Here is a 57,671-nt window from a genome sequence, read left to right on the forward strand (position 1 = left end):
TAGCTTAACCTACACTGGTGCAAACCTAAGTATCGGCAAGCAAACAATCGCTGTTGTTGCTGTCGCGAAGAACAAAACCTATGGTGATGTTGATCCTTCATTGACTTACACATTTACTCCTGTACTAGTTACTGGTGATTCATTTACTGGTGATATCAGCAGAGCTTTGGGTGAGAGCATTGGCAATTACCCGATTAGTCAGGGAAGTTTGGCCCTGAACAATAACTATGTATTGACCTACACAGGATCAAGTCTGAGTATCGATAAGAAAACAATTGCTGTAGGTGCTGTTGCAAAGAACAAAATTTATGGGGATGCTGATCCAGTATTTACGTATACATTTACTCCTGTACTGGCTACCGGTGATTCGTTTACTGGAGATATCAGTAGAGCTTTGGGTGAGAACATTGGTAATTATGCGATTGGGCAGGGTACATTGGCACTAAATTCGAATTATACCTTGAATTATACTGGTGCTGATTTGACTATCGGCAAGCAAACAATTGCTGTAGTTGCTGTTGCGAAGAACAAAACCTATGGCCAAGCAGATCCGGCATTGACCTATACATTTACTCCTGCATTGGTTACCGGTGATTCGTTTACTGGATATATTAATAGAGCTTTGGGTGAGAATATTGGTAATTATGCGATTGGACAGGGTACATTGGCATTAAATTCAAATTATACCTTGAATTACACTGGTGCTGATTTAACCATCGGCAAGCAAACAATTACTGTAGTTGCAGTTGCGAAGAATAGAGTCTATGGCGAAACAGATCCGGCATTGACCTATACTTTTAGCCCGGATTTAATTATTGGCGATTCCTTTAATGGAGCATTAAGTCGTGCCACAGGCGAAAACGTAGCCAGTTATGTCATCAATAAAAACACTTTAGCATTGAGTAATAATTATCTGTTAAACTTTGTTTCGGGCAATTTCGTGATCAACAAAAAACAGTTAACCATCACGGCGGACAATAAGAGCAAAATCTTTAGTGATGCTAATCCCATTTTAACAGCGAGTTATAGTGGGTTTGTTGGTTCAGAAACGGCCGCAGTAATGAGTAATTCGGTAGTGCTCAATACGACTGCAACCATTTCATCTTCACCAGGTATTTACACCATTGATGTCAGTGGAGCCACTGCCAGCAACTACAATATCAACTTTGTTCAAGGAACTTTAACAGTAGCACCAAATAGCCAAATCATTACATTTGGAACATTGGCCGATAAATTATCAACTGATGTTATATTCAGTTTAACGGCAAGCTCTAGTGCAGGACTAACGATTAGCTATTCGAGCCATGATCCAACAGTGGCCAGAATTATCAATGGTAATCAGGTAGAAATCTTGAAGCCAGGTACCGTAAACATTACGGCTAGCCAAGCAGGAAATACCAATTATGCAACTGCCTTGGCTGTAACGCAGACATTAAAGATCAATGATAACTCCGCCTTTGAAATTGCCATCAGCAGCAGTAAAGGTACAACGATCAGCCTGGGCGAAACTACGGTCTTAACTGCCAGGGGAGCATTAATCTATCAATGGGCTACGGCCAATGGGGTTATCTCAGATCAAAATGCAGCTTCACTTACGGTACGACCATCTGCAAATACAGTTTATACGGTGACAGGTACCAACCAGTATGGACGAAGTATTACCCAAACTATCGAAATCAAGGTTACAGCCGATTTACAACTAATAACAGCTACAAATATTTTAAGTCCAAATGGAGATGGAATGAACGATGTTTGGGTAGTTTATAATATCGATATGTACCCTAATAATGTGGTAACCATCGTGGATCGTGTAGGAAGACCAGTTTTTAAAATAAAAGGCTACAAAAACAATTGGGACGCTACATTAAATGGCGCACAATTGCAAGAAGGTACCTATTACTACGTAATCGATTTTGGGATTTTAGGAAAGACGTCTAAAAAAGGCTTTATTACCGTAATAAGGTAGGGAGCCAACATAGAATACCAAGTTTTGAAAGTAGCCTGAAAAGGCTGCTTTTTTTTATACATCGTTTTTTCTGCGATGAATCTCGCGTCATCCGCAAGTATATTCTTTTTTGCTATTTTATTTCTTAAATACAATTGAAATACTTACTTATTGGAATAATAATATCTATAATATGTAATTTAATATTGTTTTTATTGGCCTTATTATTTTATATAGTTCTTTTGTTAATTTATTGTATGTGTTTTTTTGTAAAAAGTCATGTGGAATTGGAAAATAAAAGGCCGAAAACATCATATTACATCGTAAAGCGCCATTTTGCGATAAGCTCATTCTTTTCCACGATTTATATATCATTGATTTGTTGTAAGTATTTTATTGTTAGGTATTTATATTTATTTTAGTCTGTAAGATTTAGCTTCTGTAAGGCTCCGGAAATGGTTCGGTCAGGGCCTATAGCAAACAAGTACATTACAGGTACCTTCTAGGTACATCATAGGTACCTGATAGGTGTCGACACCTTCCATGTAGGGCTGAGGTACCTATGATGTACCTTTGAGCTGGCTATTTGTCTTAGGTCAGGGCACTGGCATGGCTTTTAATTAATAGTTAATAGTGTTTGCTGAGTTTCTGATTAGCTATCTAAACACTGTAACTTAATGATAACTTGATTGTATGTTAATCTGAGCTGGGTTAAGTAATGGTATTTTTGTGCCTTTAAAGGCTAGTTAAAGTATTCTAAATCGGATGGCTTATACTGGATTCACAAACTGCGTTTATGCATTTGTATGAATAATAATGCCTTCTAAATGTGTTGATGACTGCTTTTGGTTAAATCATATAAAAAATATAGCTTTATTATAATTAATTAAGGATATATATAGATATTGTGTTGAATTAGGTATAATTGATTTTGAATGCCCTTATATAAGACTTGTAGCGATCAGGAACTTTCAAGCTTTTTAGCACAGGAGGACGGAGATGCTTTTGCCGAAATTTATAACCGGTATTGGGCATTACTTTTCCGACATGCCAGGCGAATGACTAAAGACGATGACCTTGCAAAAGATATCGTACAGGATGTCTTTGTTTCATTATGGGATAAAGCAACTGAAATACAGTTTAATTTCTCGCTGTCATCTTATTTGTATTCTACGGTAAGAAATAGAATATTGAATATGTATGATAAGGAGAAAGTACGATCGAACTATCTCTCATCTTTAACGGAATTTATAAGCCATGGTGAAAATGTGACCGATCATTTATTAAGAGAACGCCAGCTTTCAGCAAGAATTGAACATGAAATTTCCTTATTGCCTAGAAAGATGCGTAAGATTTTCGAAATGAGTCGCAAAGAAAATATGAGCTATAAAGTAATCGCAGCAGACTTAGAACTATCTGACAATACCGTTAAAAAACAAATAAGTAATGCCATTAAAATCCTGCGTCTCAAGCTAGGGACTTTAATTTCTTTATTATCAGCTATATTATATCTGATTAATTTCTAAATGCCATCACCACTTAGGGTGGTCGGCGGTGATTATATAAATCTTTTTAAAAATATTTTATTTTTTTCTGCTACATCTGCCGGAGCAAACTGTCTTAACCATAATAGCCCTTTAGTGGCAAAGCGATTATGGAAGATAACAATGCAAAAGAGCTTATAAAAAAATACAACCTAGGTACCTGTACACCTGAGGAAAAGATATTGGTTGAAAGCTGGTACTTAAATGAAAGTTTAATTAACGAGGATACGCTCGCTCAACCTAATTATCAAGCTGCGAAGGACGAAATATGGAAGGGAATAGCGCTAAAGCGTAATATTAAGGTTAAAAAAATATCCTTACTTCCACGAGTTGCTGCCGCTGCTGTCATTATTATTGCGGCAGGCATTGCCTTCTATTCATACAATGTACAGCACAAACAAATAACAAATCAGACTCAGGTTGCTGTCCATACGATTAAACCTGGCGGGAACAAAGCTACTTTAACATTGGCCGATGGTAGGAAAATTAATTTAGAAGATGCTGATAATGGTGAGCTGGCCGAGCAGGCCGGTATTAGAATTACTAAAGCAAGTAATGGCAGTGTGATTTACAATATCAGCAAAACAATCTCTGTCACGCAAGGTAAACTGGGAGCTTATAATACCATAGAAACACCGCTTGGTGGCCAATATCAGGTAAGTCTTCCTGATGGTACGAATGTATGGCTTAACGCTGCTTCGTCATTACGTTACCCTATAGAATTTAGTGGAAGAGAACGGAAGGTCGAGCTTAGGGGTGAAGGCTATTTCGAGGTCGCTCATAATAAAGAAAAACCATTTATAGTTGTTTCTGCTGGACAAACTGTCGAGGTATTAGGGACGCATTTCAACATGAATACCTATAATGATGAACCAGAGGCGAGGACTACTTTATTAGAAGGAAGTGTTAGCGTAAGTAACCGCAGTAATGTTAAAATGCTTAAACCCGGCCAACAGGCCTTGCTGACCCGCGATAACGATATTAAAGTATCAACCGCCGATATAGACCAAGCTATGGCATGGAAAAATGGGGATTTTACTTTCGAAGGAGTTCCTCTTAAAACTATAATGAGGCAGGTTTGCAGATGGTATAATGTAGAAGTCGTTTATCAGGGCTCAATTGCTGATGTTGAGTTTGGCGGATCCATCTCCAGAACAAAGAATATTAACGAGGTATTAAAGGTATTAGAAATGACACAAGGTGTTCACTTTGAGCTGACAGGAAGGAGGATTTTAGTGACAAAGTAAAATACCAGCTACAGATAAATGAAGAATCGGGAACATTGGCGTGTCCCCGATCTGATTTCCTAATTATTATAAAATTGCGTCGAACAATAGTACCAACTAACAAATCCAAGCAAATGTATACTGCACTGCGTATTAAACCAAATTTATTTGGTAGGAATGCGTCGCAGACTCGCTATAAATACATACAGCGAGTTATTAATTGTAATTGGAAACTTAATTGGAAAACAAATTATGCAAATTATTCAAAGACAAAAATATGTACAAACGTTTACAAAATCTGTTGCTTACTGTTACAAGCAACTTAACTGGACTCAGACGGAATAATACGAGCGTATTACCTTCGGTTGGTCTAGTACTGAAAATGCTAATAAATCCAAATTTCAAAAAGTGGCTTATGCGTATAAACCTTACTCTTATAGCTCTCATTGTTGTTTTTCTTCAAGTGTCCCAGGCATCAAAAGCCCAGAACATTACGATGTCAAAAAAGAACGTTTCATTGATTACTGTCTTTAAAGAAATCAAAAAGCAAAGCGGTTACGATTTTGTCTATAAATACCAGATGCTGAAAACAGGAAGCCCTGTAAGTATTGATGTCAGAAATCGGCCCTTGAATGAAGTACTGAAAAAATGCTTTGAAAACCAGCCTTTCGGATATTCCATCGAAAATAAAACGGTCATCATCGTACCCTTAAATAAAAGCGAGGAAACGGTACCCCAACAACCTGTTGTACAAGTTAGAGGTCAGGTAAAAGATCGTAATGGGCTTCCGATGCCGGGTGTTTCCGTGAAAATTAAAAATACCAACATTGCAGTGATCACCAATGTTAACGGAGAATACAATATTAAGAATGTTGACGCGAAAGCGGTGTTGGTTTTTAGTATGATCGGTTTTCAGACAAAAGAAGTCACAATTGGCCTGCAAACAACTATCAATGTCGTATTAATCGAAGATGTTAAAGCTTTAACTGAAGTTGTTGTAACTGCCTTGGGTATAAAAAGAACTGAAAAATCTTTAGGATATGCGGTTACACAGGTGAAAGGAGAGGAGTTAATGGATGCGGTTTCTAATAACTGGACAGACGCCCTAACCGGAAAGGTTGCTGGTTTAAATATGATTAAGTCTGGCGGTGGCCCTGCCGGATCTAATAAGATTATTTTAAGAGGAGAAAGTTCTTTGGGTGGTGATAATTCTGCCTTAATTGTTGTTGATGGGGTGGTAGTAAGTTCCAAAATAACGGAACCAAACGGGGCCTATCTTGGAGCGGAGAATCCAATAGATTATGGAAATGGCATAGGTGATTTGAATCCGGACGATATAGAAAGTGTTTCTGTTTTGAAAGGCCCTGGTGCTGCGGCACTTTATGGTTCCAGAGGTTCTAATGGTGCTATTATCATAACAACCAAAGCAGGAAAGCCAACGCAACAGGGATTAGGTATTTCTATTAATTCCAATACTACTTTTGGGACAATTAACAGATGGCCCGATTTTCAATATGAATATGGGCAGGGAGCCATCGGTGATGATGCTTATTATTCTTATGGAGCTACAGAAGACGGTGCGAATACCAAAAATACCGGAGCCGCTTGGGGACCCAAATTTGATGGTCAGGAATATTACCAGATAGATCCCACAAATTTTGCCAGAGGAGCCGAGAGAACTCCATGGGTTCCATATAAAGATAATAGAAAAGATTATTTCCAGGTAGCTAAAACCTATACCAATAGTATCTCGGTAAGTGGGGGGAATGCACGTACAACTGCCCGTTTAAGTTATACCAATCTGAAAAACGAGTGGATTGTTCCGAATACAGGTTATAACAGAAATACCTTGGGATTAAACGTATCACAAAAAGTGAGTGATAAGCTTAATATCTCAACAAAATTGAGTTACAACAACAAATCTAGTGATAATCTGCCCTCTACAGGTTATAATAACCAGACAGTTATGTACTCTATGATAGCGATGCTTCCTAATGCCGATGTCAACTGGTATAAGCAATATTGGATTCCCGGTAGCGAAGGCTTAAAGCAGATCAGGATGTTTAGCAATGGCTTAGATAATCCTTATCTGCAAGTTTACGAGATGCTGAATAAGTCTGACAGAAATCAAATGATCGGAACGATCAGTGCCAGTTATGATTTTACTAAAAACCTGAGTTTAATGGTGAGAAGCTCCATTGATTGGTCTGGAGAAGCTCGGGCTCAACAAAAACCAAAAGATAGTGCCAGGTTTCCAGAGGGGATGTTTAGAACGCAGGATATCGATTTTAGAGAGTTAAACAACGACTTCCTGTTAAAATATAATCATAAGGTTACTAAAGATTTTGAAGCGTCTTATTCCTTGGGCGGGTCGACAATGTTGAACAAATATAAACTGGTTTCTTTAAGCGCAGACAGGTTAAGATACCCGGGGATCTACACGTTTGCGAACAGGCTGGATAAAGTTGAGGCATCCTCTAGAACTCAGGAATATGCAGTAAACAGTTTGTATGGGCTGGCACAATTTAGTTACAAGGGTTTCTTTTTTATGGATATTACGGGGCGTAATGACTGGGCTTCTACACTAGCAACAGAAACATCAGTTGATAATGTAAGCTTTTTTTATCCTTCAGTAAATGCGAGTGGCATAATCTCAGAAATGTTCACCTTACCAAAAGCCTTTTCTTATTTGAAATTAAGAGCATCCTGGTCACAAGTTGGTGGCGGTGGTATCACACCATATCTTACAGGATATGATTACGTTTCAAAAGATGCCTATTCTGCAGGTATGGCAAATCCGGTCTTTATTGCTAACGATAATTTAAAGCCTGAGCTATCAACCACAATAGAGTTTGGTGCCGATATCCGCATGTTCAAGAGTAGGTTAAACTTAGATGCAACCTATTACAGCAGTAATATTAAAGATCAGATATTAAAAGTGCCTGTAGACAGGGCAACAGGCTATAATTATTCTATAATGAATTCTGGTTCAATTAAGAATAAAGGCGTAGAACTTCAGTTAAGCGGTGTTCCTTTGAAGTCCGTAAAAGGATTAAACTGGGATGTTACAGCTACTTTTGCTGCGAATAGAAACACCATTGTAGAATTAGCAGATGGTGTACCTACTTATTTGATGCAAAGCGGCCCACGCGGAACCATGGAAGCCAGAGTTGGGGGGAGTATGGGCGACTTATATGGCCTGGGATACTTACGTTCGCCAGACGGGCAGATTGTTTACAACTCACAAGGCTATCCAAAACTTACTGAAGAAATCATATATGTAGGTAGGGCAACTCCCGATTTTAACTGGGGCATTAGCAATAACTTTAGGTATAAGCAATGGAGATTTAAAGTCCTGGTTGACGGGCAATATGGCGCTGTAGCTTATTCTCATACGCACTCTGCTGCATCTGTAGCCGGTAAGCTTACCAATAGTTTGCCAGGAAGATACACTGGTATTATTGGTGATGGTGTACAGTTAAATCCTGATGGTACATACCGTCCAAACGATGTAATTGCGCAGCAAATAGGAACTTATTATACGGAACACTTTAAGGGCGACAACGTAGAGGCGAATACATTCAGTACGGATTTTATAAAACTTCGCGAAGCTCGGTTAGATTATACACTGCCTGCTAAATTGGTTAAGAAATTAAACCTACAGCGGGCCGTGGTAGGAATTTATGGGAGAGATTTATTTGTATGGAGCGATTGGCCAGCCTACGATCCGGAGTTTGGAACACTGGCTAACAGTGATATTCAAAGGGGCTTTGAGGTCGCACAATTCCCGTCAACAAGAAATTTTGGTGTAAACGTGACATTCAATTTTTAAGAAGAGATTACTCATGAGAAAAATTATAATAGCTTTATTAATTACAGGAAGTCTGGTATCCTGTACCAAAAACTTCAGCGAACTAAATACCAGTAAAGACGGGGCTAAGTTTACTGCTCCCGAGACTTTATTAGGGCCTGCAGTCCACACGGTTATCAAAAATAACTTGAACAGATGTCTGCGGTTGACACATGAACTAATGCAGGTACATGTAACCACATCAGATGGTGATGAAATTCACAGATATGTAATCAGGCCCTTAGAATCTGATTATATGTGGAATAACTGGTATTTGCAACTAACAAATATCAAGGATATGTATGAAGGTGGAAAGGCTGTAAATAGCAACGCTTTTATGGGAATATCTTTGATATTGGATAGTTGGGTAAGTTCTCTGATTACAGATGTTTATGGAGATGTGCCGTATTTCGATGCAAATAAAGGTCGTACAGACAAAATCCTTCAACCACGATTCGACAGACAAAAAGACATTTATGAAGACTTGTTCAGAAAACTGGAAGAAGCCAATGAGTTGTTAAAAACGGCAACAATTGGGACTTCTGAAGCGTCTTTAGATCCTATTTATAACGGAGATGTAGCTAAATGGAGAAAGTTTGGAAACAGTTTGTATTTGAGGCTGCTGTTGAGAGTTTCTGGAACAGGGGAGCTGGGGGCAGTGGATAAGATTAAAGAAATAGTAGAAAGTAATAAATCGAATTATCCAATATTTGCAAGTAATAACGACTCCGCAATTTTAAAATTTCAGGCTACAGCACCATATCTATCGGAATTTGCAGAATATCGTACGCTGGATTTTAGTGTCAACAATGGATTAGCCGAATTTTTTATCAATAATTTGAACAGCTGGAACGACCCGAGGCTCGCGAAATGGGCCACTAAGAAAGATAATGCCTACACGGGTATTAAAAGTGGATATGCGGTTGGTCAGGGTCAGGACCCTATATCACAATACCCTGCCGACTTACAAAAAGAACCGCTGTTGGGTAATATTATTAATTATGGGGAATTACAATTTATTTTGGCCGAGTGCGCCGCCAGAGGTTTTATATCTCTCAATACAGCACAATCTTATTACGAAGCCGGAGTAAATGCTGCAATTACGATGTGGGGATTTACTGTGCCAGATGATTATCTGACGGGATCAACTGCCAGATGGAGCACTTCATACAACATCATAGAACAAATACAGCTTATTTCAGTCCAAAAATATTACACCTTGTTTTTTACAGATTTTCAATCCTGGATAGAATATAGAAGAACAGGTTTCCCTATTCTTCCAAAAGGTAACGGATTGCAAAATGACGGTATGATGCCGACCCGTTTAAAATATCCGGTAAATGTTCAAACCCTGAATAGGACAAACTACCAACAGGCGGTTGCCAATATGGGTGGCGATGATTTAAAAACTAAAGTTTGGTGGAACAGATAATGATATTTAACATGAAAAAGATAAACAACGCTTTCCTAATCGGAATGATGGCCTTACTGGGGCTAGGTTCATGTAAGAAAAATGAAAATGAAGCAACAGGTACCATTAGCTCTATTATAGATGTAAACTATATCAAGAAGTTGCATAATGGTGACGATGTTTCTTTGGTAAAAGAGAAATTAATGGGAGCTACGCAGATCGCCGGCGTGGTTATTTCAGATGTGGACAATGGAAACTTTGCGAAAAACGAATTGGTTATACAAAACTTTTATAAAGGGCGTATAGCGGGAATTATTGTCCGTTTTGATAATAATAGTGACAGCTTTAAATTAGGAGATTCGGTTAAGGTAGAAATTAACAATACGGTTTTAACGCGAAAAAATGGTTCGCTTATTATTAAGGGACTGGATTTTTCTAAAGTGACAAAGATCTCCTCTGGTAATATGATAACAACAAGAGTAGTAACATTAAGTCAGCTCTATGGTGATTTCTTTAATTACGAAAGTACGCTGGTTAAAATTAACAACGTAGGTTTCGCAGAAGCGCATGTTAATGAAACATTTGAAGGGAGTAAAGATCTGAATGACAACACTGGCGGAAAGATCATATTATCTACTAGTGCAGAAGCTAGCTTTTCTGATCTCCTGCTGCCTTTAAATGCAAGCTTAACGGGGATCGCCACTTATTATCATCCAAGCAAGGACAATTATACTGTGGCTGATAATTTAGTGAAAATGAGGAATACAAATGACCTGTCAAATATAAGCGGTGTAGCGTATACCAATTTCCCCGAAAATTTTGAAAACGTACCGGCTGCTAATAAGGCGGTTTACGATATGCCTTTAATTAACAATACCGTAACTTTTAAAACCGGAAACTGGAAAATCTATCAAGGTGTTATTGGCAATGAAATAAATAAGGACAAATTTAATCCTTTAGGAAAACAGGCTATTAGATTGCAAGGGAACCTTAGTGAATCGGCGGTGTTGGAAATGGGCTTTGACTTAATGAGTGGAGCTTCAAAAGTTACTTTAGTGTATGGGACATATGAAAATGACCTTTCATCCACATGGAGCTTAGAGTATTCGCAAGATGGAGGCGCAACATGGCTACAGTCAGGCCAGGTTGTAAAAGATGCCAAAATAAGCCCTAAATCAGCAACATTCATACTAAACATCGTTGGAAAGGTAAGATTTAGGATTAATAAACATGGTTTAGGATTATCGGATTATCCTTTAATAGAAAACGGAAGACTTAATATCGACGATTTTACAGTTTATCAAAATATTTAATCATCAAAGATTATGAAAGCATTATTTAACCTATTTTTTGCAGCAATATTACTTCTGACTGCATGTAATAAGAAAGATGGGCCGTCTATACCATCAGAAGGCATTAATCCAGTGATCCAAAGTCTCATACCTACGTCTGCTGCTGCAAATGCAACCGTCACTATAAAAGGGAAACGTTTCTCTGCCATACCTATCGAAAACATTGTAAAGTTTTCTGGGGTAGCGGCAAAGGTTTTAAGCGCAACGGATACATTACTTACAGTACAGGTGCCGGAAGATGGGGGTACAGGTTTAATTACCATTACAGTGAAAGACAGAACCAGCAAAGGACCAATATTTTCTTATCTAATAGATGATGATACAAGTGATATTACAGACTATATAACCTCTGTTTATACTGGGAAAGGTGTTTCGGGGAACGTGTTGGGGCCAATAACAGACGCCTCTTTTAATAATCCTGAAGGAATTGCTTTTGATATAAATGGTGATTTGTTGGTAGCTGATAGGACAAACCAGAGAATCAAGAGGATCTCTAATGGAGTGGTTTCATTAATAGCTGGAAGTGGCACCGCAGGATATGTAAATGGAATAGGTGCAGTTGCAAGGTTTAATAATCCTTACAGATTAGCCGTTAACAAAACCGGAACTATCATATATATCGCAGATTTAACCGGAAATAGAATTAGAAAAATAGATGTAGCTACACAAAATGTGACACTTTTTTCGGGTCCTTCGACGCCGGTAGCCGGACCTATTGGGTTTTTAGATGGAGCCAGCGCAAATGCAAGGTTTAATAATCCGATAGATATGGTTGTTGATGATGAGGGAATATTATATGTAGTAGATAATAATAACCATGCGATTAGGAAAATAGATTTGGATGGATCGACAACAACCTTAGCCGGCGATGGTACGGCAGGTTTTTCGGATGGTTCCTGGCCTAATGTAAAGTTTAACAAGCCTTCTGGAATTTGTATAGACAACGAGGGATATCTCCTGGTGGCCGACAGGTTTAATCATCGGATTAGAAAAATTGACAGGCATACAGGTAAAACTACAACGATAGCTGGAACGGGGATCGTTGGCAGTGTAGATGGGGAAGCTTTAAAGGCAACATTTAATGGACCATTTGGTATCAATGTAGATAAGCAGAACAATATTTATGTTGCTGATCTCGGAAGTCACTCTATCAGACTTGTTAAGACTACCAATCAAGTAATCACTATTGGAGGTATAGGAAGTACCGGCAATACTTTGGGTGGGGTAGGTACCTCTAGCTTTAACAATCCTACAGACATTGATATAGACATTAACGGCAATATTTTTATTGCAGATATGTCCAACAATAGAATTATCAAGATGACACCCGTTTCTAAATAAATTCTTGTTATGATGAAAATCAACATCGCGATACTCCTTTTGTTCTGTCATTTTTTTATTGCCTGTAAAACTAAAGAAGGTGTCGAAAACCCTGAAAACAAAACGGATCAGGGACTAAAAAAAGAAATAGATGTTGCTAAAAGTTTAAAAGAAAAAACTGCCCTTATTAAAACGATAAATGCTTACACCGTGAATAGTCTGGCTGATGGTGTGAGAGAAATCAATTTAAAATATACAAATAATAAGAATCAGCAAATGGCTATTTTTTTGTTTGAAGTAAATCTGAAAAACAAAAATATAGCCATTAAGCCCCTAATGCCCAATGGTGGCAAAAGTTATGGAAGACAGAGCGTTCCGGTAATGATGGAAAAAAATGTCTTTGAAGGCTATCAAATATTAGGTGCAACAAATGGGGATTTCTTTGACAGTGTTACCGGGGAACCTAGAGGTTTGGTTTATATTAACGGAGAAGCTATACGGCCAGTTATTTTGACTGGCTGGGCTTTTTTTGCCATCGATAAAAATGGTTATCCATTGATTTCGGGATCGTCTTTATATGCTCAGTATTCTGCAAGCATATTACACGCGCTAGGCGGTAGACAAATACTGGTAACCGGGGGACAGGAAATTAAACAAACTGATGCAACCATTGAGCCTCGTACAGGCATCGGATATACCTCAGATAACATTGTTTATATGCTCGTTGCTGATGGAAGAGAAGAAAATTATTCAAATGGCCTAAGCTATGCAGAAATGGGATCCTTAATGAAAGCCTTGGATGTAAAAGAGGCGATTAATATAGATGGTGGAGGTTCCTCCACTTTTGTTGTCAATACAGATAAGATTATAGTAAAAAATAGACCATCTGATGGGACTCCAAGACAGGTTGCAAATGGATGGGCAATATGTGTTAAAAAATAATAAGATTGTAATTATGAAAATGAAAAAACATTGGCTTTGGGTGATATTAATCTGTTTTGTTGCCGGATGTTCGGGGAAGAAGCTTTTAACAAATAATAACCCTATTGATGAAATTCTATTAGATGAAACGGGTTGGACAATTGACACACTTAGAAATGATGTAATCTGGTATAAATTCTCTTCTGCAACAGATAAGCAGTTTGCAGATCAAAATGTTAATGTCATCTGTTTTAATCCAAAAGCAAAAGGTCAGCTGATTTTTGATTACAAAAAGGAAAAAGACTCTTTATCTGTTTTTGCAGGGAGAATTCCTGGGGCTATTGCCGGAATTAATGCAACGTATTTTTTAGAAAAGAAAGATTCCGCAGATTATATGCATCTAAGATTGAAAGGTAAGGATCTCCAACAGGTAAAAATTCCAAAAACCAGTATTTATTGGTGGAAACATCAAGGCATGTTTACTTTTAATGATGAAGGGAATGCTTTTGAGATCAGGTTTTCTCCAGAGAATTTTGGAACTGTAAAGTCTGCTAATATTATGACCGGCGCACCGATGCTGATAGACAATTTCAATCCGGTAGGTTTGAAGTTTGCCGATACGACAGGTATGGGGAGCAAGGTCAACAAACTGCACTATGAGCACTACCTGAGGCATCAGGGAGTGAGACATCCAAGGACTGCCATTGCTGTAACTAAAGAAGGTTATTTATTGTTAATCACCGTTGATGGTAGAAATAAAATAGCAAAAGGTATGTCTGCGAAAGAACTTACAGAATTTTTGCGACGCTATTTCAACCCTAAATCAGCAATGAACATAGATGGCGGAGGCTCTACTATGATGTGGGTAAAAGGGCAGCCATACAATGGTATTGTAAATTATCCTACAGACAATAAAAAGTTTGATCATTACGGGCAGCGCATGGTGGAAACCGTGATTATTATTAAATAAATCCTCACACATAAATTATTGTAATTAAAATGGAATTAAAAAAGAAGTTTCTATTATGGGTTTTGTCTTTGTGTTTTTTTGGCGCTGTGGCACAACAAAAAACTGCTTACAAACCATTAAAGCTGGGCTACTCAATCGGGCTCAATAAAATTAATAAAGAAGAACTGCAAAATGCAAAAAAAGCGGGAATAGATTATATCGAAATAGGCGGTTGGAATGCTTTGCTGGATAAGCAAACCAGAGCATTTATTCTGAGTGACGAGGATCTTAAAAAGAAAATAGACGAGGTAAAACTTATTGCAGATGAAGCAGGCATAAAAATATGGTCATTACATATGCCATATGGAAAAGATGAAGATATTTCTGTTGCTGACGACGTTGCAAGAAAGCGTACTTTAAGCACACATGAAAAAATTATTAAATATGCTGCTGTACTAAAACCGCAGATTATTTTGTTCCACCCCAGTTGGTATTTAGGATTAAATGAGCGTGAATTGCGAATAGCTCAACTTATAAAATCGGCACTTGAACTCAATAAGAAGGTAGAAAAAATCAATGCTAAAATGGTTGTAGAAAATATGCTTGGCCCGCAATTATTGAAAAGCCCTCAGCAGGAAAGACCACTATGCCGTTCTGTAGATGAAGTAACAGAAATTATGGGACGATTGCCAAAAAATATTTATGCTGCGGTAGATATGAACCATATTAAAAACCCGGAAAAATTGATTAACGCATTAGGAAATCGATTGAAGTCTGTCCATATAGCAGATGGCGACGGATTAGCAGAACGACATTACTTTCCGTGTTCAGGAAAGGGGAAGAATGATTGGAATGCTATTTTTTCGGCCTTGTATGGCGCAGGTTATGACGGAGCTTTTATTTATGAATCCGCATATCCTTCATTAGAGGCTATGAAGCCTTGTTACGAAACAATGTATACCAACTTCCTTTCTAATATTAAAGAGAAATAGAAAATTTGGCATTGATCCTTGTAAAGGAAATATCAATGCCAAATTTCTGAAACAATAGGTCTGGGAATCTTTATTTTTCTTGTACTATTTTTCTAAAGTTGATTACACTTGCTGTCACATCAGGAACATTGTTTTCCCAATTGTACTCGTACTCTGCAGAGATTACTCCTTTAAACTGCTGACGTTTTAATTCGGCAATTACTCCCTTAACATTACTTACGCCCGTGCCCCAGTGGACATCGTGAGCTTTAACATTCCCAAATTCATTAAGGTCCTTAAAATGTAATTGAATTACATGGCCTTCTAATTGTTTTAAGGCTGCAATAGGATCTAAGCCAGAACGAACCCAATGGCCGATGTCAGCACAGGCTCCTAAACGTTTACTTTGACCTTTAATGGTATTTAATACGACATCTGGCTTCCAATAAATAGATGGGTTTGGGTGATTATGGATCGCCGCATTAATCTGATATTTATCACATAGTTTTGAAACCAGGGGGATGTCTTTGTCCTGTGGTTCGCAGGTGATATTCTCGACACCCATAGACTTAGCAAATGCAAATATTTTTTCCCAATCATTGCTATCTTTTGTCGTGATTACACCGTAGGAAACCAAGCGGATACCCTTTGCTTTAAGCAGTTTTTGTAGATAGGTTTTACTTGTCTCGGACATACGGAAATCCATCTTTTCCTGTATTCCTCCACCGATAATTTGTGAAGGGTAGGCTTCTACAAAATGCAAACCACAACTGTCTATTTTAGACAAAGCCTGGGTAAAACTAAATCTGTTAAAAGTATAGGCTTGAGCGCCAAGCTTCCAACCTAGACTTACTTCTGGATCGTTTTGTGTAGTGTTTTTAGAGGAATTAAGTCTTGAGCTGCATGATATGTACGTAGTGATGATCATTACAGCAAAAAGCAGCAGTTTATTGGTGTTTGGATATGTATTTTTCATATTGTCTTCTATTAGAATTTTATCTAGTTGTTTAATATTTTATTTTTTTAGCTACATAGTTCGCTAAAGTCCAATATTTTTTTGACTTTTTATCATGTCTAATTTGAATTTTTTACTACTTCCCGGGAAATCATGATTCCATTAGTTTACGCCTTTTAACCATGATTTTTAAACGCTGTCTCTTGAGCGAGAGGTTAACACCTGCTTCCTGATTTTCTCTATGATATAATTTGTAGGCATGGAGCACATCTTTATAATTAAGTATCCCAATCACTTTATTTAAATCCCCGGATGAGACAACCGGTAAAAATTCTTCCCCTGTAGATGCCATCAATTCTACAGCTTTAGAAAGTCGGTCACTGTCTTTTAATATCGGGAGGTCCTTATGTGTGAGTTCATTAATAGTCTTCCTTTCAACTGCAATTTTTCCCCCTTCACCGAGTACCTGGGCAACCGTTATGCCCCTCAATACATCCGGTTCATAGGAGTCCGGAGTGTAAATTCCCCTTCGGGCAATTTTTTCGGTCATGATGGTGTTCTCCATAAAGAAGAAAGAGATCAGATAGGATGCGGTACATGCCCCTAATAGCGGTAGTAAGGCATGAGATTGCATGGTAGCCTCTAATGCAAAGGTGATGCTTGTTAAATAGGCTCTAGAGGCGCCAGCAAACATGGAAGACATGCCAATAAGAGCGGCCATGGGGATACTGATTTCTGAAGCTGGGAAGAATAAAAGGATAATACTGCCCAGAATGGCTCCTGCAGCGCCACCTATAGTTAACAATGGAGCCAGCGTTCCACCAGATGTTCCACTTCCAAGCGCAATCGCCCAGGAAAGGAACTTAAAAAAACATAAGCTCAGCATCAGTGCAAGGGAAACTTTCCCAGATAACATGTTGATGATGTTATCGTAGCCAACCCCTAATGTGTGTGGTGCAAAATAGCCGATTAGGCCTACTGCAAGTCCGCCAATTGCTGGCCACCACATCCAATGAATAGGTAGTTTCTCAAAGGTGTCTTCAATCCAGTAAACAATTTTCGTTAACCCTAAGGACATAAAACCAATGATGATGCCGAGGGCACTATAAATACCAAGCGCCATATTTGATGGGCTCTGTAACTCAGGCATTGGAAATACCGGTCCGGATTCAAAAAGCAGTTGATGTCCTGCAGCCCCTGTTATACAGGCAAGCGCTACAGGTAAAATTGCCTTCGGGGAAAATTCAAAAAGTAACAATTCAATGGCCAGGAAAATAGCTGCGATAGGGGTGCCGAATATGGCCGACATCCCAGCTGTTGCGCCCGCTGCAAGAATGATTTTACGTTCATTGGGGGTAATTTTAAACAACTGTCCAATAGTGGAACCTAAAGCACCACCTGTAGCAATGATTGGTCCTTCGGCACCAAAAGGTCCACCAGACCCAATTGCAATGGCAGATGAAATTGGTTTTAAAAAAGCAATGGATGGTTTGATTTTACTTTGATTAACGAGGACTTGTTCCATTGCCTCAGGTATTCCATGACCTCTGATCGCTTTGGAACCAAATAAAGCCATTAGGCCGACCAGAATTCCCCCCAATGCTGGAAGAATGATCACCCATAGCCCAAGATGGTTGTTGGCAGGACTGTTAAAACTGAAATCAAAGTTCCCGTAGAAGCAGATATTGGTAACCAGATTAATTAATAAAACCAGCCCTTTGGCGATGATGCTGATTAAAAGAGCCACCGAAATGGATAACAAAGATATTTGTAATAAACGCTTTTTCATTTTTTACTTAATTGTATTTATAGCTGTATCGGTTTCTTATTTCAAAACTGGTGCAAAGGTATGCTTTGTTATTCGTGTTTTTAAATATTTTATTGTTTATAATATATTTTAAATCTATATTTTGATTTATTATTGTTAGTAAGTATTGTTTTTACAATGTTTGTTGTGTTTGTTGTTTGTGTTGAGAATTGGGAGATTGTCTTAAAAGTTGCATATTTGAAGCATGAAAGAATGCAGTGATTTATGTGATCTTAAAAGTTGCTTCTTATGTAAACTTTGTTTACCGGAGTGGTTGCCTGCTCTTGCGGTTAAGAAACGGAATTTTGAAGTAAAGAAAGGGGAGTCGCTGTTTACTGAGGGAGATGCGGTGACCGGAATTTATTTCGTGTATACGGGAAACTTTAAAGTTCACAAAAGGTGGGATAAGGAAAAGGAACTGATCATTCGTTTTGCAACTTCCGGAGATATTGTGGGGCATATGGGATTAGGCGAAAAGCTTTTTTATCCTGTTTCAGCAACGGCATTGCAGCCTTCAGTAGTTTGTTTCCTGGAAATGGATTTTTTCGACACTACCCTTAAGGTAAATGCGAATCTCACATATGAACTGATGAAGTTCTTTGCAAATGAACTCCAAAATTCACATAGAAGTATGAGGAATTTAGCTCACATGTCAGTGAAGGCACGTATTGCGCAAGCTTTTGTTTCTCTTGGAGCCCAGTTTGGCCTGGATAAAAATGGTGTTATTGATGTCGAAATGAGCAGACAGGATATCTCTTCATTTGCTGGAACAACTTACGAAACCTTGTTTAAAGTGTTAAATGAGTTTGCAAAACTTAAAGTTTTAACTATAGCAGGCAGAAAAATCCAGGTTTTGGATGAATCTCAATTACTGGAAATTATCGCTAACGATAATGTTTAGAGCACTTAGGAATAGTTAAGGGGGATTTTCCGCTACTAACTTCTCATTTTATTTATTTTTTATTGGTTTTTAGGAAAAAAACTTAGCTTTGAGTTATGGTTAGCTGAATTGCTTGACTTTAAATTTTACCAAACCTTTAAACCATACTTCATGAATTATTCTGCTCTGAAAATGTCATACGTTTTCATGCTTTTTGTTTTTACCATGTTTTGCCAACAAAGCTTTGCACTTTCAACTGGTCATACGATTTTTTGTCCGATTACCGTTGTAAACCCGGTAATTACAACTGCAACTGCGAGTACGCCGTTTAGTCAAACCTTTACTTCAACGGGTGCAACAGGTACTTTAACTTATGCTACAACAAGCGATTTGCCTTTAGGTTTAACATTATCACCAACAGGTGTGCTGAGTGGTACACCCATGGTAGTGGGAACTTTTCCACTTATTGTTACCGCAACCGATGTGACCAACTGTATTGGGACGAGCGTTGTATATAATTTGGTTATTAATTTTCCTGTTTTGACAGGTAATACCGTTCCCAATCAGGTGATATGCAATACTGGATCAACAACACCTGTTGTTTTTTCAGGCTATCCGTTAGGAACTATAGTGAATTGGACAAACAACAGTCCTTCGATAGGATTGGCAGCAAGCGGAACGGGGAATATTTCTGCTTTTACGGCAACGAATGTTACCAGGACACCGGTAGTGGCAACTGTTACAGTTACACCTTCAATTACCTATGTCGGAAGTTCTTCTAGTCAAACATTTAGTTATACAGGTGCTGTACAAAGCTGGATTGTGCCTCCAGGTGTAACTTCTGTTATCGTTGAAACTTACGGTGCTCAGGGTGCGGCTGGAATAAATGGTGGCGGTAGTTCTACGGGCGGGACTGGAGGAAAAGGCGGTTATGTGAAAGGCACTTTAACCGTTACACCCGGACAAGTTTTAAATGTTTATGTTGGCGGTGCTGGGGCTACATCAACTGGGGGCTATAACGGCGGAGGTGGTTCCTTCAATGCAGGAGGCGGTGGTGGCGCTTCTGATGTAAGAGTAGGTGGTGTTAATTTAGCAAACCGCGTTATTGTTGCAGGTGGCGGTGGTGGTGGTGGAAACGGTGGAAATTATGCTAGCGTTGCACCTTTGATTATGCTTGGTGGCAATGGGGGGAGTGGTAATGGCGGAAATGGAACCAACGGCGCAAATTCTGGTGCTGGTGGCGGTGGACAAGGAGCTTCTGGTTCTGTTGGTGGTGCGACGGGTTATGGATGTGGTGGTCTTTTTGGAGCAGTTAGTGGTGTAGGTACTACAGGTGCGGGTGGTGTTGGTGGCAAAGGACCAACTTTTACTCAAGGTGCAATAGGATCTGGTGCCGGCGGCGGCGGTGGTGGCGGCTTTGTAGGTGGCGGCGGCGGCGGTGGCGCTGGCGTTGGTACAGTAACCTGTCAATATAATGATAATGGCGCTGGTGGCGGTGGTGCTGGTGGAACTTCGTATATCGGAGGGGTATCAGGAGCAACGGTAACAAATGATGTTCAATCGGGCAATGGTTTGGTTACCTTCACTTATCAGGCTAATGATACGAATTCAGGAACGCCAACAACATTTAACATTACGGTGAATCCGACTCCTGAGTTTACGACTACAACTTTAGCTCAGGCTACCCTGGGTGTAGCTTATAGCGAAACCCTTGTCGCAACAGGTGGTTCAGGTACATTTAATTATGCAGTAACAGGAGGTGCATTACCAACAGGGATTACCCTTAGTACCACAGGTGTTTTGAGTGGCACGACTTCTGATCCGGCCTTAGCCTATAGTTTTACTGTAACTGCTACAGAGAACGGATGTAATTTATCCGTTTCGAAGACATACACGCTTACTTTGAATAAAGGGAACCAAGTTATTACTTTTAACGCTTTACCCGCTAAAACCTATGGCGACGTAGATTTTGCAGCAGGTGCAACGATAGATATTCCAAATACAATTTCTTATACCAGTAGCAACACTGCTGTTGCAACTATTGTGTCTGGAAATATGATCCATATCGTAGGTGCTGGCGCAACAATCATTACAGCAAGTCAGGCTGGAAATGCCAGTTATAATGCTGCGGCTTCTAAAACAATAAATTTAAGTATTAATAAAAAGGCCTTAACAATTACCGGCGTTGATAAAAGCAGACCTCAGGGCGCAGCCAACCCAGCATTGACAGCTGGTTATGTAGGCTTCATTACAGGAGAGGACAATTCAAACCTGTTAACTCAAGCTGCTTTGTCTACTACAGCGACAACTGCATCTGTTCCGGGGCCTTATCCGATATTGGTGTCTGGTGCAACATCCAATAACTATGAGATCACTTTTAGGAATGGTACGCTAACGGTTACTCCGGCTACGCCAACCTCAGTCACGTTATTAGCAGCAAAATTATTTGAGAATAGACCCATAGGGACTATGGCTGGAACGTTGAGCAGTACTTCTGATGATCCTGCTGCAACCTTTACTTATACTTTGGTTTCGGGAACAGGCAGTACCGATAATGCAAGCTTCAGTATTTCAGGTAATCAGATTCTTAGCGCACAAAGCTTCGACTTTGAAACTAAAAAAATCTACAATGTAAGGTTAAGAACCACTACACAATATGGCTTGTTCTTAGAGCAAACTTTCACCATCAGCATAGACGATGTGAATGAAGCTCCAACTTTAGCAACTATTGCTGGTCAGGAGATCTGCACGACAACAATGACTCAGAACATTGCGCTCAGCGGTATTTCGGCTGGACCTGAAACTGGGCAGACGACTACGTTAACTGTAGTGAGTAACAATGCAGCTTTATTTGACGACTTGAGTGTAAGCGGAAGCGGAACTACAGGAAGCTTAGTTTATAAGTTGAAATCAGGTGCGAGTGGTGTAGCGACGATCACGGTAACGGTAAAAGATAATGGTGGAACAGGGAATAGTGGAACGGATAGCTTTAGCAGAACATTCAATGTAATGATCTATGCATTGCCAACTCCCTCAATCAGCAGTGATAAAGGTATAGAAGTGAGCAAAGGGGAAATTGTAAAGTTGACTGCAACTGGGGGTACTACTTACAGCTGGGCAAGTGCCAACGGAATTACTAGTGAGCGTAACGCTGCAACATTAACGATACGACCTTCGGTAACGACCACTTACACCGTGACAGCAACGAATGCGAATGGTTGTACTGAGAGCTTTAGTTTTACGATCAAGGTATTGTCTGATTTTGCGAAACTGAACGTCACGAATATACTTACACCTAATGGTGATGGATTTAATGATAAGTGGTTGATTTATAATATTGACCTGTACCCTGATAATGAAGTGAAAGTATATGATAGAGCAGGTAGACTCGTTTACAGTAAGAGAGGCTATGACAATAGTTGGGATGGAAGTTATAATGGCTCACAACTGGCAGAGAGCACCTATTATTATGTGATTGATTTTGGGTCCGGTTTTGGGAAACTGAAAGGGTTTATAACTTTAGTTAGAGACTAGTTGTTACATTATAATCAAATTTAGTTTTAGCACAGATCAATTAGAAACGTCATCGTTTTTAATTGATCTTGTGCTTTTTTTTACTGCGTCTTTTAGCTTTCCAAAGCTGTAATTCAGGCTTACCTTGTAAGAACGAAAATAGGATATGTCGGTTGAGGTTTGCTCAAATTCAGATCCAGTTAATTGAACTATATTCGATCGGTACTTCATAAACGGGTTGTTGAACGTGGCGGAGCAGCTGAGCTTGTTGGTAATGAGCTCCTTTGATAGGCCAAATGAGGAACTACTCTGGTAATTGGTCTTCCGCTGAAGCGTGAAGCTTCGACTTTTGTAGTTCATACTCGCACTGGCGCGCCATCCTTTATCTAACTTAAGACTACTATTGAGGCCTACAGAATACATTAACCCACTGGTGCTGATGGGTGCTTTTCCGTCGGTACCCTCAATTTTGCCATACATTATTTTTGAATTGCTGGAGAAATTCCATTTTTTTGTGATTGGATAATTAATGCTGATGTTGGAGCTTAGTAGCTTGGCGGCGCCAGTATTCTGATAAGCTATACGAGTGATATTGGTTGTAGGATCATAGGTGGCAACCTGATTGATAAGCGAATTAAAAACCGTGTAATCAAGGCCAATATTAATAAAAGCCTTTTTTTGCAAACTGTAGCTGAGCTGAACACCATTGGCTACAATTGGGTGCAGTGCCGGATTACCACTAGTTTCTACATTAGGATTTGATCTGTTTACAAAAGGATTAAGCTGATAAATTCCTGGGCGCTGAATGCGTTGTGTGAAACCCATGTTGATTGCTGAAGCCGTTCCTAACTTGTGACTAATGGCAATTGCTGGCAACAGGTTCAGTTGCTTTTGAGAAATACTAGTCTGATTGCTCATAAAATCAGCATGGATTTGTGTATATTCTAATCGAAATCCAGCTTTGATGTTGAGGGTGCTTAAACGGAACTGATAAGTATTGTAGGCTGCATATACATTTTGATTGTTATCAAAATTATTACTTCTTTGCGGGTCAATCTCGAAGTTAACCAAAGAGTTATTGAAGCTTAAATAATGAAAATCACTGCTGTTGCTTCTAAATATGCTCTTAATTCCAGCTTCAATATCTATTTTTTTGAAGACTGTGACAAAGTCGAGCTGTACAGTATGTTCTGTTGAATTTCCTTTATTGTATTGTTGATAATCTGCATAATCAAAATTGATTTGCTGAGAAAAACTGATATTGTCATCGCTCTGGTAGCCATAGGTATAAAAACGGTAGGACAGTGTAAGCAATTGTTTTTTATTTTTAACAGAACCCAATTGGTAGTTTAGCGAGGCATCTGTGCCGTTTCCATTGCCTATGTTTTTATTATCAAGCAGGTACTGCTGCATGGATTGCCCAGTCGTAGCGCTTAGTTGTGTATTATAACCACTTTCTTTGCTTCCACTAACGTTTAAAGACGCAGAGAGTAGATTTAAACTATCTATTTCATAGCTAAGCTCTGTACCGAAGTAACCACTATGGCTATCTTTTTTTTTCGAATTATCTTGGTTTAAGACCATATTGGTTGAGGTTCGGGTATTGTAGTCAGATGTGACCGGTGTATTGTAGATACCCCCACCACTAAATGCGGTGAAACCGAATTTGCCTAATTTCGCGGAAAGCGAGCCACCTGCTCCAGGCCCACCAGTTGGGGTTGTAGCATTTAAGTTAATAGTTCCATTGTATCCAGGAGATAGTTTTTTGTTTGTAATGATGTTAATGATGCCTACTAATCCTTCCGAGTCATATTTTGAGGGAGGAGTTGTAATCACCTCAACCTTTTGAATCGTTGATGCGGGCATGCTACGCAATACCTCTTTTAGATTTCTTTCCATCATCGCTGAGGGCCTTCCATTGATCAGGACTTTATAATTGGAACTTCCTTTTAACTCAACGTTGTCTGCAGCATCTACACTGAGCAGAGGAATCTTTTTCATCATTTCCAGCATACTGCTCGATTTGCTGTCAGGCTCAGCTTGCAGGTCATAGCTGAGCCGATCAATTTCTTGCTTAATCAGCGGTTTACTAGCCGATATGGTCACAGTTGAAAGGGTTTTGGCTGAATCTGTAGATTTGGTGGCTGGTATTACTTTTTTCTGAACGTCTTGCGCGCTGCTGATGGCAGGAAGAAAAAATAGGGCAATAAGAATCCCTATTACGGAAATTATGTTTTTCGTAAGCATGTGAGTTGAAATAAATGGTGGGTAGAATGAGCTGTAAAAGCTTTCAGCGAGTTTTTATTTTTGCTGTTTTTTCATGATGAGGTAATAGGTAAGAAACCCCATTGCAATGCTAATCAGAACTATGCCATATGGAAGGCTGGATTCATCGGCCGGGTAGGGAAGGAACTCTATCAGAATAAGCCCCGCTCCACCAAATAAAAATATCAGTCCCCATTTAAGTACTTCTGAACCTAAACCGGAAAGACTCATTAGAAATTTCAAACTGTTCTCATCTATTGGACCTGAATCTATGATTCTTTTTTTAAGTCTATAGTTATAAAGAGCGATGATGACGATGGCCACTACAATACAGATGGCTATAGGGGTAAGAAAAATGATTTCTTTTTTCATGTGTTGATCTGTTTATGGCAATTAGACAACTGCCAATTGAATAAAGTTGCAGTTTATTTATTTTCTGAAGTACTAGTTTCCCTGAACGGGTTCTTTTTTATCGTGATATGGTCGAGATATTGGATCAGAAAAAGTAATGGGAATGTGAGGATGAAGATCCATTTATGCTCAGTTATCGACTTGGTGATATGGGTACCATAGGCTTTGTCTAGAAATAGTAAACCCAGGAACAATACGGCCATGGCCGAAATGAAGATAAATGCCCAGCCTCCATAAAACCTGATCCTGTTTTTGCGTTGCAACTGATGCTGTAACTTGTTGCGGACTTTTGCCGAAAAGTCCATCCTCAATCCCTCTTCTGGGGGCGTAGAAAGGGCATTGAATACTAATTTTTCTATATCCTCTTCACTATATTTTTTCATCATACTTCATTTTTTAAGTAATCTTCCAATCTTTCCTTTAGTAGTTTTCGACCACGGAAAAGGTAGCTTTTAATTGTCCCCTCTGGTAATGAGGTAACTTGTTCAATTTCCTGATAGGAAAATTCCTCCAGATGGAATAAGGTTAGTACCATTCTATATTGGTGCGGTAGCTGAGCCATCAGGTAATTAACATATTTGTTCACATCTTTTTTTATCAGTTCATTTTCGGGATCCGTAAGCGTGAAATGGTAATTTTCAATATCCTCAGGGTATTGATCGAAACTGTCTCTTTTATTTTTTTTGATGTGATTTAGTGCCGTTGAATATGCGATTCGTGCAATCCAGGTAGAAAGCTTAGACTGGTAGCTGAAATCTTTAAGGCTTTTGAAAACCTTGATGAATACTTCCTGGCAAATATCCTGGGCATCGTCATTACTGTTCACCAGCTTAAAGCAAATGTGAAAGACTAGCCTTTCATATTGTTTTACCAATAGATCAAAGGCTCTGAGGTCGCCATTAAGAATTTTAGGGATTGCTACCCTTTCATCAAACATCAGCTATTAGACAATTGTCAAAGAAAGAATGTTGCAATAAATTTAAGATTTGATTTTAAATTGGAATTGCCCGCTTTTGCTGATTTTTTCAAACCAAAATTTGGGGCTTGAATTGAAATATCTCGAATAGATATTTGCAATTATGTGTTAAAAAAAGCACCCATAGAAGGATGCTTTTTTTGATGTCTTGGGCTTAACTAAGTTTTACTTTCGTTGCATTTAAGCCTTTTTTACCATTTTCAACCTCGTAAGTAACGTGGTCGTTTTCTCTTACCTTATCAATAAGGCCTGTAACGTGCACAAATATTTCCGGTTCACCATTCTCTGGTACGATGAATCCAAATCCTTTTGACTCATTAAAAAATTTTACTGTTCCTTCTGGCATTGCAATGTTAATTTAAATTTTAAGTATAGGTGCTATTGTTCTGTTAATGTTAAAACAATAATGCAATATAATTATTTTTGATGCTTCAAAACAAATTAAATTACTACAGAATGCCTCTTTAGCTGAAATTTGTCCCCTTTGGGACTTAATGCCGGTAAACGGATGCTAATTAAATAGATACATTGTAATTGTAAGTTTTACTATTACTTTTGAGGTATTAAAATTAACGTACCATATTTTGTCCACCACACAAAAATCATCGCAGGAAGTAGTTCATGAAGATATTGAAGCCGTTATTCAATTACTGAGCAGGGTTTATCCAATGAGCGAAGCGCTAATTCAGGAATTTTATGCCAACATTATCGCTTTGAATCTTAATAAAAACGAAGTTTTGGTAGAAGAAGGTTGTATTTGCCATTATATGTACTTTATTAAGAAGGGTGCACTGATGGGGAGGGCGACACACAACGGTAAGCAGATTGTAACTTATATATCTGTGGAGAACGAGTTTGTGAGTTCTATTTCCGGTCTGTTTGGAGACAATGTTTCAAAGGAAGCCATTGTGGCTGTTGAAGATGTGAGCTTGCTGGCTATGCATTATGATACGCTTCAACGATTATTTTTATCTCATTTTGATCTTAATTTTTTGTTCAGGGTAATGGTTGAACAGTATTATAAAGATGCCCAGGAACGCACTTATATTGTTAGGGTTGGGAATGCCAAAGAAAGATATTTATACTTCATTAAAAACAAACCGGGATATCTGGAAAGATTGCCCCTGGAATGTGTGGCCTCACTTTTGGATATAAAGCCATTAACCTTAATTAAAATACAGAAACAGCATGCTTTATCCTTAAAAAAGGATGAAGACACCGAAGCTTTATATCGTAAAATTGAAGAACACATTAAAGTTCATGAAACTTTTAGAAAACAGGACATCTCTTTAAGCACTTTGGCGAGTGAATTGAGTATTTCGCCAAATAAACTATCTTCAGTTTTAAATCATTATTATAAGCTCAAATTTGTAGATTTTATCAACACTTATCGGGTCAATTATATTAAAAATCTTATGGCCAGCCCAGAGGCTATTCATCATTTTACCATTGAAGCATTAGCAGGGAATGCTGGTTTTGCATCCAGGAGTGCCTTTTATACTGCGTTTAAAAAATTGGTAGGCATGAGCCCCATTCAATATGCCAGAAATATTAAATCAGAAAGACTGGTTTAATTCTCAAGGGCGTATCAATCAGCTTATTTTCTTTTTGGATAATAAAACTTTGTCCTGTTTAATGAATCAGGACAAGCTTGTTCGCGTTCTAGAAAAATTGCGCTTTAATTTCGTGCTCGTAAAACTAGATCCCGTACATGAGAAAAATCCTTACTTATCCCATACTTTTTATTCTTGCCTTTCTTTTTTCAAATGCTAAACTATATGCTCAACCGGGTAATGCGCTTCGTGTTACAGGTACACAATATGTAACTGTTCCTGCTAAAAGCACGCGGATTGCAGATAACTTTACCGTAATGGCTTGGGTAATGCCGACAAGCACATCAGGTGCAATGCATATTTTTAGTACTCGGGAAACCGCTGAGTGTTCTTTTGATATGCAGGTTGTTGATGGGAATAGATTACATGCAGATATAGGAAATGGCAGTGATTTTATAACCACTGCAGCTGATGCAGCTTTTAAGTATACTAGTAATCAGTGGCTGCATGTTGCCTATACTGTGTCGCCAACAGGATATAAAATCTATGCAAATGGTATAGAGATTGGTGCTGGAACACTTTCAGGAGGTCCATTGTTACTTGATGCCACACATAAGATCGTTATTGGTAAGAACGGAACTGAAAACACCTATTTTAAGGGAAACATAGATGAGGTAAAAGTATATAATGCAACGCTCACAGCTGCGGATGTAAAGGCTGAGATGTTGAACACATCTTCAGCTTTACCCGCACAATTGTTAGCCTATTATAATTTTGAGCAGTCAGGAAGTATCTTGAATGATCTGAGTGGTAATGGTTACGATGGGACAGTGACTGGTGCAGGATCATCATGGGTAGAGAGCTACGCCATGGTTATGGCAGAAGGGCCTACAACTACTGGAATAGGGCCTAATGAATTTACAGTTAACTGGGCATCGGCAGTTAATGGAACTGTGGACAATTATCTGCTGGAAGTGTCTCCAAAGTCAGATTTCACGGAACCTCTCATCGGTTCACCCTTTATCGTGACAGGTACTTCAAAAATGGTATCTGCTATGTCGGGTATTACCTATTATTGCCGGGTAAAGCCCGATAAAGCAAGTGTTAGCGGGCAGGGAGCATGGTCAGAAACAGCGACCGCTACTACCGTAGCGACATATGATAAGCTCTCTGCACTAACCCTTAGTGAAGGAACATTATCACAACCCTTTTCGGAAAATCAGCTGTCTTATACAACAATCGTTTCTACAAGTTCTGTACAGCTGGTCGCCAGACAGAACAATCCGGCTGCCCTGATAGAAATGGATATCAATGCTGGGGGATTTCAGGGGCTGACTTCCGGAAGCCAAAATGTTGTTCCCCTGAACATCGGAACGAATATCATTAAAATAAAAGTCAGTGATGGTTCTGCCAGTAGAGTGTATACCTTAACCGTAAGCCGGGTCGTAGCTATAAAACGGTTTGTAAAACCGGTGGCTACGGGTACCAAAGATGGACTTTCCTGGCAAAATGCTTCGGATGATTTGCAGTTGATGATTAACAACTCCATAGCTTTTGACTCTGTTTTTGTTGCTGCCGGGACGTATCAACCCAATCGTACACCGGAAGACCTGAATGTGATCACGATTAAGGATCGGCTTAATTCGTTTTTGTTGAAAGCAGATGTGATGGTTTACGGTGGTTTTACGGGAATTGAAACCCGTTTGGCCGATAGAGATTTGACGCAGATGGCTAACAAAAGTATTTTAAGTGGTGATTTCAACAATGACGATGTGCGGGTGGGGGCTAAGGGTACTTTTGACATTCTTAACCGGGGTGATAACGCCTACCATGTAGTATTTAGTATGGGCGAAGTTGGACATGCCTTGTTAGATGGTTTTACCATTACTGGGGGTTGCGGAGATTATGGGATATACAGGACGATAAATGGTATCCAGTTTGTGAATTCTGATGCCGGTGGGATGGTCCTAAAATCCTCTTCGCCAGAATTAAGAAACCTGAGTATTATAGGCAACTATGGGGATATGGGAGGGGGGATGAACATAGAAAACTCACAGCCAATCATGGACAATTTGGTGATCAGCTGGAATAAAACAAAAAATTTTGGAGCGGGCATACAAAGTATAAATTCTTCATTTACGCTTACAAACTCAACCGTAAGTGACAATGCCGCAATCTCCGCACCTGGTGGTGGTAGTGGTGGTGCTGTATACATAAGAGTTGGAAACCCTGTATTTAAGCATGTTTTGATGACTAGAAACTTTAGTTCGCAATATGGAGGAGCAATATCTGCTGAATCATCATCCCTCATAATCATTAATTCTATCCTATCGGAAAATGAATCGCTTCGTTTCGGTGGTGGGATCGCTTGCCGTGAGCTTTCTTCCCCTAAACTGATTAACGTATCAATCATCAATAATAGAAGTGAGCGGGGCGGTGGTCTATTTATTTCCCAAATTCCTGTCGTTTTAACCAATGTAACTGTTGCCGGAAACTATGCAAGTTTACGTGGCGGGGCAATGGAAAATTTTTTTACAAATGATGTTGTGATCCGCAACAGTATCATTTGGGGCAATAGTGGTCCGGAGGCAAAGATTTACAATCGTACCAGTTCTCCAACTATCAGTTACAGTTTATTGCAGGAAGCAGCTCCGGGAACGGGAAATCTCAGTGTAGATCCGCTTTTTAGAGATGTGCTTAAAGGTGATTATCGTATACAGTTGGGTAGTCCTGCCATAAATGCTGGCAGCAACACTTTTTTCAATTCAGGCCAAAGTCCAGACCTTTCCGCACTGATTACTGATGTGAAAGGGAACCCTAGAAAAGCAGATGGAACAATCGATATGGGGGCTTATGAGACACAAATGCTTTCGGCAGCTTTAAACTTTGACGGGGTTGACGATAAAGTAACTTTCGCAGCTCCGGCGGCAACTGTAAGTGGCAGTTTTACGGTACAGGCCTGGGTACGTCCCACTGATGTTAGTAAAACCATGCATGTCCTCAGTACCAAATCAACAGGTGGGTATGGTTTTGATATTCAGCTTAAAAATGGGAATACCATTCATAGCAATATCGGCAGCAGTGGAGGATGGCTTTCCAATGCTGCGGATGCTACTTTTGATTATAGCACTGGGCGATGGATGCACATTGCTTATACCGTATCACCTACAGGATATCAAATTTATATCAATGGCGAGCTGGCTGGTAATGGAGCTTTTTCGGGAACACCCCTGTTAATGGATGCCAACCACATTTTACAATTGGGTAACAACGGTACGGAGAATACCTATTTTAAAGGCGATCTTGATGAGGTAAGGATTTACAATAAAGCGATGACTCAGGCCAATATTCAAGCTGATATGGTGAGTAGCTATCCGCCTATGTATTCAGATTTAGTAGCCTGGTTTGATTTTGATGAGGGACAAGTACAGGGAAATAATATAGGCATTGTTACCTTAAAAGATAAAAGTGCTAAGGCCTATGATGGGACGCTGAATAGTTTTGCCTCAACTGGAGTAACAAGCAATTGGGTAGAGAGTTATGCGATGGTTGTACCAGGCACTGCTCCAGTCTTAAGTTTATCCGAATCTAGCTTTGAAGCAAAATGGCTTTCACCGGAAATAGGTAAGGTAGACAATGGTTATGTGTTACAGATGGCTACCGATGCTAATTTTACGATGCCAGTTATCGGTTCTCCTTTTACGGTTTCAGGTACCTCGCATACTTTTACGGGTTTAACATTAGGCACAAATTATTACTATAGGGTAAGTGCAGATAAGTTAAGTGTTACTGGAACAGGAGCCTATTCTAAAACCATGATGGCTACAATGCAAAGTTACACACCACCTGGTAATGCATTAAATTTTGACGGTTCCAAGGATTATGTAAGTGTGCCGCCACAGGCAAGAGTTGTTTCAGGGAATTTTACTGTAATGGCTTGGGTAAGGCCCACAAATGCAACTAAAACTATGCATATTCTCAGTACCAGAGAAAGTGGCGACAGCTCTTTTGATATACAATTGGTTGGCGGCAATAAAATACATGCGGATATAGGAACTGGTAGCGCATGGCTCACCAATACTGCAGATGCCAATTATAAATATGAAGCAAACCATTGGCTGCACGTGGCTTATGTAGTTACGCCTGCGATCGTTAGAGTTTACGCAAATGGAGCAGAAGTTGGAGCTGCAAGGGTAAATGGTAATCCTTTGCTTCTGGATGCGACACATTATCTTACGATTGGTAAGAGTTCAACTGAAAGTACTTTTTTTCAGGGTGATATGGATGAAATAAAGATCTACAGTTCCGCATTATCGGCATTAGATGTACAAACAGATATGTTGAATACCAATCCCGTTCAACCATCCACACTAGTCGCTCATTATAATTTTGATCAAGGTGTTACAAGTCAAAGTACCGTTCTTACCGATCAGGGAACTTTAGGGTATAATGGTACCTTGTCTGACTTCTCTCTGACGGGGCAGCAAAGCAATTGGGTTGAAAGTTATGCTATGGTTTTACCTGTACCTATAAGCCATACAGCTGTGTCAGCGACGGGATTTACGGTAAACTGGACAAGCCCGGCAGTGGGGACGGTAGATAATTATATACTTGACGTAGCAACAGACCAAAGCTTTGTTTCGCCTGTGATAGGGTCTCCATTTACTGTAACAGGACTTTCGCAGAGTATTACTGGTTTATCTCAAATCGACAGCTACTATTATAGGCTAAGGGCTGATAAGAATGGTTTTACAGGTCATGGCGCGTATACGCCTACCACAACTGTTGCCTTAATTAATGCGAATCTTTCTGCATTGTTGTTAAGTGAGGGGATGCTGTCTCCGGGTTTTTCATCTGCTGTTTTAAGTTATACTACTGTTGTTCCGTTCGTAACAACCTCATTAACTATTACTCCTACAGCTGTTTTTGTTAATTCTGTGATTGAGCTGAGCATTAATGGAGGCCTGCCACAGGTTGTTGCCAGTGGGGCTGTTTCCGATCCTTTGTCTTTAAATCTAGGTAGCAATATCATTGTTGTAAAGGTGACTGATGAACTTGGAATTACCGTTAAAGAATATACCTTTGCGGTCACCAGAGCACTTGAAAGTCAGGTAATTGTTTTTGCGGCATTAGTCGCTAAAAACTTGGGTGATGCAGATTTTAACTTAACGGCAACGGGTGGAGGATCCGGGAATCCGGTAACTTATACCAGTTCAGATCATACGGTTGCAACCATAAATGGAAATACGGTAACCATTATTGGTGTGGGAACGACAACGATAAAAGCTTCGCAAGCAGGCAATGCAGCTTATAATCCTGCCTCAAATGTAAATCGCTTATTAACTGTAGGAAAAGGTACGGCTACGCTTAGTTTAAGCAACCTAACCGCTATTTATGATGGCACACAAAAATCTGCAATAGTAACAACCAACCCTATTGGTTTATCTGGTGTTTCCATTACTTATGATGGTTCAACCATTGCACCAATTGCGGCCGGTACTTATGCTGTAGTTGCAAGTTTAAGCAATGCAGACTATACAGCAGCTGATGTAACAGGCAGTTTGGTAATTGGCAAAGGAACAGCTACGCTTTCTCTTAGCAGCCTGACCGCTACTTACGATGGTACAGCAAAATCTGTAACAGCAACAACCAATCCTGCCGGTTTATCTGGTGTTTCGATTACTTATAATGGATCATCAACTTTGCCAACAGCCGCAGGTACTTATGTTGTAGTGGCTAGTTTGACTAATGCAAATTATACGGCAGCTGATGTGACAGCTGGTTTAGTGATTGGTAAGGGAACGGCCGCACTAACTTTAAATGGCTTGACTCACACTTATGATGGTACCGCAAAATCTGCAACAGTGACGACTAATCCTGCTGGATTATCTGGTGTCTCTATGACTTATGATGGATCCGCAACTTTGCCAACAGCCGCGGGTACTTATGCTGTAGTGGCTAGTCTGACTAATGCAAATTATACAGCTGCTGATGCAACGGGCAGTTTGGTGATCGGTAAAGGAACGGCCACGCTTACCCTGGGCAATTTGTCTCAAGCTTATGATGGAAGTGCGAAATCTGCCACAGTGACGACTAATCCTGTTGGCTTATCTGGTGTTTCGATTACCTATGATGGCTCTACTACTATACCAACTGCTGTGGGGACTTATGCTGTAGTGGCCAGTTTGACTAATGCGGATTATACAGCCGCTGATGCAACGGGCAGTTTAGTGATTGGCAAAGGGACGGCCACACTTGCATTGAGCAATTTGTCTCAAACTTATGATGGTACCGCAAAATCTGCAACAGTGACGACTAATCCTGTTGGATTATCCGGTGTCTCCATTACTTATGATGGATCCGCAACTTTGCCAACAGCAGCAGGTACTTATGCGGTAATTGCCAGTTTAAACAATACTAATTATACAGCAACGAATGCAACAGGTAGTTTAGTAATTGGTAAAGGAACGGCAATTCTTACGCTGAGCAATTTGACCCAAACTTATGATGGTACCGGAAAATCGGCAACAGTGACGACTAATCCTGTTGGGTTATCCGGTGTCTCCATTACCTATGACGGATCGGCAACTTTGCCAACAGCTACAGGTACTTATGCGGTAGTGGCTAGTTTGACTAATGCGAATTATACAGCAATTGATGCAACAGGCAGTTTAATGATTGGCAAAGGGACGGCTACGCTAACTTTAAGTGGTTTGACGGCTGTTTACGATGGTACAGCAAAATCCGCGACAGTAATCACTAATCCTGTTGGCCTATCTGGTGTCTCAATTACCTATGATGGATCGGCAACTTTGCCAATAGTTGCAGGTACTTATGCCGTAGTGGCTAGTTTGACAAATGCGGATTATACAGCCGCTGATGCAACGGGCAGTTTAGTGATTGGCAAAGGGACGGCCACATTAAACTTAAGTGGTTTGACTGCCACTTACGATGGTACTGCAAAATCGGCAACGGTAACGACTAATCCTGTTGGCTTATCTGGTGTCTCGATTACTTATGATGGATCGGCAACTTTGCCAACAGCTGCGGGTACTTATGCTGTAGTGGCCAGTTTGACTAATGCAAACTATACAGCTGTTAATGCAACAGGCAGTTTGGTGATCGGCAAAGGAACAGCGACACTTACACTTAGTAATTTGTCTCAAGCTTATGATGGTACTGCAAAATCGGCAACAGTAACAACTAGTCCTGCTGGGTTATCCGGTGTCTCCATTACCTATGACGGATCGGCAACTTTGCCAACAGCTACAGGTACTTATGCGGTAGTGGCTAGTTTGACTAATGCGAATTATACAGCAGCTGATGTAACGGGCAGTTTAGTGATTGGCAAAGGGACGGCTACACTAACTTTAAGTGGTTTGACTGCTACTTACGATGGTACAGGGAAATCGGCAACAGTGACGACTAATCCTGCTGGATTATCCGGTGTCTCCATTACTTATGATGGATCGGCAACTTTGCCAACAGTTGCAGGTACTTATGCTGTAGTTGCTAGCTTAAACAATGCCAATTATACCGCAACGGATGTAACAGGTAGTTTAGTGATCGGCAAAGGAACTGCTACGATTTCACTAAGCAATTTGTCTCAAACTTACGATGGTACGGGGAAATCTGCAACAGCAACTACTAATCCAGTTGGGTTATCCGGTGTCTCGATTACTTATGATGGATTAGCAACTTTACCAACAGCCGCGGGCACTTATGCTGTAGTAGCTAGTTTGACTAATGCGAATTATACAGCAGTTGATGCAACGGGCAGTTTCGTAATTGGAAAAGGAACGGCCACTCTTGCATTGAGCAATTTGTCTCAAACTTACGATGGTACAGGGAAATCGGCAACAGTGACGACTAATCCTGTAGGATTATCTGGTGTCTCCATTACTTATGATGGATCGGTAGCTTTGCCATCAGCTGCGGGGACCTATGCCGTAGTGGCTAGTTTGACTAATGCAAATTATACAGCCGCTGATGCAACTGGTAGTTTAGTAATTGGCAAAGGAACGGCAATTCTTACGCTGAGCAATTTGACCCAAACTTATGATGGTACCGGAAAATCTGCAACAGTGACCACTAATCCTGTTGGGCTATCCGGTGTCTCTATTACTTATGACGGATTAGCAACTTTGCCAACAGCTGCAGGTACTTATGCGGTAGTGGCTAGTTTAACTAATGCAAATTATACAGCAATTGATGCAACAGGCAGTTTAGTGATTGGCAGAGGGACGGCTACGCTAACTTTAAGTGGTTTGACTGCTATTTACGATGGTACAGCAAAATCCGCGACAGTAATCACTAATCCTGTTGGGCTATCTGGTGTCTCCATTACTTATGATGGATCGGCAACTTTGCCAACAGTTGCGGGTACTTATGCGGTAATTGCTAGTTTAAACAATGCGAATTATACGGCAACCGATGCAACAGGTAGTTTAGTGATTGGCAAAGGGACAGCGACACTTGCACTTAGCAATTTGTCTCAAGCTTATGATGGCACAGCAAAATCGGCAACGGTGACGACTAATCCTGTAGGATTATCTGGTGTCTCCATTACTTATGATGGATCGGTAGCTTTGCCAACAGCTGCAGGTACCTATGCCGTAGTGGCCAGTTTGACTAATGCAAATTATACAGCCGCTGATGCAACAGGTAGTTTAGTAATTGGCAACGGAACGGCCACTCTTACACTGAGCAATTTGACTCAGATTTATGATGGGATAGGTAAATCGGCAACGGTGACGACTAATCCTGTAGGATTATCTGGTGTCTCCATTACTTATGATGGATCGGCAACTTTGCCAACAACTGCGGGTACCTATGCCGTAGTGGCTAGTTTGACTAATGCAAATTATACAGCCGCTGATGCAACAGGCAGTTTGGTAATCGGTAAAGGAACGGCTACTCTTGCATTGAGCAATTTGACACAAGCTTATGATGGTAGCGCAAAATCGGCAACAGCAACTACCAATCCTGTGGGTTTATCTGGTGTTTCGATTACTTATGATGGATCCGCAACTTTGCCAATAGCCGCGGGTACTTATGCGGTAATTGCTAGTTTAAACAATGCGAATTATACGGCAACCGATGCAACAGGTAGTTTAGTGATTGGCAAAGGGACAGCGACACTTGCACTTAGCAATTTGACACAAACTTACGATGGTACCGGAAAATCGGCAACAGTGACGACTAATCCTGTTGGGCTATCTGGTGTCTCCATTACTTATGATGGATCGGCAACTTTGCCAACAGTTGCAGGTACTTATGCTGTAGTGGCCAGTTTGACTAATGCAAATTATACGGCAACGGATGCAACAGGTAGTTTAGTGATTGGCAAAGGAACGGCTATTCTTACGCTGAGCAATTTGACACAAACTTATGATGGTACTGGAAAATCTACAACAGTAACCACTAATCCTGTTGGGCTAACCGGTGTCTCCATTACTTATGATGGATTGGGAACTTTGGCAACCGCTGCAGGTACTTATGCTGTAGTGGCTAGTTTGAGTAATGCAAATTATACGGCCGCTGATGCAACAGGTAGTTTAGTGATTGGCAAAGGGACGGCTACGCTAACTTTAAGTGGTTTGACTGCTACTTACGATGGTACCGCAAAATCGGCAACAGTGACGACTAATCCTGCTGGATTATCTGGTGTCTCTATGACTTATAATGGATCCGCAACTTTGCCAACAGCCGCGGGTACTTATGCTGTAGTGGCCAGTCTGACTAATGCGAATTATACAGCAATTGATGCAACAGGCAGTTTAGTGATTGGCAGAGGGACGGCTACGCTTACCTTAGGTGGCTTGACTCAGACTTATGATGGTACCGCAAAATCTGCAACAGTGACGACTAATCCTGCTGGATTATCTGGTGTCTCTATTACCTATGACGGATCGGCAACTTTGCCAACAGCTGCGGGTACTTATGCTGTAGTCGCTAGTTTGAGTAATGCGGACTATATAGCTGCTGATGCAACAGGCAGTTTAGTAATTGGCAAAGGAACTGCTACACTAACCTTAAGTGGTTTGACTGCTACTTATGATGGGACAGTAAAATCCGCGACAGTAACCACTAATCCTGTTGGGCTATCTGGTGTCTCCATTACTTATGATGGATCGGCTACTTTACCAACAGTTGCCGGTACTTATGCTGTAGTGGCTAGTTTGAGTAATGCAAATTATACGGCCGCTGATGCAACAGCTAGTTTAGTGATTGGCAAAGGGACGGCTACGCTAACTTTAAGTGGTTTGACTGCTACTTACGATGGTACCGCAAAATCGGCAACAGTGACGACTAATCCTGCTGGATTATCTGGTGTCTCTATGACTTATGATGGATCCGCAACTTTGCCAACAGCCGCGGGTACTTATGCTGTAGTGGCCAGTCTGACTAATGCGAATTATACAGCAATTGATGCAACAGGCAGTTTAGTGATTGGCAGAGGGACGGCTACGCTTACCTTAGGTGGCTTGACTCAGACTTATGATGGTACCGCAAAATCTGCAACAGTGACGACTAATCCTGCTGGATTATCTGGTGTCTCTATGACTTATGATGGATCCGCAACTTTGCCAACAGCCGCGGGTACTTATGCTGTAGTGGCTAGTCTGACTAATGCGAATTATACAGCAATTGATGCAACAGGCAGTTTAGTAATTGGCAAAGGAACTGCTACACTAACCTTAAGTGATTTGATTGCTACTTACGATGGTACAGGGAAATCTGCAACAGTGACGACTAATCCTGCTGGATTATCTGGTGTCTCTATTACCTATGATGGATCGGCAACTTTGCCAACAGTTGCAGGTACTTATGCTGTAGTGGCCAGTTTGACTAATGCAAATTATACGGCAACGGATGCAACAGGTAGTTTAGTAATTGGCAAAGGAACGGCCACTCTTACGCTGAGCAATTTGACTCAAACTTATGATGGTACAGCAAAATCTGCAACAGCAATAACCAATCCCGCTGGCTTATCAGGTGTCTCGATTACTTATGATGGATTAGCAACTTTGCCAACAGCCGTGGGTACTTACGCTGTAGTTGCTAGTTTGACTAATGCGAATTATACAGCAGCTGATGAAACAGGTAGTTTGGTGATTGGCAAAGCAACTGCTATTCTTGCATTGAGCAATTTAACTCAGACTTATGATGGTACCGGAAAATCTGCAACAGTGACGACTAATCCTGTTGGGCTATCCGGTGTCTCCATTACTTATGACGGATTAGCAACTTTGCCAACAGCTGCGGGTACTTATGCCGTAGTGGCTAGTTTAACTAATGCAAATTATACAGCAACGAATGCAACAGGCAGTTTGGTGATTGGTAAAGCAACGACTACTCTTGCATTGAGTAATTTGACTCAGACATATGATGGTACAGGAAAATCTGCGACAGCAATAACCAATCCTGCTGGTTTATCGGGTGTCTCGATTACTTATGATGGATCGGCAACTTTACCAATAGCTGCGGGTACTTATGTTGTAGTGGCTAGTTTGACTAATGCGAATTATACAGCAGCTGATGCAACAGGTAGTTTGGTGATTGGCAAAGCAACTGCTACTCTTGCATTGAGCAATTTAACTCAGACTTATGATGGTACTGCAAAATCGACAACAGCAACTACCAATCCTGTGGGTTTATCTGGTGTCTCCATTACTTATGACGGATTAGCAACTTTGCCAACAGCTGCGGGTACTTATGCTGTAGTGGCTAGTTTAACTAATGCAAATTATACAGCAGCTGATGCAACAGGTAGTTTGGTGATTGGCAAAGCAACTGCTATTCTTGCATTGAGTAATTTGACTCAGACATATGATGGTACAGGAAAATCTGCGACAGCAATAACCAATCCTGCTGGTTTATCGGGTGTCTCGATTACTTATGATGGATCGGCAACTTTACCAATAGCTGCGGGTACTTATGTTGTAGTGGCTAGTTTAACTAATGTAAATTATACAGCAATTAATGCAACAGGTAGTTTGGTAATTGGTAAAGCTGTTGCTACACTTACACTGAGCAACCTTTCTCAAAATTATGATGGAACAGCCAAAACAATAACTGTAACGACTAATCCTGCAAACCTAACGGGAGTAACTGTCACTTATAATGGTGGTAATGTTCCTCCAACTTCAGCAGGAGTGCATACTGTGGAGGCCAGCTTAATAAATGCAAATTACATTGCTGCAAATGTAACCGGGACATTAACCATTGGAAATATCAATCAAACCATCAGCTTTGCTGCATTTACTGATAAGTTGTCTACAGATCCTGTGTTTACGCTAAATGCAACAGCGAGTTCAGGATTGATCGTTACCTACAGTAGCAGTGACCCTACTATTGCCAGAATCATCAATGGTAATCAAGTGGAGTTACTAAAGGCAGGAACAGTTAGTATTACCGCTAGTCAGGCAGGAAATGTAAATTATGCTGCGGCGACGCCTATTACACAATCATTAAAGGTAGTTGATAACCCTGCGCCTGTAGTTATGATTGTAAGCAGTAAAGGAAATAGCATCAATAAAGGTGAGACAACCATTCTTACTGCATCTGGGACTGTGAGTTATCAATGGTCTGACGTTAATGGTCCTATAATAGGACAAAATACGGCAATACTCAGCGTGCGCCCTTCAATTACGACTACTTATACGGTAACGGGGACTAACCAATATGGCCGTAGCAGTACGCAGACCATTAAAATAGAAGTTGTTGAAAGTTTGATGGCTGTAAATTCCACTAATTTGATTACGCCAAATGGTGATGGTATCAACGATTACTGGCTAGTGAATAATATTGACATGTTTCCAAACCATAGTATCAAAATATTTGATAGAGCGGGTAGACTATTATTGTTGCTAAGGGATTATAAAAATGATTGGGATGGCAGAGTAAATGGTGCCGCTCTGGAAGAGGCGACTTATTATTACCTCATTGATTTCGGAAACGGGAAAGAATTTAAAAAAGGGTATATCACCATTGTTAGAAATCAATAAGGTAATTGCTTAAATACAGTAAGAACCATTCTATAGAATGGTTCTTACTTCAACTTTGTTGTCTAATGGTTTTAAGCTTTTTAAATAAGTATAAATTGCTGCCAAATCGTTGCTAGTCATTCCTGCATACATCGTCCAGGGCATTGGCGTGTTTAAATCGGTTTTAGCCAAAGTTGGTAGCTTTGTTGTGCTATCCGCGTAGAGCTTAAATTTCTGAACAAACATTTCTTTTGTCCAGTTGCCCAATCCATTGGTTTTATGCATGGTAATGTTACTAGATCTAATCGTACCTGCTGGTTGCTTAAATTCCATCCCACCGCCAAATTCAGTGCCGGCTATAATGGCACCTTTATCCATTTTACTGTGGCAATCTACACACCCAGCTGCATTGACCAAATAAGCACCATATTTAACGGTGTCCTGCATAGCAGGTATTTTTTGGAAATCTGCTGGTTTAGGACTCATTTTATTGATCAGGCTTACCGGGAAGTCTAATTCGGTGTTCGGTACTTCATTTTGTATTGGGTTTAAGCTGCGGATATAGGTAATGATGCTATAAATATCTTCTTTATCCATTTTCCCAAATCTTTGGTAGCCCATCAAAGGAAATAATGCTTTCCCATCTTTATTAACCCCAGTAGTAATGGCTTTTAAAATTTCTCCGTCGGTCCAATTTCCCAAGGCATGTGGAGTAATGTTGGCTGCGTAAATTTTCCCCGGAAATCCCATATTTTGATCAAAAACCTCGCCGCCTTTACCTAAAGATCCGCTTAGGGGTGGACCAGAAAATAAAGCCCAGTTGCGAGTGCCATGGCAGTCCATACAAGCTGCTACGTGATTTGCAAGGTAACGGCCTCGTGCTAAGCGTGCTGGAGTTGGTTCTATTTTCACCACTGCTGCTGCTCCGGTGTCTGGTAAAGCGCTGTTAATGTACAAACCACCCGCAAATGCAAGAAGGATCACAAAAGCGATCACTATCCCGAGTATTTTTAAAATTTTCATTTATAATTATTTTTTTAAGGTTAAAAATCTATAGTATTATTCATAATTAGCAGTAACACAGCCATAAAAAAATCATTTCTTCGACGAAATACTGAAAACAAGTTTGTTCGTCGTAGGTTCTTTTTTTTCAAAAAACCGCAAGGTATATAGTTGTGTTGGGTTTTTTGTGGTATTTGTTTATTATAAGGTATGTTTGGTTTCTTAAATATATAAAATATTAATTTCATAACAAGGGTTGAGAAAAATATTCTGATTTGAGTTTTCTGAACGTTTTGACTTTGGCATACTTATTGGCAAAGGGATGGAACTAAGGCAAACAAGCAAGCATTATCTAATGAGAAAAAATCAGCGTTCTTTTCTGGTCATATTTGGCATTATTATCGTGTTTATAACCCTTTTGTTTCGCAATTCTATTACTCAGCAATCAGAACAAAAAGTATTAACGACTACCTTGAGCGAATTGGAGACAAACAACCTTCAGCTCTCTAAATTGGATACCATTACTTTAAGCTTACAGGTTGCAGAGAATAATTTTAGGATGTATACCGCTTTGTGGAAGCCTGAATATTTTGTGAGATATACAGAAGAGATAAAATCTATTTCTATCATATTGGCTAGCCTTTCTGTAGAAGGTAATAGAAATATATCGGGCAACATTGTGGGGGATTTGGCTAGTAAGCGGAAGCAGATGTTGCTTTATGGAGCAATTAAGAAACTAGCCGATTCAATTACGAATATTAATTTACAGCTTAATGTAGATAAGATAAGCAGTACCCTGCTAGCTGGAAAAAAGTTTCCAAAAGCCGCGGTAAAGAAGGTAGTTGAGATTGAAGAAATAAAAGCTGAACCCAATGGGAAAAAGAAAAAGTTTTTTCAGCGGCTTAAAAGTGCGATTTTAAACGAGACCGATCCGGCAGACACAGCTAAAATAAGAAAAACCGAAACCACATACGAGCCTGTTGAAAATGGGGTGGAAGCTTACAACAAAAAGCAATTGGAACGAATTACCAATTATTACAAGGGCTTGTTGGAAGATCAAAAAAAGAATCATGTTAAGTTAACCGAAAAGGAGCAAGCTATTTTAACTTTAAATGAGCGGATATTCGAAAATATTAAGCTGTTATTTAAAGAATATAAAGACAATATCAATGTAAGTGAGACAGCAAGAAAAGTAGCGCTGAAAAATAAAGCAAAAAATTCATTGGATAATATTAATTGGTCTGGCAAACTTAACTTTGTGATCAGCTTATTATCTTATTTGGGCATTATATTTTTGCTGTATAAGCTTTACCGTGCTTATAATAGGATCATGAAAGCGAATAAGCTGGCCGCTGAGCAGGTGGTTAGTAAATCCAGACTTTTTACCAGTATTAGTCACGAGATGCGTACGCCTTTAAATGCGATTATTGGCGTTTCTGAACAACTAAAATCAACACCTTTAAATGAAGATCAGAAGATGATGTCTAAATTGTTGGATACTTCTTCTTCTATGCTGTTGTCTGCTGTTAACGAAGTGCTTGATTTTTCTCGTTTGGAAACCAAAAAGCTATCACTTGCAAAAACACCTTTTAAGTATAAACGTATTTTAAGAGAAGTAGCCGATACCGCAAAAGTTTTGGCAGATCAAAAGAAACTAAAACTCGAATTGCTTCAGGATGGTGCTCCTGATTTATTACTAGATGGCGACCCTTATCGTTTAAAACAGATCATTATGAATTTAACGGCTAATGCCATTAAATTTACGGAGAAGGGGAAGGTAAGCATTCAAGTGGATGTAAAGAGAACTGATGAAAAGAATGTATCACTGATTGTTAAAGTTATTGATACTGGTATAGGTATATCGGCGGCAAATATTCCTGTCATCTTTAATGAATTTTCACAAGTGATAGATGCTAAGCGTAACGACTGGCAAGTAGGCTCAGGGCTTGGCTTAACCATTAGTAAAAAGTTGGTGGACATGCATAAGGGGAAAATAGATGTTGAAAGTACGCTGAGAAAAGGGACAACTTTTACGGTCGCGTTGCCTTATCGCATTGTTGTTGATGGAGAAGAAAACCTTGAACAACAGCAGGAAATGATGATCAATAGCGATCGTTTTAAAAATATTCACATTTTAGTTGTTGATGATTCTGAGATGAATCTACTGGTGATTAAAATGATCTTTAAGAAGCATGGAATTAGTTATGATGCGGCAACAAGTGCAGCTGAAGCACTTCAATTTATAAACAAAAATAAATGCGATATGGTGCTCACAGATATTCAAATGCCAGAAATGGATGGGATAGAGTTTGCCAAAATAATCAGAGCCAACAAGGATCATAAGAAAGCTGCAATCCCCATCATTGCTTTAACTGGTGAGATTAGTGCTGGGGCGCATGATACCTATTTTTCTGCAGGATTAAACGATTACATCATCAAGCCATTTACAGAGATAGAACTGATCGAAAAGATTCTCGATTACATCGATTAGATACTGTCTTTTATCCATTGTTTACCCTCAGTAAACCTGGTGACCAGCATTGACGCTACGGTATCGCCGGTGGCGTTTAATAAAGTTGCCATCGGATCTACCAATGTCCCGATGATCATGGCAGGTGGCAAGGCTTCTATGGGGAGACTATAAGCAGAAATAAACAATAATTCGCCAACATAGCCTCCATTAGGTATTCCACCTTCTACAATACTCACCAATACGGTCATGCCTAATGCCAATAAAATTGCATCGGCAGTATTAAATCCTTTGCCAAATAGCGCAAACACAACAGCCATTTTAACAATTGAAGAAATACTCGAACCATCTTTGTGGAGGGTTGCGCCAAGGGGGATGGTTACATTGGCAATGTAATCTGGAATGCCCATTTTTTTTGCAGCATCCAGATTGGCAGGAATAGTGGCAATGCTGCTACAAGTACCTACGGCAGTTGCCGAGGGGATAAGGTTATTTTTCCAATAGCGCTTTATCCCTTTAATACCTCCAGCTACAAATGCATATAGGCTAAATATGGCCACGAAATAAAAGGCACCAAAACTATAATATAGGCCTAATGACTTGGCATAGGTGCCAAATAATTGGGGGCCAAATACGCCAACTTGATAGGCGAAGTATGCACCAAGTCCAATCGGACCACCTTTCATAATCAGAATGAATACGTTTTTAAAGACTTCATTTCCTGCCTGAAGAAACGAAGCAAAGCGGATGCCTTCTTTTCCTGATTTATGGGTTGCAAAGCCAATAATAACGGAGAAAATGATCATGGCCAACATGCTTTTACGGGAAAGCAGTTCAAAAAACTCTGAAGTTGTGAAAAGCCCGGCAAATTGATCTGTAAAGGGCTTTTCATTTATTTTTTCAGTAATAGCAGCAGCTGTTAACGATTCATGTATTGGAAATATTTTAACGGCAACGATGGTTAATGTGGCTGATATCAGAACTGTAGCAAGGAATACTACACCAGTGATGCCCATCATTTTGCTTAATTTTTCGGAAGGCTTAATGTTTGCAATAGCTGATGATATGGCGAAAAAAACCAGTGGTATCACCGCAGTAAATAGGAGATTTAAAAAGATATCACCTATTGGTTTTAAAACCTCAACTTTTTTACCAAATATCAATCCAGCTATGCTCCCAACTATAATTCCGGTCAATAGCCAAATGATACCACTATAGTTTTTTAAGTAACCTTTCATTTTTACCGTATGTTGGTTACCTAAATATATTAAATATTAATGGTTTAGCGAGAATACCTTAGCAATACGCAACCATCATCAAAAGTCTTTGTTTCGAGTAGATTTAACTTGAATAACTTGCGGTCATCAGTAAATAACTTCCTGCCTTTACTTAAAACAGCTGGACATACAATGAATTGATATTCGTCAATCACATCACTGTTAAATAACGATTGTGTGAGCGCAAGACTTCCCCAGATTACAATGTCTTTGCCAGCTTGTGACTTCAATTTTGAAATTTCCTTATCGGCGTCTTTCTTTATAATGGAAGCAGGTTTGAGGTCACCCCATGCGGCTTGTTCAAGAGTTTCAGAAACAACGTACCTGGCCAAAGCATTTAATCCTGGAGCGATACGCTCTGTCGAGTTCGGCCAGTAGGCTTCAAACATCCGGTAGGTATTCCGGCCTAATATCATGGTATCTATGGTTTTTATAAACGCTAACTGATTGTTTTCAATACTGTTTTTTGTACCAGTTGAAAATTCTTGAGGCATAAAATCCAATTCGTCTTGCTGTCCGGCCGCAAAGCCATCAATGGTTACAAATTCCTGAACAATTACTTTTCTCATGATTGCTATCGTTTAATACCTAACAAATATACAAGCTATAGTAGTAGGAGGTGATGGCAAGAACCGCCGAATAAAGGGGGCGGATGCGACAGGAATAAAATTTATTTAATAAACTGAAATCCGTCGCCTATTATTTTACGTAAGTCTGTACAAAGTGTAGCACCTGATTTGGTTTGCGTAGCGTGCTGCGCTTTTGTATTTTATATCTTGAAAATAAACGCGAACGAGCATGACGACAGATTTAGACGTATTTGAAGACATTGTATTCAGTATCATGAATGGTACTTATAAGGACGAAACAGAAGATCGATTGTTTCTTGATAAGTGTAGAGATTTACAAGAAGAAGCTGAAATATTTAATGCGCTGAACCCAGATAAATCGGGATATTATCTGGTTCAGCGAAAGTTAATTGTCTATAGAATTATTTCCAAGATCACCATAGAGAAAGCCGGGTTTGATGATAAGCAAAAGGAAAGATTGGAGTTTGTCGAAAAAGGCTTATTGAGTTTGTATTGGCTTTATATGGAACTTCTGGTTGAAATTCAGCATTGACGTTTAAAGCTCGTGCTTTGCCCAAACCTTATAGATTTCAACAGCTCCAAATGCATCACAAGCTTCTCCTTCTACTTTTCTTTTCCCTTGGCAGGATGATTGCACATAGGCGCCAGCTTTAAAATAAGCGCCCGTAAATGCCTTCGGATAAGTAAACTTTAATTTGCCATTGTAATAGCATTCAGTTTGGTCGTTGCTTACTTTAAACATTACCGTAAAACGAGTGCCCAATTGGTAGTTCTCATCTAATAGGGGCCCTTTGTCATTATCCATTTTTACAAAAAGTTTATTCTTCTCTAGCCTAAAAACAATAACATCGTCATCAGCATCATGGATTTGACCAACCACAATATGTGGTTTTTTAACCGGTAAATGAATGATGCTTTGATCAATAAAAAGAGTGTGCGTGCCGGTTGATGATGACCATGAGGCGTTCTTTTTTCCATTATCGATCATTTCTCTAAGCTCAGAGCGGGGATAACCCGATCCTTTTGTTGTGGTTCCACCTGTTATCGCACGAAATACGACTGCGTTGCCTCCATTGTTGGCATAAAACCAAAATTCGTTGCTATAGGTTTGCAATTCGGGCTGTCTGTATTCATCCGATCCACCAGGAGTTTTAATGCCTTCAGGTATATTTAGTTTCCAATTGCTAAGATCCAGTATTTGTGAAGGAAGCTTTGTGGCTTGCTGAGCCGAAATGTCGAAGCTAAGTAAAGTGATTAGCCCTGTGGAAAGGGCTAATCTTAGTATTGTCTTTGTGAGTTTTATCATCTGATACTATTATTTTGTAACACCAATTGATAGCTTGTCATTAGCAGATGACGCGTTATCTATCCATTGAAAATTAAGTTTTTCGGGGTCAGTGTATTTAGGTTTGATATGGTAAATATGACTTCCCGTAGCCTTGTTGTAAAAAGATTCGATCTTTCCAGATTCGTAAAAATTACAGTGATCAACAAGGATATTATCCCAACGGTATTCCTGAAATTGAACAGATCTTCCCCCTTGTCCACTGTAAGAAAAATTACTATTGGTAATCGTAGCTTGTTGTGCTCCGATTAATCTGACTACAGTTCCCTGTTCACGGTTTTCTACCTCATTAAAGGTACAATGGTCAATATTTACAAATGGCCCTAAAGTACTTTCATCATTTCCACCACGATAAATGTTGATGGCGCTGCCCAGTAAATTGGTAAAAGTACAATTCCTGATCACTGTGTATTCCGCATTGTACATACCCTTGTCGTCTTTCTCTGAAGAAAGGTCTATTCCATTGCCTGACATGTGATGGAAAATTGAATTGATAACAACGAGACTGTCGGCTAAGGTGCTTTTTGAGGCTTTAAAGCCACTATTTGTACTCTCATTATAATCATAAAATTCGCAGTCGTCTATGGTAAGCAAGTAAGGTCTGTTCATCGGTTTATCAGTAGAACGGATACCGGCATCAGCAGCAGAGAAACTCTCGTATGTACCTTTAAAAGCGAGGCCTTTAACCAAAAGGTCGCCACCGTTTTCAATACTGATAAAAGCAGGTAATGATTTATAGGATGCATTCACAAATACAGGTCTGCTCTTTAAATTTTTGGCTGCCATGATGATTAACGGTTTGTTAACCGTAAGCTCGGTATTCATTTTGTAGAGCCCCGCATCTGATAAAATGATGGTGTCACCAGACAAGGCATCATTAATCAGGTTGGCAATCGTTGCACTTTGTGCTGCTTTTACTTTAAAGCTTTTTGCTGGTCGGGCAGGAGCTTCTACTGTAGGTTTATACCAAATAGCTCCGGTAGCTTCTTTTTTAATTAAAGGAAGCTTTTTTATATCTGCTCCGTATTGTGGATCGTAGGGTAGGTTAAATCCTTTTATCTGTATAGATTTTACCTTCACTTTTTTAAATCCGGCAGGTATGGTTCCTTTAAAAGCATCATCCAATCCGTTATCCGCAAATGCGATTCCTTTGTCGTTATTGGCATCGGTATAGACTTCATTTTTTTGAGTAAGGATAAGGTTATTTTTGAAGGAAACATTTTCAGGCCCAAGGGTACGCTCGGCATCCTTACCAGCCCCAAATAAGATCTCAGCACTATTGATAAAAGTATTCTTTTCAATAACGGCATCCTTTACCTGGTAATATCTATTGATGAGTGAATTGGGCACGCCGTTTACTAAAGCCAGTGGTGCTCTGAAATTGCTACCCTGCAGTTGATAGAAAATATTGTTGAATACACGCTGACGAGGGTTAATTACCCTTACGCCCCCGGTAAAGGGTTTGTTATTGCCTATGAAAAAATTGCCTTCAACGATGTTGCCTGATCCATGTCTCAATACAAGACTGCCCTCGCATTCGTAAAAGGTGTTGTAGCTGACATTGTTTTCGCCGGATTTAATAGATACGATCTCCACCTCTCCATTACAGCGTTCGAAATAATTGTGAACAATCTGTGTACGTGAAGCTGTTAATGAATACCTGGAAACTCCAATGCGAATGGTTTCGCCACCATTAGATCCGAAGCGCTGACGGCCTTTAAAATAATTGCTGTCTATGCGGTGGTTATTTTGCTGGCTCCGTTCATCATCCAGTTCTGCAATAATCAGTGGCCCTGAATTTAGCTTGTTTACAAATGTAGAATGATCAATGCGGTTGTTTTTTCCATATAATGTAATCCAGGTGTCGGCTTTAAAGCGTTCTGGCTGACTATAGTTCTCAATTACAATGTTGCTAACCCGGCAGTTGTTGGCCAGCACATCGTTACTGATGCGAAAAGAAATAACTTCCCTTTTAGGGCTATAACCATTTTTAAAATGGAAGCCCTTAATGATCAAGTATTCGCCACCAATCTGGATATAGGATTGCCCGCTAAAGGTAACCCCACCTGGTGTTTGTGGCATAATAATGATAGGGGCTTTAGCTGTTCCTTTTCCTTGTAATTGTATGGCTGCATTGTTCCAGGTGCCATCCTTCAACAGAAGTATGGTACCTGGTTTAGCTTTGCTTATAGTAGCTTTCAATGCTGCTGGATTTTCTACAATGACGGTTTCTGCTATTGAAAAAAAGCTACTGAGTAATAAGGATACAAATAATATGGTCTTTAGCATATGCATATGGTCATAAATTATTTCTGGATATAGATATCGAATTTCATGGTCGAGTTACCGGCACTTGAATTCACTTCTTTTATGACCATAATGGCATTTTTATACGCAGTGGTCGTACGGTTTGTAATCCGCAGATAAATGATTTTTGCTGTGGTCAGATTAAACAAAGATGCCGAAGGTGCTGCTGATGCTTCATATCTAGGTCCACTGCTTGATGGGGCCGACAATGTTCTGGAAGTAAAGAATGCATCACTTAAATCGTCTATTTCATTTGCGGCTATCAGATTATAAACATCAGTTTGTCCGGTGCTTGCTCCATTGATCAAGACCCTGAATTTGGTATCTTTTAATGCAGCTGGATCCGCAATCGTCCATCCCGTTCCATTACATTTCATATTTGCGGGGAAGGTTCCTGTTGTACCACTAAATGGGTTATATAAGGTTGGCCCTGCGCTGGGAGCAAAAAATACAAACTGAATATTTGCTTCATTAGCTATCAGATTGCAGTTGCCTGCCGTAGTTCCATTTTCAAGGAAAACGGTGTTGGTCCCCAATGTTTGTGCGGTCATGAATACATCTCTGTAAACCACACTGCCATAATTGACATTTAAAGGAATGATCAGCTCAGTTTGAAGATCTTCTGTATCAACTGCAATGAGTTTAAGGTTTGAAGCTCTTTTTTTATATAAGTAAGTAGTATTTAGATTATAAGTTTTAACTCCATTCAGGTTGCTTAAAGTGGAGACCAGTTCATAGACTCCATTACGGTCGTCGTAAATATCTATTTTCTTGAGACCAGTTACAGAAGTAATATTGCCGGTTAGAGGTGTAGTTCCTGCAGTAATTGGTGTAATCTTAGCTGCAAAACCAATGAATTTTGGTTTAAAAACAGCAACATCCACAGGCATATTGATAATTAATTCATTGGTCTGGTTGTAGATGTCTGTAACCCGTATTTTAATGTGCTGGGCAGCTTTGCGGTAGGTATATGCATAGTTCAATGCATATTGTTTAGCACCGTTTATCGTGTTAATGCTGTGTGCCAGTACATAGGTGTTCTCGGTTTGGAAATCATCGAATATATCAACCTGTTTGATGCCATAGTCCGAGGTGAGGTTACCTGCTATTGCAGTTGCTCCATTAAGATCTGCATTAATTTGAGTAGGGAAACTGTTAAACTGAGGTAGGTCAGGATCGAAGAATTTAATGGGAATAAATCCTTCAAGAGAACTGTTGTTACTTTGTTTTACCATTATTTTCACACCTTTTACCTGGCTCATATTGTTTGCTGGAAAGGAAGCAAGCGGTATGGTAAGTGTATAATTTTTCGGGTTGTTTTTTATATCAGTGGTGATATAAATCAGAGAATCTGTAGCATTATTTCTTATGAGGTAAGAATAAATTAATTTGATGCCATTGGTGGCATCAATTTCACTTTTCACCTCATCTCCCAGATCAAAACTTTTTGTGGCCTTGTTAAAAGTATAAGTTTCGGCCTTAATTGAGCCTTCTCCAATGTCTGAAAGTTTCTCTTTTTTGCAGGAGGCTATTGTGGCTGCAAAAGCCAGCATAAACAACCCTGTTTTTAAAAATTTTGTCATCTCTTTAAAATTTATAATGAGCAATTAGTAACCTGGGTTTTGAATAATTTTTATCTGATCATTTGCATCGAGTTCACGCTGGGGAATAGGCAATAACAATTTTTCAGCTGTTAAGTGAGCTTGTAATTCTGCCAGTGTAAATGCAGGTCTGTAGGCTTTATAGTGTGCGTCGAATTCTAATGCAAAATGATTTTTGATAACAGTAATGGCTTGTCCAGTTCTTACCAAATCAAAGAAACGTTGGTTTTCGAATGCAAATTCCAACCTTCTTTCGTTTAACAATGCGGTTAAAAACTGTGCTGGTGTAGCAATGGCATTAGCACTTCCATCAGTTGGGTATTTATAGAAGCCAGTATTAAAGTCTCCAGTAACATAATCTACCGCACCCGCTCTTGCCCTTACGTCGTTAATTAGGTTTACACTTGCCGTTCCAAAACCCAAAGCCTCTGCTTTCATCAACAATACATCAGAGAAACGTAGCACCGGGAAATCATTTTCTCCATCAAATTTAACCAAAACCGGGGATATGAATTTTTTAACATACAGCTTGGCGTTATATTTTGCCATTGTTACGGCTTTTCTTCCATCAGTAGCGCCCGTTGCAGGTGTTTTATAGGTTACATCCAAATCGTTGGTCGGGTAGTTATATCCGCTTCCATCACCATTTATGACGGCACTTCCGCTAGATGTTGGCGCAAAGTTATTGCCCATTAAATTACCCAAACCAAAGCCACCAGCCTTAAACCTTACCGCAAAGAGAATTTCTTTGTTCATTTCGTTGTTGATAGAGAAGACATCCGAAAAGGAAGGTAGCATACCATAGCCACTGTTGCTGATCACATCATCAAGCAGTGGTAGTGCGCTTGACGCACGGTTGGTACTTAAGTAAACTTTAGCCAGTAGCGTTTTTGCTGCCCAGGAAGTTGCATGCCCAGCATCGGTATTGGTTGAAGCTGAATATGGGGTTTGAGATAGTAAGTCTTTGGCCGCTAAAAGGTCGGCTGTGATCAGCTGATAACAATCGGCGATCGGCGTTCTGTTGATTTTTTTTGACTGTTCAGGATCAACGGGTTCGGTAACTAAAAACACATCACCATATAACCTTACCAGGTTAAAATAATGATAGGCACGTAAAAACAAAGCTTCGCCTGCGAGCTGATTTTTTTGCTGCTGGGTCATTTTTGCGGTTCCTTCGCCGAGAGTGGTTTGTCCACCTGCATAGGTAGTGCCCAGACTTTTTAGTACATAATTGATCGACCTTAGGTTTTTGTAGGTCATCAGCCAGTATTGATAAACCTTGTCATGTGCCGAGTTTAGGGTAAACATGTCCAAGTCATTAAATTCAAAATTAATGGTAGCCGAACTATTGGCTACACCCTGTTTCGAATTATCAGTTCGCAGATCACTAAGCATCCACTCAAATTCCAAAGGCTTTTGCAAACCGCTATAGCTGCCGGTAAGTGCAACTTTGGTTTCTTCATAATTTCTATAAAAGGCATCAACCCCAATATTGGAAATGGGATCGATATCGATGATCTTGTTACAAGCAGTAGTGCTTATCGCAAGCAATAATCCTGCTGTTAGGTACTTAAAGCTTTTCATCTTATCTATTTTTAGCTGAGTCATGATTTAAAAATTAACATCTATACCAAATGTGTAAGTGCGGGCAATTGGAAAGGCGCCACGCTGATAGCCATCAATAAGTGGGGAGGAATATTGTGATGAGGTAGCTCTGGCCTCAGGGTTGATCCCACGGTAAGAGCTGCCCATTAAATAAACCACATTGTCAGCAGCAGTATAAACTCTTACCCCTTTTACACCTATTTTTTTAGTGAATTTAGCAGGAAGTGTGTAGCCGAGGATGACGTTTCTAAGTGCAGCATAAGAGCCGTCCTCAATCACGTAGTCTGTTAGCATCCAATTCTCTCCATTGGTATAGTATGGTGTTTTACCATCACCTGGATTGGCGGCACTGATCCATCTGTTTTTGTTGAAATTCTCGTTGTATCTCCTTGATTCATTGTAGTTTGCATCACCATTGATCACTTTTACACCCTGTACGCCTTGTATTAAAATATTCAGATCAAACCCTTTGTATTTAAAAGAGTTGTTGATTCCCCAGGTAAAATCAGGAAAAGGAGTACCTATCGGTGTACGGTCATCCACATCGATTTTGTTATCACCATTTACGTCAACAAACTTTAATCCCCCGGGTGCGAAATATTTGGCAAGGGTAGAAGTTTGTCCACCGGCTTTTGCTTCATCAATTTGAGCTTGAGAAGTCCATACGCCATCTGTTTTATAACCGAAGAACTGTATGGCTGGCTGACCAACTATAGCGGCATAGATTTCAGAACGTTCTCCATAGTTATACTGGAAAGGTTCTCCACCTAGCTCCAGTAACTTATTTCTGTTGGCCGAGAAGTTTAAATTGGTAGTCCATTGAAACTTGCTGTTTTTGATATTGTTGGAAGTCAATTCTATTTCTACCCCTTGGTTTTTTATCTTACCTGAGTTGTTGATATATTCAAAAGATCCACTAAAAGATTGAGTAGATCTTTTGTATAGTAATTTATCTGTGTTTGAATTGTAATACTCTAAAGTTAAGCCGAATCGATCTTGCATAAAGCCTAGATCCAATCCCGCATTGAACTCATAAGTACGTTCCCAGGTAATGCTGGGATTGGCCAGCACATCCGAATTTGGTGACAGTCCAAGATTCACATCGCCATTTCCGCTTCCAAAAGAGTAATTCCCTGGATAAAGTAAATTTTGGAAAGAAAAGCTTGGGATTTTGTTGTTACCTGTAGCGCCATAACTGGCTCTCAATTTCATATTGCTAACCCAGGTAACATCTTTCATGAAGTCTTCTTTTGCAATTCCCCAACCTGCAGATACTGCCGGGAATGAGCCATATTTTTTGCCTTTATAAAAGTAAGAGCTTCCATCCATACGGTAACTAACCGCCAATAAGTATTTATTCTTGTAATCGTAAGTGAAACGACCAAGGTATGAGATTAGACCTACACGGTCTTTCAGTGTTTTGGTTAGTGCCTGGTCTATTTGTGCAGCCTGATTAAGGGTCTCAAATTCATCGGTAGGGAAGTTTCTACCTACCATATTAGATTCCTTGATCGTAGTTTGCTGTGTGGTAAAACCCAGTAAGCCTGTGAAATTGTGATTGCCCCTGGTTAGGTTGTAGTTTAAGGTGTTTTCAAATAAAACATCTAGATAGTTTTTTGTGTAAACGACGGCAGCATTTACATCACCGTCTTTTCTGGCGTTCGATTTGGTAAAGGTGTTGTTCTCCTGTTGTGTGTAATAACCACCAACAGAACTTTTAAAGATTAAATTGGGAAGAAATTTAATGCTGATATCTCCACCGCCCAGTATTCTATAAGTCTGTTGATTGTTTGTTTCTCTAGCTGCAATGGAAAGTGGAGTATTGTTACTGGTTGCAAAAGGGTCTACCGGACCTCCGCTACTCCAAATACTTCCATCAGGCATTGTTCCTGTGTACTGCAAGCCATTAAAATGACGTGCCTGAACAAAATCTCCGGGAAGAATATCTGCCCATTGGGAATTTTGATGTACATAAGCTGCAGTAAAGTCATTATGATAAACCGGAAGGAAGGATCCGAATCTGAAATAGTCGGTAAAGTTTACTGCCGGCCTTTGTGTTTTAATATAAGAAGGGTTAAAGTTAAAGCTGAAATTAACCTTTTTACTCAATGCGCCATCTATCTTTGCTTTTACATTTAGGCGCTCGTTATCGCTATATTTTAAGATGGCCTGGTCTTTCTGACCACTTGCAGAGATGTAATATTTTAAATCTTTATTGCCTCCGGAAATGCCCAATTGGATATTTGCAATCGATGCATCTTGCATTGCTTCTTGCTGCCAGTCAGTAGGTACACCACTGATTTGGTCTTCGATGATGTAGGCTGCACGTTCTGGACCAGTAATTAGGTTTTTTTGATTGGCGGGCACTGTTGGGTCATTTTGCCTTAATGCGCCCTCAGCAAATAGCATTTTAGTGTAATCGGTCACACTCATGATCGGGTTAAGCGCATAGGGTTTTTTAAAGCCGTAATACGATTTAACTGAATATCTTGGTTTATCGGAAACGCCGCTTTTTGTGGTGATCAGAATTACCCCATTGGCTGCTCTTGAACCGTATATCGCTGCTGATGCAGCATCTTTTAGTACTTCTATAGATTCTACATCCTGAGGGTTTACAAAGGATAAACCATCGGGTACTGGATAGCCATCTACTACAACCAAAGGCTGAGAACTGGCGCTGATGGAGCTGAATCCACGAACCCTTACAATTGGTTCGGCACCAACTTCTGAACTTACATTTTGAATGGTAACACCTGCTATTTTTCCGATTAAGGCATTGTCTAATCTTGATGTAGGAATCTCATCCAGATTTTCATTTTTTAGTTTACTTACGGCACCGGTTACGGAAGACTTTTTCTGTGTGCCATATCCAATAACCACCACCTCGTCCATGTTATTTTTTACCTCTTTTAAGGTAATGGTTACCTTGGCTGCTACAGTAACCGAATAGGCTTGTGGTTGGTAGCCTAGATAGTTTATCAGTAGTAGTTTGCCAGATTCGGCAGTAATGGTAAATTCACCTTGGTTATTGGTGATTGTTCCTTGTTTTGAATCTTTGATGGTAACAGATGCGCCCGGCAAAGTTTCTCCGGCAGCCGATTTAACCACGCCCTGTATTTTTACCTTGGTTTGTGAAAACCCTGGTGTCAAAAACAGAAAACAGGAAAATACAATGAGGAGTATACCTCGTAAGTAAACTTTCGAATTCATATTCTTATTGGTTTTATATTTGGTTATAGTATTTCCTGCTGTGTAAAATCCCCATTTTACTTTGCAGGGACAGCCTCCCTTATTGCTGCCTGGTAATGTGTTTAAAGGGCGCTTAAATAGCAGTCGCAGTATTTAAACGCCCTTTGTATTTTTATGAAAAGTTTAAACCACCATTGATATCGATATTAGTACCGGTAACATAGCTGGATTGATCTGTAGTCAGGTAAACAATCAGGTCTGCAACCTCTGATGCTTGTCCTTCTCTTTTCAGTAAAGTAGCATTGGCTACATTAACGCGAACTTCAGGTTTACTAAAGGTATCGTGAAAAGTAGTGGCAATCATTCCCGGCAAAACCGAATTTACACGGATGTTTTTAGGTCCAAGTTCTTTAGCTAATGCTCTGGTATAAGTCATGATACCACCCTTTGCAGTTGCGTAAGCACTTGCTCCAGGACCACCGCCATCTCTACCTGCAAGAGAAGAAAGGTTTACAATCGAAGCGCCTGATTTCATGTAAGGAATAGTGGCTTTACTCACCAGATATACGCTTTTTAAGTTCAGGTCCATCACCGCATCCCAAAAATCTTCGTCCAGCTCTAAGGTTGGTTTTCTGGCCACCATGCCGCCTGCAACATTAACCAGAATGTGAATTTCATCACCAAAAGCTGCTTTGGCTTTTTCAATTAGCTCGGCTACTTCGGCAGATTTAGTTACATCTCCCTTAACAATGATGGCTTCGCCACCATTATCAGTGATCTGTTTTAAAGTTTCTTCAGCATTGGCTAAATTGCTGTGATAATTGATCACAACTTTTGCACCTTCCTGAGCAAGTTGACAGGAAACAGCTCTACCGATATCTCTGGACCCGCCAGTTACAATTGCGACTTTATTTTTTAAACGCATATTCTTTGATTTATTAATTTGTTATTTTTTTAGATGTCATATATTTAATACAGATCCATGCAATGGGAACCAGTACAGCTGCCAGTACAAAGAAGGAAACGTAGCTTGTTTTTGTAATAATGGGCACGGCCCATGTGGTTAATAATGTTCCGGCAACTGCTGCTGTCCCGCCCATACCGGCCACTGTGCCTACGTTTTTGCCATTAAAATAATCGCTTGGCAAAGTTTGGATGTTTCCAATAAGGAACTGAAAACCAAATAGCGTAGTGCCAATTAGTACCATGGCGAGGGTAGGGGTTTCTTTCAATGTATCCAGGTAATAAACGATGGCAACCAGGGAAAGTAGCATGACTCCGGAGCCTATTGCAATCGAATTTTTTCTTGCTTTTACAGCGGTAGTACCTTGTTTAATTTGCCATGAAGAATGATAGCCACCAGCTAAGCTGCCTATGGCCGCAAAAAGATAGGGCAACCAGGTAAAGGCACCGATTTGTTTAATATCGAAGAGGAACTGCTCTTTTA

33 protein-coding genes (1 of these 33 running past the window's edge) are annotated in these 57,671 nt (G+C 39.8%); 16 read left to right on the forward strand and 17 right to left on the reverse strand.

Going from position 1 to position 57,671, the window contains the following annotated elements:
- The 10 genes from FBD94_RS24665 to FBD94_RS24710 form a co-directional block, all read left to right on the forward strand.
- On the forward strand, positions 1 to 1,966 hold a 1,966-nt coding region (locus FBD94_RS24665), incomplete at its 5' end, for an MBG domain-containing protein (RefSeq protein WP_136882194.1).
- A gap of 914 nt (positions 1,967 to 2,880) precedes the next feature.
- Positions 2,881 to 3,471: an RNA polymerase sigma factor gene (locus FBD94_RS24670; protein ID WP_136882195.1), complete on the forward strand. Its 591-nt coding sequence runs from the start codon at positions 2,881 to 2,883 to the stop codon at positions 3,469 to 3,471.
- Positions 3,472 to 3,599: 128 nt separating this feature from the next.
- Positions 3,600 to 4,736 (forward strand): FecR family protein, encoded by a 1,137-nt coding sequence (locus FBD94_RS24675; RefSeq protein WP_136882196.1) that lies wholly within the window; start codon positions 3,600 to 3,602, stop codon positions 4,734 to 4,736.
- A 475-nt stretch (positions 4,737 to 5,211) separates the two neighbouring features.
- Positions 5,212 to 8,547 carry a SusC/RagA family TonB-linked outer membrane protein gene (locus tag FBD94_RS24680; protein ID WP_235884646.1) on the forward strand — a complete coding sequence of 1,112 codons (3,336 nt, stop codon included), beginning with the start codon at positions 5,212 to 5,214 and terminating at the stop codon, positions 8,545 to 8,547.
- A gap of 13 nt (positions 8,548 to 8,560) precedes the next feature.
- Positions 8,561 to 9,997, forward strand: a complete 1,437-nt coding sequence (locus tag FBD94_RS24685; protein ID WP_131610803.1) for a SusD/RagB family nutrient-binding outer membrane lipoprotein — start codon at positions 8,561 to 8,563, stop codon at positions 9,995 to 9,997.
- An 11-nt stretch (positions 9,998 to 10,008) separates the two neighbouring features.
- On the forward strand, positions 10,009 to 11,289 hold the full coding sequence (locus tag FBD94_RS24690) for a DUF5689 domain-containing protein (protein ID WP_136882197.1): 1,281 nt from the start codon (positions 10,009 to 10,011) through the stop codon (positions 11,287 to 11,289).
- A gap of 12 nt (positions 11,290 to 11,301) precedes the next feature.
- Positions 11,302 to 12,669 carry an IPT/TIG domain-containing protein gene (locus tag FBD94_RS24695; RefSeq protein ID WP_136882198.1) on the forward strand — a complete coding sequence of 456 codons (1,368 nt, stop codon included), beginning with the start codon at positions 11,302 to 11,304 and terminating at the stop codon, positions 12,667 to 12,669.
- A 9-nt stretch (positions 12,670 to 12,678) separates the two neighbouring features.
- Positions 12,679 to 13,590 (forward strand): phosphodiester glycosidase family protein, encoded by a 912-nt coding sequence (locus FBD94_RS24700; protein ID WP_136882199.1) that lies wholly within the window; start codon positions 12,679 to 12,681, stop codon positions 13,588 to 13,590.
- Between the two features lie 13 nt (positions 13,591 to 13,603).
- A complete protein-coding gene (locus tag FBD94_RS24705; protein ID WP_169472404.1) occupies positions 13,604 to 14,539 on the forward strand; it encodes a phosphodiester glycosidase family protein in 936 nt (311 codons plus the stop codon).
- Between the two features lie 29 nt (positions 14,540 to 14,568).
- Positions 14,569 to 15,510: a sugar phosphate isomerase/epimerase family protein gene (locus FBD94_RS24710; protein ID WP_136882201.1), complete on the forward strand. Its 942-nt coding sequence runs from the start codon at positions 14,569 to 14,571 to the stop codon at positions 15,508 to 15,510.
- A 70-nt stretch (positions 15,511 to 15,580) separates the two neighbouring features.
- On the opposite strand, the gene FBD94_RS24715 is transcribed toward FBD94_RS24710, so the two are convergent.
- Both FBD94_RS24715 and FBD94_RS24720 read right to left on the reverse strand, forming a co-directional pair.
- Positions 15,581 to 16,465: a sugar phosphate isomerase/epimerase family protein gene (locus tag FBD94_RS24715; RefSeq protein WP_136882202.1), complete on the reverse strand. Its 885-nt coding sequence runs from the start codon at positions 16,463 to 16,465 to the stop codon at positions 15,581 to 15,583.
- Positions 16,466 to 16,595: 130 nt separating this feature from the next.
- Positions 16,596 to 18,233, reverse strand: coding sequence for a chloride channel protein (locus tag FBD94_RS24720; RefSeq protein WP_136882203.1), 1,638 nt, complete (start codon positions 18,231 to 18,233; stop codon positions 16,596 to 16,598).
- A gap of 223 nt (positions 18,234 to 18,456) precedes the next feature.
- Between FBD94_RS24720 and FBD94_RS24725 the strand changes: the two genes are divergently transcribed.
- Together FBD94_RS24725 and FBD94_RS24730 are read left to right on the forward strand one after the other, a co-directional pair.
- Complete coding sequence (locus FBD94_RS24725) at positions 18,457 to 19,152, forward strand: Crp/Fnr family transcriptional regulator (protein ID WP_136882204.1); 696 nt, start codon at positions 18,457 to 18,459, stop codon at positions 19,150 to 19,152.
- Positions 19,153 to 19,302: 150 nt separating this feature from the next.
- Positions 19,303 to 22,665 carry a T9SS type B sorting domain-containing protein gene (locus FBD94_RS24730; protein WP_136882205.1) on the forward strand — a complete coding sequence of 1,121 codons (3,363 nt, stop codon included), beginning with the start codon at positions 19,303 to 19,305 and terminating at the stop codon, positions 22,663 to 22,665.
- Between the two features lie 36 nt (positions 22,666 to 22,701).
- Here FBD94_RS24730 and FBD94_RS24735 read toward each other — a convergent pair whose 3' ends face one another.
- The 5 genes from FBD94_RS24735 to FBD94_RS24755 all read right to left on the reverse strand — a co-directional run bounded on the left by FBD94_RS24735 (position 22,702) and on the right by FBD94_RS24755 (position 26,642).
- Entirely contained in the window at positions 22,702 to 24,891 is a 2,190-nt protein-coding gene (locus FBD94_RS24735; protein WP_136882206.1) for an outer membrane beta-barrel family protein, read from the reverse strand.
- 54 nt (positions 24,892 to 24,945) lie between these two features.
- Positions 24,946 to 25,281 carry a hypothetical protein gene (locus FBD94_RS24740; protein WP_136882207.1) on the reverse strand — a complete coding sequence of 112 codons (336 nt, stop codon included), beginning with the start codon at positions 25,279 to 25,281 and terminating at the stop codon, positions 24,946 to 24,948.
- A gap of 53 nt (positions 25,282 to 25,334) precedes the next feature.
- Positions 25,335 to 25,706, reverse strand: a complete 372-nt coding sequence (locus tag FBD94_RS24745) for a hypothetical protein (protein ID WP_136882208.1) — start codon at positions 25,704 to 25,706, stop codon at positions 25,335 to 25,337.
- Complete coding sequence (locus FBD94_RS24750; protein WP_136882209.1) at positions 25,703 to 26,257, reverse strand: RNA polymerase sigma factor; 555 nt, start codon at positions 26,255 to 26,257, stop codon at positions 25,703 to 25,705. The genes FBD94_RS24745 and FBD94_RS24750 overlap by 4 nt, the downstream gene beginning before the upstream one ends.
- Before the next feature lie 193 nt (positions 26,258 to 26,450).
- Positions 26,451 to 26,642, reverse strand: a complete 192-nt coding sequence (locus tag FBD94_RS24755; protein WP_131610816.1) for a cold-shock protein — start codon at positions 26,640 to 26,642, stop codon at positions 26,451 to 26,453.
- A 238-nt stretch (positions 26,643 to 26,880) separates the two neighbouring features.
- On the opposite strand from FBD94_RS24755, the gene FBD94_RS24760 reads away from it, so the two are divergent.
- Positions 26,881 to 27,870, forward strand: coding sequence for a helix-turn-helix domain-containing protein (locus FBD94_RS24760; protein ID WP_136882210.1), 990 nt, complete (start codon positions 26,881 to 26,883; stop codon positions 27,868 to 27,870).
- A gap of 137 nt (positions 27,871 to 28,007) precedes the next feature.
- Positions 28,008 to 40,859 carry an MBG domain-containing protein gene (locus FBD94_RS24765; protein WP_136882211.1) on the forward strand — a complete coding sequence of 4,284 codons (12,852 nt, stop codon included), beginning with the start codon at positions 28,008 to 28,010 and terminating at the stop codon, positions 40,857 to 40,859.
- A 30-nt stretch (positions 40,860 to 40,889) separates the two neighbouring features.
- On the opposite strand, the gene FBD94_RS24770 is transcribed toward FBD94_RS24765, so the two are convergent.
- Entirely contained in the window at positions 40,890 to 41,861 is a 972-nt protein-coding gene (locus FBD94_RS24770; protein WP_136882212.1) for a c-type cytochrome, read from the reverse strand.
- A 334-nt stretch (positions 41,862 to 42,195) separates the two neighbouring features.
- Here FBD94_RS24770 and FBD94_RS24775 point away from each other — a divergent pair, with 334 nt between their 5' ends.
- The gene (locus FBD94_RS24775) at positions 42,196 to 44,331 is read left to right on the forward strand and encodes an ATP-binding protein (RefSeq protein ID WP_169472405.1); all 2,136 of its coding nucleotides are present in this window, start codon (positions 42,196 to 42,198) and stop codon (positions 44,329 to 44,331) included.
- Here the strand turns inward: FBD94_RS24775 and FBD94_RS24780 are convergent.
- Together FBD94_RS24780 and FBD94_RS24785 are read right to left on the reverse strand one after the other, a co-directional pair.
- Positions 44,328 to 45,548, reverse strand: a complete 1,221-nt coding sequence (locus tag FBD94_RS24780) for a dicarboxylate/amino acid:cation symporter (RefSeq protein ID WP_136882214.1) — start codon at positions 45,546 to 45,548, stop codon at positions 44,328 to 44,330. The genes FBD94_RS24775 and FBD94_RS24780 overlap by 4 nt on opposite strands.
- Positions 45,549 to 45,592: 44 nt before the next feature.
- Positions 45,593 to 46,156, reverse strand: a complete 564-nt coding sequence (locus FBD94_RS24785) for a dihydrofolate reductase family protein (protein ID WP_136882215.1) — start codon at positions 46,154 to 46,156, stop codon at positions 45,593 to 45,595.
- Between the two features lie 229 nt (positions 46,157 to 46,385).
- Here FBD94_RS24785 and FBD94_RS24790 point away from each other — a divergent pair, with 229 nt between their 5' ends.
- The gene (locus tag FBD94_RS24790) at positions 46,386 to 46,709 is read left to right on the forward strand and encodes a hypothetical protein (protein ID WP_136882216.1); all 324 of its coding nucleotides are present in this window, start codon (positions 46,386 to 46,388) and stop codon (positions 46,707 to 46,709) included.
- Positions 46,710 to 46,712: 3 nt separating this feature from the next.
- On the opposite strand, the gene FBD94_RS24795 is transcribed toward FBD94_RS24790, so the two are convergent.
- From FBD94_RS24795 to FBD94_RS24825, 7 genes are all read right to left on the reverse strand, one after another.
- Positions 46,713 to 47,483, reverse strand: coding sequence for a polysaccharide lyase family 7 protein (locus FBD94_RS24795; protein ID WP_136882217.1), 771 nt, complete (start codon positions 47,481 to 47,483; stop codon positions 46,713 to 46,715).
- 9 nt (positions 47,484 to 47,492) lie between these two features.
- Positions 47,493 to 49,811: a chondroitinase-B domain-containing protein gene (locus FBD94_RS24800; protein WP_136882218.1), complete on the reverse strand. Its 2,319-nt coding sequence runs from the start codon at positions 49,809 to 49,811 to the stop codon at positions 47,493 to 47,495.
- A 17-nt stretch (positions 49,812 to 49,828) separates the two neighbouring features.
- The gene (locus FBD94_RS24805; RefSeq protein WP_136882219.1) at positions 49,829 to 51,412 is read right to left on the reverse strand and encodes a hypothetical protein; all 1,584 of its coding nucleotides are present in this window, start codon (positions 51,410 to 51,412) and stop codon (positions 49,829 to 49,831) included.
- A gap of 24 nt (positions 51,413 to 51,436) precedes the next feature.
- Positions 51,437 to 53,014: a RagB/SusD family nutrient uptake outer membrane protein gene (locus FBD94_RS24810; protein ID WP_136882233.1), complete on the reverse strand. Its 1,578-nt coding sequence runs from the start codon at positions 53,012 to 53,014 to the stop codon at positions 51,437 to 51,439.
- A gap of 27 nt (positions 53,015 to 53,041) precedes the next feature.
- Positions 53,042 to 56,245, reverse strand: a complete 3,204-nt coding sequence (locus tag FBD94_RS24815; protein ID WP_136882220.1) for a SusC/RagA family TonB-linked outer membrane protein — start codon at positions 56,243 to 56,245, stop codon at positions 53,042 to 53,044.
- Between the two features lie 151 nt (positions 56,246 to 56,396).
- Positions 56,397 to 57,149 (reverse strand): SDR family NAD(P)-dependent oxidoreductase, encoded by a 753-nt coding sequence (locus FBD94_RS24820; RefSeq protein WP_131610830.1) that lies wholly within the window; start codon positions 57,147 to 57,149, stop codon positions 56,397 to 56,399.
- A gap of 13 nt (positions 57,150 to 57,162) precedes the next feature.
- On the reverse strand, positions 57,163 to 57,671 hold the 3' end of the coding sequence (locus FBD94_RS24825) for an MFS transporter (RefSeq protein ID WP_131610831.1). It continues 775 nt past the right edge of the window; the window shows 509 of its 1,284 coding nt (coding positions 776-1,284); its start codon lies beyond the right edge, outside the window; the stop codon is at positions 57,163 to 57,165.

The organism is Pedobacter hiemivivus (assembly GCF_005144565.1).
Taxonomy (GTDB): domain Bacteria; phylum Bacteroidota; class Bacteroidia; order Sphingobacteriales; family Sphingobacteriaceae; genus Pedobacter; species Pedobacter hiemivivus.

What these genes read in the sequence shown, in the direction of transcription:
- FBD94_RS24720 (WP_136882203.1), bottom strand. Translation starts at nt 18,233, where the DNA reads ATGAAAAAGCGTTTATTACAAATATCTTTGTTATCCATTTCGGTGGCT.
- FBD94_RS24750 (WP_136882209.1), bottom strand. Translation starts at nt 26,257, where the DNA reads ATGTTTGATGAAAGGGTAGCAATCCCTAAAATTCTTAATGGCGACCTC.
- FBD94_RS24810 (WP_136882233.1), bottom strand. Translation starts at nt 53,014, where the DNA reads ATGAAAAGCTTTAAGTACCTAACAGCAGGATTATTGCTTGCGATAAGC.
- FBD94_RS24725 (WP_136882204.1), top strand. Translation starts at nt 18,457, where the DNA reads ATGAAAGAATGCAGTGATTTATGTGATCTTAAAAGTTGCTTCTTATGT.
- FBD94_RS24795 (WP_136882217.1), bottom strand. Translation starts at nt 47,483, where the DNA reads ATGATAAAACTCACAAAGACAATACTAAGATTAGCCCTTTCCACAGGG.
- FBD94_RS24775 (WP_169472405.1), top strand. Translation starts at nt 42,196, where the DNA reads ATGAGAAAAAATCAGCGTTCTTTTCTGGTCATATTTGGCATTATTATC.
- FBD94_RS24700 (WP_136882199.1), top strand. Translation starts at nt 12,679, where the DNA reads ATGATGAAAATCAACATCGCGATACTCCTTTTGTTCTGTCATTTTTTT.
- FBD94_RS24780 (WP_136882214.1), bottom strand. Translation starts at nt 45,548, where the DNA reads ATGAAAGGTTACTTAAAAAACTATAGTGGTATCATTTGGCTATTGACC.
- FBD94_RS24790 (WP_136882216.1), top strand. Translation starts at nt 46,386, where the DNA reads ATGACGACAGATTTAGACGTATTTGAAGACATTGTATTCAGTATCATG.
- FBD94_RS24705 (WP_169472404.1), top strand. Translation starts at nt 13,604, where the DNA reads ATGAAAATGAAAAAACATTGGCTTTGGGTGATATTAATCTGTTTTGTT.
- FBD94_RS24715 (WP_136882202.1), bottom strand. Translation starts at nt 16,465, where the DNA reads ATGAAAAATACATATCCAAACACCAATAAACTGCTGCTTTTTGCTGTA.
- FBD94_RS24755 (WP_131610816.1), bottom strand. Translation starts at nt 26,642, where the DNA reads ATGCCAGAAGGAACAGTAAAATTTTTTAATGAGTCAAAAGGATTTGGA.
- FBD94_RS24745 (WP_136882208.1), bottom strand. Translation starts at nt 25,706, where the DNA reads ATGATGAAAAAATATAGTGAAGAGGATATAGAAAAATTAGTATTCAAT.
- FBD94_RS24730 (WP_136882205.1), top strand. Translation starts at nt 19,303, where the DNA reads ATGAATTATTCTGCTCTGAAAATGTCATACGTTTTCATGCTTTTTGTT.
- FBD94_RS24670 (WP_136882195.1), top strand. Translation starts at nt 2,881, where the DNA reads ATGCCCTTATATAAGACTTGTAGCGATCAGGAACTTTCAAGCTTTTTA.
- FBD94_RS24735 (WP_136882206.1), bottom strand. Translation starts at nt 24,891, where the DNA reads ATGCTTACGAAAAACATAATTTCCGTAATAGGGATTCTTATTGCCCTA.
- FBD94_RS24740 (WP_136882207.1), bottom strand. Translation starts at nt 25,281, where the DNA reads ATGAAAAAAGAAATCATTTTTCTTACCCCTATAGCCATCTGTATTGTA.
- FBD94_RS24685 (WP_131610803.1), top strand. Translation starts at nt 8,561, where the DNA reads ATGAGAAAAATTATAATAGCTTTATTAATTACAGGAAGTCTGGTATCC.
- FBD94_RS24800 (WP_136882218.1), bottom strand. Translation starts at nt 49,811, where the DNA reads ATGCTAAAGACCATATTATTTGTATCCTTATTACTCAGTAGCTTTTTT.
- FBD94_RS24695 (WP_136882198.1), top strand. Translation starts at nt 11,302, where the DNA reads ATGAAAGCATTATTTAACCTATTTTTTGCAGCAATATTACTTCTGACT.
- FBD94_RS24710 (WP_136882201.1), top strand. Translation starts at nt 14,569, where the DNA reads ATGGAATTAAAAAAGAAGTTTCTATTATGGGTTTTGTCTTTGTGTTTT.
- FBD94_RS24770 (WP_136882212.1), bottom strand. Translation starts at nt 41,861, where the DNA reads ATGAAAATTTTAAAAATACTCGGGATAGTGATCGCTTTTGTGATCCTT.
- FBD94_RS24785 (WP_136882215.1), bottom strand. Translation starts at nt 46,156, where the DNA reads ATGAGAAAAGTAATTGTTCAGGAATTTGTAACCATTGATGGCTTTGCG.
- FBD94_RS24805 (WP_136882219.1), bottom strand. Translation starts at nt 51,412, where the DNA reads ATGACAAAATTTTTAAAAACAGGGTTGTTTATGCTGGCTTTTGCAGCC.
- FBD94_RS24680 (WP_235884646.1), top strand. Translation starts at nt 5,212, where the DNA reads ATGTCAAAAAAGAACGTTTCATTGATTACTGTCTTTAAAGAAATCAAA.
- FBD94_RS24765 (WP_136882211.1), top strand. Translation starts at nt 28,008, where the DNA reads ATGAGAAAAATCCTTACTTATCCCATACTTTTTATTCTTGCCTTTCTT.
- FBD94_RS24690 (WP_136882197.1), top strand. Translation starts at nt 10,009, where the DNA reads ATGAAAAAGATAAACAACGCTTTCCTAATCGGAATGATGGCCTTACTG.
- FBD94_RS24820 (WP_131610830.1), bottom strand. Translation starts at nt 57,149, where the DNA reads ATGCGTTTAAAAAATAAAGTCGCAATTGTAACTGGCGGGTCCAGAGAT.
- FBD94_RS24815 (WP_136882220.1), bottom strand. Translation starts at nt 56,245, where the DNA reads ATGAATTCGAAAGTTTACTTACGAGGTATACTCCTCATTGTATTTTCC.
- FBD94_RS24675 (WP_136882196.1), top strand. Translation starts at nt 3,600, where the DNA reads ATGGAAGATAACAATGCAAAAGAGCTTATAAAAAAATACAACCTAGGT.